The following is a 55,837-nucleotide window of genomic DNA, read 5'->3' as shown; positions in this document are numbered from 1 at the left end:
AAGAGAGCACGGCGCAAGGGGTTCTGGGTCGCATCCACGAGGTCTGAAGATGGAGACGCTCGGCCTGGATGACACACCTCTGCCGCGTGCTTGCCTGCCAACTTCCAGCCTTAACGCCTGTCAGGAAGGCGGGAGGGCGCTGACGGCAGGCGGCTTCCGGGTCCGGTGGTTGTCCGCCTCTCAGGCGGTGGCGATGGTTGTGGGGCCATGGGGCCTTTCGAAATGTTGTCAGGGAAGCATCGGGAGCTGCTGGCGTGCCTTGAGGCGCTGGCGGCGGGTGAGGGTGGGGTGCCGCCAGAGGCGCGGGTCGAGGCGCTGCTCGATGCGCTTCGGCTTCACATGCGGTTGACGGAACGTCACCTGCAGCCACTGATAGTGCGGGTGGAGGGACACGCTCGAGCCTTGCAAGAGGCTGAGGTCCTCCTGACGATGCACGAGCTGATGGCCGAGCTGGAGTGGTTTCCGCGAGGCAGCCTGGAGTGGCAGGTGCGGCTATTGGCCCTCGGAGACGCGGCGCTCGCGCACATCCGCTCGCTGGAACTGCAGCTCTTTCCCCGACTGGATGCGGCTCTCGATGCCCGAGAGGAGCAGGACCTTGTCCGCGCCCTGGCGGCCACGCGCGAGGCTTTGTGCTTGGAAATGCGGCGCGCACGTCATGGGTTCGGAGCGTTGGATCACGCCGATTCCTGCTCAATTGCGACCTGAACAAAATGTCAGGGGTGTCCACAATCGCCACGAAAAGCGCAACATTCATTTAAATTTAATCGACAAATCGTGTATCTGTGGAGTTATGACTGGGCAGCTGTTGAAGTAGAACAGCTCCTCATCCACAAACCCCCAGATGAGGCGTCTCGCCCAGGAGACGGGCTCATCGAGAAGAGGATACACGAGCATGTCGGTCGACAAGGCATTCCGGGAGATGGTTCGTAACGAGATCGAGGCGCAGCTCAAGCCCCTGCGTGACCTGGTGTCGCGTCTGGAGGCGGGGACGTCGGATCTCGATAGGCTCCGCAATGTGGCGGAGCAGCTGGCGCCCCTGGCCAGCGCGGTAGGTCCTCTGTTTGGCGTGGCGGGCGGCGGTGGCGGTGGTGGTCGCGCCGCGGCGCCGGCTCGGCGTGGCCCGGGCCGTCCCGCTCGGAGCGCGGCGGCTGCTCCCGCGCCTGCGGCGGCGACGGGTGGCAAGAAGCGCGGCCGTAAGCCGGCCGCCGAGGGTGGGGCGCGTGACTGCGCCATCATTGGCTGCGGCAAGCCCAGCCGCACCAAGGGGTACTGCGCGGCGCACTACCAGAAGCTGCGCATGCTTGAGAAGACCAACCGCCGCCCGTCGAACTGGGTGGACTACGCCGACCCGAACAGCGTGGAGGACATCAAGCTCCCGCGCGGTCGCGCCGCCGCCAAGGCCCTGGCCGAGGCGAAGAACGCAGGGTAAGTCCCTGTCCGGTCAAGCCGGACGCTGAGAGCCGGGCCCTCCTCTTTGGGAGGGTTCGGTTCTTGCGGGCCAGCAGTGTGCCCGTCATTCTTGTCTTCATGAACAAGCGCGAGCTGGAGCCCGGAATCTTCACCGACCTGGCCGGACGGACGACGTACGGCGATTATCTGCAGCTGGACCGGTTGTTGTCCTCGCAGGTACCCCGCTCGCAGCCGCCGCATCACGATGAGCTGCTGTTCATCATTCAACATCAGACGAGCGAGCTGTGGATGAAGCTGCTTGTCCACGAGTTGACGGCGGTCATCCGTTACATCCAGTCCGACAATCTGGAGCCCTCGTTCAAGATTTTCTCTCGCGTGGGGCACATCCAGCGGATGCTTTTCGAGCAATGGAGCGTGTTGGAGACGCTCACCCCCAACGAGTACCTCGAGTTCCGAGGCGCACTGGGGCAGGCCTCGGGCTTCCAGAGCTATCAATACCGCGCACTGGAATTCCTGCTCGGCCACAAGGACGAGCACGCGCTCGGGCCCTTCAAGCACATGTCCGGGGTGCGCCTGGAGCTGGAGCGCTTCCTGGAGTCGCCCAGTGTGTATGACGAGTTCCTGCGGCACCTGGCGCGCAAGGGCCACGCAGTGCCAGCGGATCGCATCGAGCGTGACTGGCGTCAGCCCTATGAGAAGAGCACCGGTGTGATGGAGGTGTTCCGTGGCATCTACGAGAACATCGAGAAGCACTGGGATGCCTACGAGATGTGCGAGAAGCTGGTGGACGTGGAGGAGCGTTTCCAGCTCTGGCGCTACCGACACATGATGACCGTGATGCGAGTCATCGGCTTCAAGCAGGGCACGGGCGGCTCCTCGGGCGTAGGCTTCCTGCGCAAGGCGTTGGATCTGCGCTTCTTCCCCGAGCTCTGGGACGTGCGCACGGAGCTTGCTCCCCCGGCCGGCAGGTAGGGCGTCCGGTATCGCTGTTGTCCGCGTGCTCCGTTCCTACCTTGAGCAGGAAAGGAGGAGCCACATGGCCGAGCACGACAGGCCCAAGCACGAGCCCCCGCTTCCCGAGGATGATGAGGGGCATCTTCGACGTCAGGCCGGAGACCGGCCCATTCCCACCCCCGGGCACATCGGCAATCTTCCCGATGATGCGCCTGGCCCCGGCAAGCCGGTCGTCTTCCCTCCGCATTCGCCGGAGGACTGAGTGTTCACTGCGGAAGGAGGGTGGATTGGGCTCCCTCCTTCCGCGTGCTAGGACAGCAGGGACATGCTCGTGCTCGCCCTGGCCGCCGTGCTCGCAGCCAATCCCAATCCCGTCGACGCCTGGTCCCGGAAGGCCTGCCCTCCGCCGAAGCAGACGCCCGACTCCAATATCGAGATGAAGTTCATGGAGCAGAAGCGCGCCGAGTGCCTGCGCAAGGCCATGAACAAGGCGCTCGACAAGGTCATCGTCCCTCTCAAGAAACAGAAGCCCGCCGCCTTCAAGGAATGGATGTCCTTGCAGGCCGACTACAACCGCTGGATGGCCGAGGCCTGCGCCGCCCTCGAGGAGGCCAACTGGGTTGACCTCTCCTCCGGAGAGCGCTCCATGGGCACTGGTTATGGTTACACCGAGCTCCAGTGTCTCCAGCAGCAGTACGCCTGGCGTGGCTTCTACGCCGATGCCTGGGCTCGCAAGGACTGGAAGGGGATGGAGCAGGCCCTCCAGGACTTCGCTGGGCCCGCCAGCAAGGCGCGTGAGTCGCTCCAGGCCTACCGCGCGAAGACTGGGGAGGTTGCCGCCCGCGCCCCCGTCCACGTCGAGGAGTCCGACCTCCCCGTGCGCCAGCTCTCGAAGGAGGACTGGAAACCCTATAATGAGCGTCTGGAGCGCGCCGCCGCCGGCCCCGAGGCGCTTGCTCCGCGCCAGTGCGCCCTCGTCCCCAGCCCCACCCCGGACTGCGTCCAGCGCTTCGCCGACAGCCTCACGGCCCAGCTGAACTTCTCCGACGCCCTCGGCAGCGCGGAGGGGGGGCGGTAGCCGTCCGACCCGGGGATGTCAGACCCCCTCCTCATCATGGCGGCCTCATGAACGCCCTGATGAGCCCCGCCACCGTATCCCACCTCGAGCCCTTGTCCCAGCGCCGGACGGGGCTCCCGATGGCCGCGCGTCCCGTCACCCCGCGCTCCGCCACGCTCCACGCCTATGCCGCCTCCCAGCTCGGCGCCGAGCTCATCGGTACCTATGGCGCAGGCCGCGGCGTCCCTGGCTCCTGGCTCCTGCTGTCCGGTCTCGAAATCCACCTCGGCCAGAGCGTCCTCGCGCCGGACCTGCTCGGCTGGCGGCGCGAGCGCATTCCGCGCCTGCCCCGGGGCTCCTCCGGCATCGCCCTGCCCCCGGATTGGGTCTGTGAGGTGCTCGCTCACCCCGACGAGCGCGCCCACCTGCTCCCCCTCTACGCCCGGGAGGGCATCCGCCACGTCTGGCTGGTGGACCCCGAGGTGCGCACGCTGGAGGTGCTCGAGCTCGATGGCCGCCGCTACTCGCTCGTGGCGCTCCATTCAGGCTCCAACACCGTCCGTGCCGAACCTTTCGGTGCTTTGGAGCTCCCGTTGCGCCTCCTGTGGGCGGAATGAGCGGTTAGGCTGCGACTTCCCATGGTCGCAGCTCCACTCATCATCGAGAGGGCCCAGGTCCTCTGCTACCGCACCTTCGACATCGCCGAGGAGATCAACCTCGACCACGCCCGGCGTGTCGTCTCCTCGGATACGCGTCGCCTGAAGCTCGGCCGGGAGAACAGCCAGTACCTTCTGTTGCCCAACCCGCCCCTGGCCTTCGAGCTGGGCCGGCGCGCGCTCGCCCTGCGCCAGGGGCCCGTCACCGTGGACGTGACGGCGCGCCTGTTCGACCATGGCGCTGCCTCCATCATCCTCCGCGTCCCGGTGGCCGCTGGCACGACGCTTGAGATGCTCACCTCGCTCGCCGACGAGCTGTATGACAGCGCGGCCCTGGAGGAGCTCGCCCTGGAGCTCATCGAGGCGGTGCGGCGGATGATCGCCCCGGCCGTGCAGGGGCCCCACCTGTGGGAGCAGAACGAGAGCTACACCGTCCTCTTCGTCGAGCGCATAGAGGGCAACCCCTCCGCCGAGGAGCTGATGGCCCGCGCGGACCTGGCCCGGGTGCTGCTCGGCGAGGTGGACTCCAAGCCGCTGTCCTCCCGCGAGCGCGAGGCCGTCACCCAGTCACGCTTCAGCTATACCGAGGAAGACCTGGTCGTCGTCGACTGGAACAGCGCCTTCGTCTACGAGCCCTCTGGCTCCGGTGACATTCCGGATCTGCTCGAGGTGGCCAACGCCCAGCTGCTCGAGTTCCGCTACTACGACGAGCAGCTTGATGCGCACATCGCCCGCATCCATGACGAGGTACAGGCCCGGCGTCACAACTTTCGCGCCCTCTTCCGCAGCCCCTACCGCGCCCTGGCCCGCGAGACGCTCTCCACCCTGGTGGACCTCAACGAGTTCATCGAGCGCATTGAGAACAGCCTCAAAATCATTGGCGATTTCTACCTGGCCAAGGTGTACGAGGCCGCCGTCAAGCGCATGCGCATCCCCGCGTGGCAGGCCTCGGTGACGCGCAAGCAGCAGCTGCTGGCCCAGACGTACGGCCTGCTCAAGGGCGAGGTGGACACGGATCGCAGCCACACCCTGGAGCTCACCGTCGTGCTGCTCATCGTCCTGGAGATCCTCTTCGCCGTCCTCCGGGTCTTCGAACATTGAGCCGGTGAACTTTCGGGTCAGCCAAATAGTTCCGTTCATCTTGAATCCGACGCTTCGCGCGGCAGCGCGTGGGCAACCGTGGCAAGTCGTGGAAAACTCTCATCTTGTTCGGGGCTGGTGGAGACCGAGCGTGGGGGGTGGGGCATGCAGATGCCCGGGAACAACTTTGTCGCCGCGGTGGAGCGCATGTCTCGCGCTCTGGAGCAGTTAGCTGCCGCTCCATCCGCAAAGGCCATGCTCCAAGAGGTGGTGCGCTGCGCAGCGGCCTCTCTGGGAATGGAGCGCGCGGCCGTCGTCTGGTTCGACACCGAGGGGGCCTTGGTGGCCCAGGTCACGCCCGGGCTGTCGACCGAGGCTGTGGTCTCATGTGGACGTCACCTGTTGCAGGGTGCGGAGCTGGACTCCGCACCGTGGCACTTCGACCTGGGGGACACAGGAGTGGAGCCGAAGCTGGCCGGGATGATGGACGCGATGGGGGCGGCGTCGTTGCTGGCGCTGCCGGTGCTTGGCGCGAGCGGTGGGTGCGTGGGCATCTTGCTGGGACCCTCGCCGGAGCCGCGCACCTTCTCCTGTGAGGAGACGCGGCGCTTCAACCTGTATGCGCGGCTGGCCGGACTGGCCATCGAGCGCGGCCGGTGGGTGGAGTCCGCGCGCACCTCCGCGTTGCAGGCCCGGGCCGAAGCCGAGCAGGCCGAGCTGCTGCGTCTCACCAGCGTCCAGGCGGTGACGGAGGCCTTCGGGCGCGCCCTCACCCGTGAGGACGTGGGGCGGGCGGTATTGGAGTTGGGCGTGCCCGCCGTGGGCGCGCTGGGTGGGACGGTGCACCAGGTGTCGGCGGATGGGCGCTCGGTGGAGCTGGTGGCGGCGGTGGGCTCCAGTCTGGAGGAGCTGGCCCCGTGGAAGTTATTGCCTCGCGAGATGCCAGGGATGCCCGGCTATGACGCGTCGGAGCGCGGCTCACCGGTGTGGTTGGAATCCCCGGAGGAAGCTCGGACGCGCTACCCCGCCTTCGTGCCCGCCATGGAGCGCCAGCTCGCCAAGGCCTTTGCCTTCCTTCCCCTGCGGGTGGAGCAGCGCAACCTGGGGTTGCTCGTCTTTGGCTTTGCGCAGGCGCGGCACTTCACCGAGCTGGAGCGCACCCTCATGTTGGGACTGGCTCGCCAGTGCGCGCAGGCCATGGAGCGCGCCAGGTTGTATGAGACGGAGCGCACGGCGCGGCTCCAGGCGGAGGCCGCCGGGCAGCGGTTGCAATTGCTGGCGGACGCGGGCGTGCTGCTGTCCAGCTCGCTGGAGTGGGAGTCCACGGTCGTTGGGGTGGCGCGGCTCGCGGTGGATGCCTACTCCGATTGGTGCGCCGTGGACTTCCTCGACGAGCACGGCGCCTTGCGGCGGCTCACCGTGCAGCACGCGCGCCCCGAGCGGGCGCTGCTCAATGACACCATTGAGCTCTTCTCCCCGGAGCGCTCGCGGCCTTCCGCCATCACAGACGTGGTGCGCACCGGACGCTCGCAGCTCGTCACCGGGTTGCTGCCTCCCGGCTCGTGCGAGGCGGAGGCGGGGACTGGGCGGCAGCCGGAGGGCGGCTCGTTCATCCTCGTGCCCCTGGTGGCTCGCCAGCGCACCCTGGGGGCCATGTCTTTCGTGCGAGGGCCGGAGCGACCGCCCTTTACAGAGGCAGATCGCTCGCTCGCGGAGGACCTCGCCGCACGCGCGGGGCTGGCCATCGACAACGCGCGCCTGTTGCGCAAGGCCCGCGCCGCCGAGGCCGAGTCCCGTCACCACGCCGCACGTCTGCGCATCCTCGTGGACGTGGACCGGATGCTGGCCGAGGCGGGCCTGGATCTACCCGCGGTGTTGGATGTGATTGCGCGCAAGGTGTCCGAGGTCATTGGCGACGGGTGTGTGCTGCAGCTCATGGCCGAGGACGGCGACTTCCTGGAGCCCGTCACCATCCACCACCCGGACCCCGAGGCGCGCTGGTTGCTCGCGGGCACGGTGCACGCGCGGCGGCAGAAGCGGGGCGAGGGGCTCCATGGGAGCACGGTCTCCAGTGGGCGCGCGGTGCTGCTGCCGGACATTGACGTCGAGGAGGCGCGTGCGTCGGGCGGGCTCTCGGAGTACCTGCCCTACCTGGACCGCTATGGCCCGCAGAGCCTGCTGGTGGTGCCGCTCGCGGTGAAGGGGCGGGTGTTCGGCACCCTGGGCGTGGTGCGGGACGTGGCCGGCGGACGGCCCTACGCCGAGGACGACCAGCTGCTCCTGCAGAGCCTGGCCGAGCGCGCGGCGCTGGCCATCCAGGACGCGCGGCTGTACGGCGCCGCCACCGAGGCGGTGCGCCTGCGCGATGACTTCCTCTCCGTGGCGGGGCACGAGCTGAAGACGCCGCTGAGCGCGCTGCGGCTGCAGATTCAAATGCTGGCGCGCGTGACGCGGGATGTGGCCACCACGCCCGGGCTTGCCCAGCGCGTGGAGAAGGCCGAGCGAACCAGCGAGCGACTCGGGGCCCTCATCGACGAGCTGCTGGACGCGGGCCGCATCACCGCCGGGCGGTTGACGCTGCAGCGCGAGGAGATGGACCTGGCCGCGCTCACGCGCGACACCGTGGGGCGCATGTCCGAGGCCCTGGCCCGCGCGGGCAGCGAGGTGAAGCTGGTGGCGGACGCCTCGGTGATGGGGCGGTGGGACCGGGTGCGGCTCGAGCAGGTGGTGGGCAACCTGCTGTCCAACGCGGCCAAGTACGGGCGCGGTCAGCCCGTGGAGGTGTGCGTGGAGACGGGAAGGGAGGGCCGCGCGCGGCTCGTGGTGAAGGACCACGGGATTGGCATCGCCCCCGAGGACCAGGGCCGCATCTTCGAGCGCTTCGAGCGCGCCGTGAATGGCAAGCAGTTCCACGGGCTCGGCCTGGGCCTGTGGATTTCGCGGGAGATTGTCGAGTCCCACGGCGGCCACATCCAGGTGTGGAGCGCCCCCGGCGAGGGCTCCACCTTCACCGTGGAGCTGCCCCGGGAGTAGGGCCTCCGGAGACGAAAAGGGAATTATAGGGGGTAAAGGGTGGTGTGAGAATTCTTCCGCCCGCCCGGACCCCTGCCAGGGAAGCGTGTCGCCTCTCTGTCTCCACCCCGGGGGCTGAGATACGCTGCTTCCTCGGAATCATCCTTTTCGAAGGTGGAGAGCCCGTTGACCCGTCCTATCCTGGACAACGTGCCGCCGGCCGAGCGCGCCGAGGGTGGCAAACGCTCCGCGGTCCGCGCGGACAGCCCGCTCTTCGGCGAGCTTCTTCTGAAGCTCGGCATCGTCACGCCCAATCAGATTGAAGAGGCCCTCGCCCTCCAGGCCCTCAATGGCCAGCGGCTCGGCGAGGCCCTCATCTCGCTCGGCTACGTCACCCGCCAGCAGATTCAAGACGCCCTCGGCGAGGCGCTCGGCCTGCACAACCCGCCTCCCCAGGGCTTCACCCCCATCCAGCCCCCGCTCGGGGAGCTGCTCGTGGGCCTCAAGTACCTCACCGTCGCGCAGCTCGATGAGGCGCTCGCCCTTCAGCGCCGTACCGGCCGCAAGCTGGGCGAAATCCTCGTCGAGCACGGGTACTGCACCTACAAGCAGCTCTATGAGGGCCTCGGCCTCCAGGGCCGCGTCGGCCGCCAGGAGACCCCCGCCCGCCTCGAGCCCCACGAGGGTGGCCACCACCGCGTCATGGTGGTGGATGACAGTCCGCTCGCCTGCGCCTTCGTCCAGGACGGGCTCGTGTCGCTCGGCTACGAGGTCGTCTGCTTCCAGGATCCCTATGAGGCCCTCGAGCAGGTCAACAAGGTGCAGCCGGCCATCGTCCTGAGCGACCTGGACATGCCCGGCCTCGACGGCATGGAGCTGTGCCGCCGCATCAAGGAAGGCCCCACCCGCGCCCTACCCGTCATCATCCTCACCGCCAACGACAACGACACCGAGCGGGTGAAGGGGCTGCGCGCGGGCGCTGATGACTACGTCAACAAGTCCGCCTCCATGGACGAGCTCGCCGCGCGCATCGAGAGCGTCATGCGCCGCACCGGCGAGACGGAGCGGATGCGCAAGCTCTTCGCTCGCTACACCTCCGACGCCGTCGTGGAGGAGATTCTCAAGAGCCCCGATTCCGTGGTGCTCACCGGCGAGAATCGTGAGGTCACCATCCTCTTCGCCGACATCCGCAACTTCACCGGGCTCGCCGACAGCCTTCCGCCAGAGCAGACCGTCGGGGTGCTCAATCAGGTGCTCGGCGGACTGTCCGACGCGGTGCTCACCTGTGGCGGCACCCTGGACAAGTTCCTCGGCGATGGGCTCATGGCCGTCTACGGCGCCCCCGTGTCCCGCTCGGATGATCCGCTGCGCGCGCTCCAGTCCGCGAAGATGATGATGGCCTTCATGGTCGAGCTGCGCGAGCGCGCCGAGGCCGAGTGGGCCACCACGCGCCAGGGTCGTCCCCTCACGCTCGAGCTGGGCATCGGCATCAACTCGGGCGTGGTGGTGGCCGGCAACATCGGCGGCGCCATGCGCGCGGAGTACACCTGCATCGGCGACGCCGTGAACGTGGCCGCCCGCCTGTGCGCCCTCGCCGGGCCGGGGGAAATCCTGGTCGGCGAGCGCACCGTCGCCCTGCTGGCCGGCCAGGACTCGGGTTTTGAGGAGCTTCCCCCCGTTCGACTCAAGGGCAAGCCACATCCCGTGCCCCTCTTCCGCGCCCTGTGGTAGTGCGTGGGGTGAGAGGTCACCGTGACGCAGCGCCGCTCCCCCCATCCCATGGTCATCTTCCTGGCGGTCGCCTTCGTGGCGCTCGTCCTTGTCGTGTGGCTCGGCCTTCGCGGCAAGCACGACCCCGGCGCCGTCCAGGCCCACGCTGATTTCGAGCGCATCCTCTCCGCCCTCGAGGCCTATCGCTCCGCCCATGGCTCCCTCCCCGAGGAGGGCGACCTCTCCTTCCTCGTCCCCAAGTACCTCCCCGCCGAGCCGACCGACTTCTGGGGTCATCCCTACGTCTATTCGAGCGACGGGCAGCGGCCCTTCATCCAGTCACTTGGGCAGGATGGGCTGCGCGGGGGCAATGGGCCCAATCAGGACCACACCATTCATGACGGGCACTCGGTGCTCGGGTCTCGGTAGCGCGTTGTAGGAGCTCGGGGCTCGGATACCCTCACCCCGGCCCTCTCCCAGAGGGAGAGGGAGGTTGGTGGGAGAGGGACCTGGCGTGCTTGCCGAGGCCTGGGTAGTCGGGGGGCTCCGGTGCTCTCTGGCAATGGTCATCCTCCCCTCGTGGGTTTTCCTGTGAGGAGGGCATTCCCTCTCGCCCTCTGTGGGAGGCCGTCATGCCCGTGGTGTGTGCAACCAATCTGTCGGAGTTCTCCGTTCGGGCCACCCAGGCCGCGGCTGCTATCGCCGCCCGTCTTCGTGAGCCGCTGTGGTTGCTCGGAGTCCTCGATGGGGACCACCCCTCTCCCGAGGGCCCCTCTTCCCATGACGACGCCCAAGCGCGGCTGCTCGCCGAGGCCTCCCGTCTGAGCTCCCCGGACCTCTCCGTGGAGACGCGGTTGCTGGAGGGCCCCCCGGGCTCCGTGCTCCTGCATGACGAGTTCCTCCAGCGAGCCCGGTTGCTCCTCATTGCCTCCGAGGGGTGGGGCCCTGTTTCCTGGCGCCGCGCTCCCCTTTACGAGCGCCTTGCCCAGCGCGCCCACGTGCCCGTGCTCGTGGTGCGTCGCAATGGCGACTCCCTCCGGGATTGGGCGCTCGGCCGGCGCCGCCTGCGGGTGCTCGTCGGCGCGGATGACTCGCGCACCTCGGAGGCCGCCGTGGCCTGGCTGCATGAGCTGCGCCGCGTGGGCCCCTGCGACATCATCGCCGCCTCGGTGTGCTCGCCCGTGGAGGAGCGCGAGCGGCTGGGCATCCACACCCCCATCCATGTGGAGATGCTCGACCCCGTGGTGCGCCGCATCGAGGTGCTCGACCCTCAGGTGGAGCGCGTGCTGCTGCGCGAGCTGGGAGAGCGCGTGGGGGCGCTTCCCGGAGAGGGGTCGCTCGAGCTGCACCTGGAGCCGGGCTTTGGCCGCCCCGCGGACCACCTGCTGCACGTGGCGCACGCGCGCGACGTGGACCTCCTGGTTGTGGGCAACCACCAACGCGGGGGCCTGGCCCGGCTGTGGCATGGCTCGGTATCCGCGGGCGTGCTGCGCCATGCCGAGCGCTCCGTGGCGTGTGTGCCGCCTACCCAGGCCCATGTCCGGGCGTCCGTGCCGCCCCGCGCCGTGCTGGTGCCCATCGACTTCTCCGAGGCCAGCGCTCGTGCCATCTCCGAGGCGCGCGCGCTGGTGCGTCCCGGAGGCCGCGTCCACCTGCTGCACGTGCGCCGCCTGCGCGCCACGGACAGGGCCTGGGTGATGGACCAGTACGGCGTGGTGCCTGAGCCACCGCGCGAGCAGTCCCTCGTCATGGAGCGGCTCAAGGCGCTGGTGCCCCACGAGGACGGGGCCCAGCAGGTGCAGTGGACGATGGAGGGCGTCACCGGTGACGACGTGGCTCGAGCCATCTGCCAGGCCACGGAACGCGAGGGGGTGGACCTGGTGTGTCTGGGTACGTCCAGCGCGCGGGGTGATGCTGGGTACCTCAACGATTCGGTGGCGCGAGCCCTGGTGGAGCGCTGCCGGCGCCCCGTCGTTGTTCTCCACGCGTGAGTTGTGGGTGATGTTGGTGTCGCGCCGCCGCTCGACTATGGGAGCATCCTCCTTTGGGCCGAGCAGGAGTAGCGGATGCGAAGCAGTACCGGATGGTGGATGAGCAGTGGGCTGGGTGTCTGGTTGGCGTTGGGGGGGCTGGCGGGTTGTGGGCAGACCCCGGAGGAGCCAGAAGCGCAGGCGGTGCTGAACGCGCCGCTGCGCACCCAGGTGAGAATCCCTGTCGCAGCAGGGGAATACCACTCCCTGGCATTGCGCCGGGATGGCACGCTCTGGGCCTCGGGGTACAACTCCTACGGGCAGCTCGGGAATGGCTCTGGGAGCAGCCACTTCGCGCCCGTGCAGGTCCAAGGGATAAGCGGGGTCGTGTCTGTGTCCGCGGGTGACTACCACTCGCTGGCGGTGCGCACCGACGGCACCTTGTGGGCCTGGGGCGCCAATTACGTCGGTCAGTTGGGAGATGGGACCGAGCTGAGCCGCTCCGGGCCTGTGCAGGTGCAAGGGCTGAGCGGAGTCGTGGTTGCGGTTGCTGACTACTACCACTCGCTGGCGGTGCGCACCGATGGGACTGTGTGGGCTTGGGGCCACAACGCCAATGGCCAGCTGGGGGATGGCACCACGCTCCGTCGCTCCACGCCCGTGCAGGTGTCTGGGTTGAGCGGGGTGGTGGCCGTGGCCGCGGGCGAGTCTTTCTCGCTGGCGGTGCGCTCCAACGGAGCCCTGCTGGCCTGGGGCTACAACGGTTATGGCCTGCTGGGGGATAGCTCCACGCCCTACCGTTCCACACCGGCGCAGGTGCCAGGGTTGAGCGGGGTCATGGACGTGGCCGCGGGCTCCTATCATGCGCTGGCATTGCGCTCTGACGGGACTGTGTGGGCTTGGGGCTCCAACTACTACGGTCAGCTGGGGGATGGCACCACGACCAACCGCTTTACGCCAAGGCCGGTGCCAGGGCTGAGCGGAGTGGTGGCCGTGGCCGCGGGTGCCAACCACTCGCTGGCGGTGCGCGACGACGGGACCGTGTGGGCTTGGGGCAACAACTCCTCCGGCCAGCTGGGGGATGCCAGCGCGTCCTATCGCTCCGCGCCGGTGCAGGTGCCAGGGCTGAGCGGAGTCGTCGCCGTGATGGGGGGAGGTTCCCACTCGCTGGCGGTGCTCTATGACGGCAGCGTGTGGGCCTGGGGCTTCAACGCCTATGGCCAACTGGGAGATGGCACCGAGACCAGCCACTCCACGCCGGTGCGGGTGCCAGGCTTGAGCGCGGATGGGGTGTAGCGAGCGGCTCGTCTCGGGGAGCCCCGTCAGTAGAGGATGCAGTCGAACTTCTCGAAGACGGCACGGAGTTCTTCCGGAGTGGTGTCGAACCGCTTCGCAAGGGTGAGAGCGTGCTCGGTCAATGCCCTGGTGCGGGGGGGCTGTTTGTACAGCGTCTCAAAAACAATGGGGCCAACCCGCCCCGGCCATTGGACGCTGTTGAGCTCGCGGGCTCGCCCGATGGGGTCGAGGATGGTGAAGCAGGGCCACTTGGGAAAGCGAAGGGTGGCAGGGTCAGAGCCCATGATGCGGCAGGCGTCCAGGTGGGCTTCGGTGAAGTCGCAGTCCTCGATGGAGCCGTGCTGATACCCCGGCAGACTGCTGTATTCAGGCCAGTGCCCGAAATCACACCCGGTCAGCCGCCCCTTGAACCGGCAGCCCTTCAGGGATGCGGCCACCCATTGCTGGTGGTTCTTCAACTCCTGCTTCACCTCGAAAGTGCAGTCGATGAAACGGGCTCCATCGAAAAACAGGCGCCGAGCGGACACCTTCAACACGAGTGTGCAGTTTCTCAGCGTCAGGTTGGGACCGAGGAAATAGTGCAAGGTCTTGTCCGTTAGCTCCAGCCGCTCGTTTTCAATCTCCTTGTTCTCGATGATGACGTTACCGAGCCCATCCATGGCCGCCCCTTTCAGAAGGTGAGCATCCGGAAGAACTCGCCGGCCATGCGCCTGCCATGGCGCGCCAGGTTCGACTCCGTGCCGGAGAGAATCTCGTACCGGGTGCCCGTTGCAGGGTCAACCACATCGACTCCCTGGTGGTTGAATCGATAGAGCCGGTGGAACTGTTTTTTCATCTCATCGTGCACGTAGCGGCCCCGGGCTTCGCGTTCCAACAGCCGCGCAAGCCAATACTCACCCGCTTTCTTGGCGTCGTCGATGGCCCTTTCCTCCTGGCGGCTGAGCTTGTCGGGGCCCCACTCCTTCGCGGCCTTAGTGACGGCTTCCTGGAGCATGTCCCCCACCTTGTCCTCGGCGGGAATGTCTGCAACCGACTTGCCGCGTGGCAGGTGCCAGCGTTGGCCATCGCTGAGTTCCACCTGCCGGTTTCCACCTCGATGACGCAGGACGGTTTCGGAAGAGCGGCCCCCTCGGGCCTGTCCTCCACCGCCGCCCGTTCCCTTCTTGAGCATCACCACGGCCAGGGGGCCCTGCGGTGAGGTAGCCACCGTTTCCACCGCCGCCACCGCCTGGGCCAGGGCCCCTTCTGTCGCGAGCACCGGATCCATGACAGCCACGCGCCTCATGACGGCGGCGCCGCCCTGCGCCTCGAACTGTGCTCCCGCGAGGTTGAATCGCGGAATCGACTTCACCCGCGAAGCCACCTGCCCCAGCGTGTGCCCGCCAAGCGTGGCCACCGCGAGAATCAGGGCCCGTGCCGCGTTCTCGCCCAGCACCTTCCCGAAGTCCGCTCCTGCCGCGCGCAACTCGCCGAAGGTGGTGGCGTGGTGCGCCGTGTCAGCCAAGCGTGCCCAGCCGTCCATCAGTCCGTACACCGTCTCGAGGCCCAGGTAGCCCATGAGAAGAAGGGTCATGCCGGCGGCCAGGGCCTTGGTTGTCGGCTCGGGCACCATCCACATCATGCAATAGAGGGCCACCGTCCAGACGAGCATGGACACGAGTGCCCGCGTATCCAGTAATTCGCCCACCAGGGCCTCTCTCGTCTCGTCGAGCACGCTGCCGAACGCCAGTGCCAAGGCAAGCGTCCGCCGGTCATCCGTGCGCAGGTAGGTGTCATCGTCCAGCAAGCCCAGACAGTCACCGCCGCCTTGGTGCTCGCACCATTTCAGGTACTTCTCCTTGAGGGCTTGTTCGGCCTGGGGGGTGAGGACAACGGGACCCTCCTGGCGCTCGGGTATCCAGGAGAGGGCCTTGCCGCGGTACTGCTCCAACTTCCAGTAGCCCGTCACAGATACCCTGGAGTCCTCAGGTGGTGTCTCTAAGAGGCTGAGAAGCTCGTGAGCGGCCTGCCGTGGCGTCTTCCGCGCCAGGCGCACGTCACGAGAGAGGCGGAGGAAGGCCTGCTGGAACTCGGCCCTGGGTATGGGTACCGGCCGGGTAGTGACGGCGCCGGGTTCCATGAGGTCCACGACGTACAAGGTGGCGGACTCGAGGCGGGGCTCCGCCGCGGCGACCTCACGCGCCTTGGGAGCGGGTGGGGGCGTGAGCGAGTTGTAGCGGTAGCCCACGAGGTGGCCGCCCCGTGGGGGGCCCATGCCACACGCGGACTGGAGAACGAGAACGAGGAAAAACCAGCTGCTCAGCAGGGGGCGCAGTCGAGCGCCAGTTGGGTGCGAGCCAACAAGACAGGTGGTCACAGCGCACCTCCAGGCGCGACACGGTGAGCAAGCTGTCGCTCCGGAATCACACGGACGAGCGCGTGCGTCCGTCAAGCTACTGGGGTGGTCGAGGGGTTGAGGATGCGACTGAACGGTGGAGCATGTGACCGTCTCACTGGCGCATCTGGTGTCGATGAGCTCCGCTCAGCGTCCTACAGCAGCGGAGACTGCAAGGAGCGGCGTTCGAAGGGAACGGTGAGCCTGCTTTTCAGCCAGTTCTCATCGGCCCAATAGCTGGAGTCCGCATTGAAGATGAGCTTTCCTCCGAGTTGCTGGAGGACGATGTTCTCTCCGTTGAAGAGGAGGACTGCGTCCTGCGTGTCTTCCAGGAGGAGGAGGGTTGTTTCCAGCAAGAGCTGCCTGAACTTGTCCCAGTTCGCATCGGACGCGCGGCGGAAACCGACGGAGAGCGTCGGGATGAATTGAAATCCACGCTCGATGATTCTCCGCCAGCCCTCTCGCGGCATGTTGGCGCTGATGGTCACGTCCGTGTTGAACAAGCAGGACTTGTCTTCACTCCACGCCAGCCCGGCGAGGTGGCCAGCCAGCTTCTCCAGCGCCTGTGTCGGCTTCAGGTGGGTTGACAGATCCAGATCGTAGTCGAGTGCCATGTCAGGCTCCCTTGTCAAACGAGCTCACGGAGGACCTCAATGCGTTCCTTGTTCAGGGGAAGCTCACGTTTCCTATCGTGACGCTCTGGGTTCCTCCTTCATCCCAGAGGATGAGCGTGAGCTTCTCGCGGGACTCGCGCTCCGTCAGCTCCGTCTCCGCCACGACGAGGTCTCGATTCATGGGCGCAATGGGTTCCAACTGCCACACGTCAGGCTTCTTCACCTCGTCGCCGTTTCGCATCATGGCGGCCCTCACCGCCATCCAGGGCCGCGTCCCTGGATTTGTCAGCAGCATCACCACGGCGACCCGGACCATGGGCTCGTCACCTTTCTTGATGACGGCCAAGGTGTAGCGGTAGGCAAAGGCTGCTTCGACCTTGAGCGCGTTGTCCGGTGGCTTTGTGACGTCCTTGGTGAGCATGCTGGCCACGACCCCCTGGCCGCTCAGCTCCATCCTGCCTGTGGCGAACAGCCGGGTGAGGGGGCCTTGGCTTTGGTACTCAGCCTGGAGCCGCTTCAGTTCCTGCACGAGCCTTTCGTTCTCCTCTCGAGCCTCCCGGAGCTCGCGCTCCCAGGGCTCTTCCGGGCGTCTGAAGCGGAAGACATCCACCTCTCGCGCGAGACGTGTCTTGTGGACCACCAGCACGAAAGTGACACTCGTGGGAGAGGCATCTCCCTCGAAGTACACCGTGAGCCGTGAGGGCTTCCAACTCCGCGGCTTCTTCCTGGGCACGAGTACGAGCGTCCCCTCGTCCACGTCCACCCGCCGGAATCGCTCCTCGTCATCCAACTCCACCTGGGCGACCTCGGAGTCGAAGACGAAGGTGGTGGAGAGTTCCGCGCTGATGCACACCTCGAGCTGCTCCCGAGCGGAGTCCGCCGACAGCTCAATGGAGCGCGCGGGCTCCTCACACGCGTCAGGGTAGGGACGGCGGACCTCTGCTTCCGGGAGTGAGGAGAGCAGCAGGAGAATGGAGGTGGAAGGCAGGAGCATGGCGGCCTGGAGGGGAGGGCGCGCTAATCGAAGTGACGGACCGCCCGGACATGCGAGGCGGTGGAGAAGACCTGGACGTTGTCCCGCGTGCTTCCTGGCTTCATCTCAAGGCCACGCTTTTGATCCTCATCCCACAGCTCCGCGCAGATGGGGAACGAGGTTCCCTGGGGCGTCCACGCCCGGGTGAAGCGGCCGAAGACACGTCCTTCTCCGAAATACAGCTTCCCGGTGAGCACGGTGTTCGCGGGCAGCTTGCCCCAATAGTCCGAGAGGATGATTGAGGTGTCGCCCTCGCGCGCGGGAACCCATCGTCCGTCTCCATTGTCCAGTCGGATGCCGGGGCCCTTCCAGTGGAACGGATTGGTGGCCGGACTGAAGAGGTCGTCGAGTGTCTGGGTCATGGCCTCCATGGAGCCGAGTGGGCACTCCTCGGGCTTGGGGTCCTTGGCCACCTGGGCTCCCGCGCAGGCCACCTGGGTGGCGACCGCGGCTCCGACACACAGTTTGCGCAGGGCGTTGTTGCCTGTTGCTCCCTGCTGCGAATTCTTCTGCGGGGCGGGCGTCTTCTGCTGTTTCGTTTTCACGGAGGTCTCATCCTCGGAGGACGTCGCGCTCGGAGCGACGGCCGCGGGGGTTGACTCCGGAAGTAGTGGAGACGCGGCCAACCCAGTCTCGGGGAAGTCCGGCGCTTGCGCCATTTCGTGACCCACGGGCGCGGTGGGCTTTTCTGCCCGCCCCACATCCAAGCCGTACACCGCCAACACCGCCAGGCCGAGCCCCAGCCCTGCTCCGAGCACCCATCCCAGTTCCCCGAGGCGTCGTCTCGGGTGGTCCCCGCTGACTGGGACCTCTGCTCTTTCTCTTCTCCTCTTCCTTAAGGAGGAAGCTCCAGCGGTGAGCCTCACGAGGGGCGCGGGAAGGGTCACTCGCTTCGTGGGGTTGGCCGGCCTCCGGATGCGTCTCCCAGGCGCCCCTCCCTCCCGGGCCGCTGGGGACTCCTCCCACTCGAAGAGGCTCGCCTCCCACTGGGCCCGCCCACCGAAGGCCGCCGCCGCCATCAACGCGTCGTGGAGCTCGGTGCCGTTCCGGTAGCGCTCCTCCGGCTTCTTCGCCAGCATGCGCGCCAGGACGTCGCTCAGCGCCTTCGGCATCCGGCGGTTGAAGTCCCGCGGCGCGGGCGCGCGTTGGACGGCGATCGCGAATCCCAGCATGTCCTCCAGCCGCTCGGGCGGGAAGGGGTAGTGCCCCGTCACCGCGCGGTACAGGCTCACGCCCAGCGCGTACAGGTCATCCGCGGCGCCCACCTCATATGTCTCGGTGGAGTTCTTGTCCCGCTCCAGCCAGAAGCGCATGGCCTCCGGGCTGCGCAGGTGCGGGGTGCCCGGTGGCAGCGGCGTGGGCGTGAGCGGGACCGCGCCCACGTAGTCCCCTACGCCGAAGTCCACCAGCACTGGCTCGCCATCCGGCTCGCGAATGAGGAGGTTCTCGGGCTTCACATCCCGGTGGAAGACGCCTCGGTGGTGGAGCTCTCCCAGCGTCAGCGCCAGCCTGGCCCCCACCGCCGCGAGCTGGAGGAAGCTCGGGTTGCGTGTCTCGGCCCAGGCGTCCAGGGGCAGGCCGGGCACCAGGTCCATCACATGGTAGGTGTGCCCCTTCACCGGATCCGGCCAGCGCGCGCAGCCGTGAAAGCGCACCACGTGGGGGTGGACGGCCTTCTCCATCAACAGCACCACCTCGCGCTCGGCTCGGGCGTCGCCGGGTTGTAGCGCCAGCTTGAGGGCCAGGAAGACGCCGGGGCGGCTCTCGGCCTCCACTCGGTAGACGGCTCCGTAGCCGCCCAGGCCTAACCGCTCCACCACCCGCCAGTGGTCCACCATCGTTCCGGCGGGCAGCGCCTCGGGGTGCAGGGTGAGGGGGCGTGGGGGCTCCATGTGCCTCATCCTCTCGGGAAGGGGGGTGACCTCGCAAGTCAGAAGGACAAGCGGCGCGAGATGACGTAAGAAGTCTCCCCGTGATGATGAGCTTCCTGCATGAGCTGCCACCGGTCCGTCGTTTCCGTCTCCCCTTCACCCGGCGCCGCCACTTCTTCGCGCTGGGGCGCCTCGTCTACGAGGCCCTCGGCTCGTTGGGCGCGCGCGAGACGGAGGAGCCCTTGATGCTCGCCCGGCTCGAGCACATCCCTGGCCCCGAGGGCCTGTGTGTCATCGAGCGGCTGCACCGCTCCGTCGACAGCCGCCGGTGCCAGAGCCTCGCGTGGGAGGCGACGCACGCCCTGCGCCTCTCGCATCCCGGGCTGCTCCAGATGCGTCAGTTCGCCATCCTCCAGCCGCGGCCCCACCTGGAGCAGCCCTACGCGGTGTTCGAGTACGTGGGCGGCCGGTCCCTGGCCTCGGTGCTGAGGCTCTCGGCGGTGTTGGAGCGCAAGCCGCTGTCGGTGGCCGCCGCGTGTGACATCGCCGCGCAGGTGGCCGATGCGCTCGATTATCTGCACACCCGGTCGGACTCGCGCGGCTGGTCCTGGGCGCTCAGTCACGGGGACATCTCCCCCTCGCTCATCTGGCTCACCCCCGAGGGCCGGGTGAAGCTGGTGGGCTTTGGCACGCGCTCGTCACGGCTGGTGGGGCGCTCCGAGCGCCGCCGGGAGTGGGCGGGCCTGTGCCGGGAGGCGCTGTACTTCCCTTGCGACCCGCGCTTCCAGGAGCTCCCGCCGTGCCGGGTGGACCTCTACTCCCTGGCGGTGGTGTTGCTGGAGATGTTGCTGGGCCAACCACTTTGGGCGCTCGACTTCTCCTCGAAGTGGAGGCTGGGCCTGCCCGCGGAGGAGGTGGAGCGGCTGTTGCGCGGGCTCCGGCTGCCGTCGGGGCTGGGTGACGTGATACGTGACGCGATGCGTTGTGACTCCTCGGGGGCTGTCTCCACCGCCGCGGGGCTGCGCAGGGCGCTGCGTCTCTATACTCGGGAGGGCCGAGGGGTGGCCACGGAGCTGGGGTGGCTGGAGCGCGAGGTCACCTGGCGGGTCTCTCCGTGGGAGGCAAACCCCCTGTCCAGCGCCTGAGAGGCCGGAATTCCGGCCCGAGAGCCCTTACAGGGTTCGACGGGAAACCCGTTTTGCATTAGGCTTTGTCCAAAGCTGTGCATGACGGGGGAGGTCTGCCTTTGACACCGCGTGGGTATCGCGAAGAAGAACTCGTGGCGAACCGTGCTTCGGTCCTGTTGAGCGGCGGCACAGAGGACGAGCGGCGAACGTGGGCGGCGGCGGCGGCGAGGAACTTTTCCCAAGAGGGTCCGCTGGTGGAGGTCCGCCAGACGGAGCAAGTCAGCGAGGCCCTCAAGAAGACGCGCGGGGTGGTGTTCATCCCTGACGTGGCCCGCATCAGCTTCATCGCCCAGGGGCTCATCGTCCGTTGTCTCCAGACGCAGGAGGAGCGGCCCAAGATTGTCGTGGGTCTCTCGGGCGCCGTGGAGCATGCGCGCAGCCGGGGCACCCTCCGGGAGGATCTGCTCTACCGCCTGCACCTGGCCCAGGTGGACCTCACCGTCGACGGCATGCGCGAGGTGATTGCTCAGCGCCGCGCGCAGCTCGCCGCAGAGGAGGCCGCCCGCAAGGCCGAGGCCGAGCGGCTCGCCGCGGAGAAGGCCGCCCAGATGAAGGCCTCGGGCATCTCGGTGAAGAGCTCGACGCGCCTGCGCAGCAAGGTGGCCCCTCGTGCCACCTCGCCCAAGGTCACGCGCGGATAACGGGCTCGCGCGGGGCGAGCGCCTCAGTCGTGCTTCTGCCCGCGCTTGGCCTTGAAGCCTTCCTTCGGTGCCGTGGCGCGTTTGGGCGCCGTGGCCGACGCCGTCGTCTTGCGTCCCTGGCTCCGGGTCGTCTTCCGGCGCTTCGGCGCTTCGGCGTCCGGCTGCGCCTCCACGGTCACCTTCAGGGGATTGCGGGCCGGCCGGGCCTTCTTGATGCGCTCCTGCACGGCCTGCGCCTCCTCCAGCACGCGCTCCGCGGTGGCCTGCGCCTGCACGCGCACGGGCGAGGGCTTCTCTTCGGGCTGAGCGGGGATGGGCCGGGCGAGGTCGGGCTCCTCCTGGCGCTTCTCCCGTGCCACTCGCGTCAACTGCTCCTGTCTGGGTAGCAGCTCCTGGATGCGGTCCATCACCTTCACCGCCGCGATGGTGCCCTCCACCACGTACCGCACCCCCTCGGTGCCCATCCGCACCGCCGCTCCCTTCAACCTGTCCACCAGGCGCGTCGCGTTCGTCACCATGTGCGTCCCTTCCCTATGGCCGTGTCTTCCGGCCAAGGTATGCACGCGCCCGTGGGTTGGAAGCACCGCGTCACGCGCTCCCCCCTCCCTGCCCGCTTGCCTGCTCTGCGTCGCTACTCGCCGCTGCGCACCAGCCGCTCGGCGTCGTGCCGCAGCCGCTCCACGTCGTCGTCGTGCTCGCTGTTGTAGTAGCCGCGGATTTCGCCGGTGCGGTCCACCAGCACGAAGTGCGAGCCGTGGAAGATGCTGGCCACGTCGTCCTCGTCTCCGCCCTCGCGGCCCATCGCCATCTTGAAGCCGCCGACGACGGTCCCCTTGAGCTGCTCGTAGTCGCCGGTGAGGAAGCTCCAGCGGGCCGGGTTCGCGCCGTGCCTGGCCGCGTAGGCGGTGAGGCGCTCGGGGGTGTCGTACTTGGGGTCCACCGAGAAGGAGACGAGCGCGAGTTCGCCGCCGATGTCCGCCGTCTGCTTCTGCAGGCGCGCCATCTTCTGCGTGAAGACGGGGCAGATGGTGGGGCAGCGGGTGAAGATGAAGTTGGCCACCCAGGGGCGGCCCTCGAGCTGCTTCAGCCCGAAGGGCTGGCCGTCCTGGCGCGTGAAGGAGAAGGCCGGGAGCTTGCCGTAGCGCTCCAGGGAGTCCTGCCGGGGACGCAAGAGGCCCACCATCAGCGCCAACAGGCACGCGGCGGAGGCCAGGGTCACCCACAAGAAGCGGTTCGCGGAGCGCGGCGGAGCGCCGGAGGAGGTCTGGACGTCAGTGGACATGGGACGAAGGTCCGACTGCTAACGGATGCGCCGGGGCGGCACAAGGCCGCGCATTCCCAGGCCGCCTCCTTCCTCCCCGGGCGACTTCACGCTCCCCCGGTGTTCGCTACTCCTACCTTGGAGAGGTCTGCGCCGAACAGTCCCCGCGGCCCCCACGAGCGGCTGTCGGGGCGCTCTGGTAAGCCTGGGGTCCTCATCCATGGTCAACCAAGTGCCGCCAAGAACTCCGACCGGGGGGCCGGAGCCGAGGGGCCCCTCGGGGTTCGATCCGCTCCTCGACGGTGTCACGGACGGCATTTTGGTGGTGGATAGGGGCTGGCGGCTGGTGTGGCTCAACGCCGTGTTCGAGCGGCTGCTGGGCCGCCCCCGCGAGCAGCTGCTGGGGCAGGAGCTGTGGACGGCACTGCCCGAGGTGGCGGAGAGCGCCTTCGCCCCCGCCTGGCGCCGCGCCATGGACGTGCGCACGCTGGTGTCCCTGGAGGAGTTCTTCGGGCCCGCGGGCGTGTGGCTGGAGTCGCGGGCGTTTCCCTCGGGCGAGGGGCTCGTCGTCTTCAGCCGGGATGTGACGGAGCGGCGGCTGGCGGAGAACGAGCGGGTGCGGCTGTTGTCCTCGGAGCAGACGGCGCGCGCCGCCATCGAGGGCGAGCGTGCCCGCTTCCAGGAGATGTTGATGCTGGCGCCCGCCTCCGTCTGCATCACCCGAGGCCCCGAGCACCGCTTCGTCTTCTCCAACCTCCTGCACCGGCGCTTCCATGGGGGCCGGGACATGGTGGGCCAGCCCGCTCGCGACGCCCTGCCCGAGCTGGAGGGGCAGGGCGTCTTCGAGGTGATGGACAAGGTGTATGCCTCCGGCAACCCGTACGTGGGACGCGCCCGGTCGGTGAGGGTGCCGCGTCCGGGCGCGGTGCAGTCGGAGGAGATGTATTTCGACATTGCCTACCACCCCCAGCGCGACGCGGCGGGCCGGGTGGAGGGCGTGGCCATCTTCGCCTACGACGTGACGGACCTGGTGCGCTCGCGCCGCACCGCCGAGGCGCTGGCGCGCGACCTGGGCCACAGCGAGGAGCGCTTCCGCTCGCTGGTGACAGCCACCTCGGACATCATCTGGGCCACACCGCCCTCGGGCGAGTTCGTCGAGGAGCTGCCGGGCTGGAGCGCCTTCACCGGACAGACGCGTGAGGAGCTGCTCGGCTGGGGCTGGCTGGATGCCGTGCACCCAGAGGACCGGGAGCGCACCGTGCGGGCCTGGGAAGAGGCGCTCTCCACGCACACGCCTTTCCAGTTGGAACACCGGCTGCGCTCCCTCGACGGGACGTACCGCCACATGCTGGCGCGTGCGGTGCCGGTGCTGGAGGAGGACGGCTCGGTGCGCGAGTGGGTGGGGGCCCACCGGGATGTGACTCGCCAGCGTCAGGGCGAGGCCGAGCTGGAGCGCCTGCTCGCACGCGAGCAGCGTCACTCCGTGCAGCTGCAGGGGCTGGCCAGCGCCGCGCTGATCATCAGCGAGGCGGACTCCATTGAGCACGTGCTCAAGGCCATCACCGAGCAGGCCCGTGAGGTGATTGGTGCGCACCAGGCCTTCACCAGCCTGACGCTGGAGGGGAGCTGGGCGCGGGCCATCCACGCCGCGTCTGTGTCGGACAAGTATGGCGCGTGGCGGGAGTGGAGCGAGCCGCCGGAGGGCTCGGGCATTTACTCGTGGGTGTGCCGGCTGAACCTGCCCATGCGGCTGTCGCAGGGGGAGCTGGAGTCGCACCCCGCCTGGCGTGGCTTCGGTCGGCACTCGGCGAAACATCCGCCCCTGCGCGGCTGGTTGGCGGCGCCGCTGGTGGGGCGCGATGGGCGCAACCTGGGCCTCATTCAGCTGTCGGATCGCCACGAGGGGGATTTCAGCTCCGAGGACGAGGCCATTCTCGTGCAGCTCGCGCGCATGGCCTCGGTGGCCATCGAGAACACGCGGCTGATGGCGGAGACGCAGGCGGCCAACCGCGCCAAGGACGAGTTCCTCGCGGTGATGAGCCACGAGCTGCGCACGCCGCTGACGGCGGTGCTGGGTTGGACGCAGATGCTGCGCAACCGGCAGAACGATGCGCGGGCGGTGGAGAAGGGGCTGGCCGTCATCGAGCGCAACGCGCGCACGCTGGCGCAGTTGATTGAGGACGTGCTGGATGTGTCGCGCATCATCACCGGCAAGCTGACGCTGCACCGGCGGGGTGTGGAGCTGGTGGGGGTAGCGCAGGCGGCGGTGGAGGTGGTGCGGCCGCACGCGGAGCAGAAGGGGGTGTCGCTGTCGCTCGAGGTGGACGTGGGCGGCAATGGCACGGCGATGTTGGTGGGGGACCCGGGGCGGTTGCAGCAGGTGTGCTGGAACCTGCTGGTGAACGCGGTGAAGTTCACCCCGGCGGGAGGGCGGGTGGTCATGCGGGTGGACCGCGACGAGCGCGAGCTGCGGCTGCGGGTGACGGACACGGGGAAGGGGATTCGGGCGGACTGGTTGCCGCACCTGTTTGAGCGCTTCTGGCAGGCGGACGGCTCGGCGACGCGCGAGCACGGCGGGCTGGGGTTGGGCCTGGCCATCGTGCACCACCTGGTGGGGCTGCACGGGGGGAGCGTGCGGGCGGAGAGCGCGGGGGAGGGGAAGGGCGCCACCTTCACGGTGCTGCTGCCAGTGCCGGCGGTGCTGCCCGAGGCACGGACGGAGGCGCTGCCGGGGGCGGAGGCTCAGGCTCCGAGCGTGAAGCTGGACGGAGTGACGGTGCTGCTGGTGGAGGACGCGGCGGATGCGCGCGAGCTGATTGCCCTCATGCTGCGTGAGCGGGGCGCAGTGGTGGACACGGCGAGCACCGCGGCTGAGGCGATGGAGCGGCTGAAGGTGTCGATGCCGGACGTGTTGGTGTCAGACATTGGCCTGCCGGGGGAGGACGGGCACTCGCTGCTGAAGAAGGTGCGGGCCTGGGCCGAGGCGAGGGACCAGTGGGTGCCAGCGATTGCCCTCACCGCGTACGCGGGGGCGGAGGACGCGCGGCGGGCCTATCGCGCGGGCTTCCAGGTGCACCTGGCCAAGCCGCTGGAGCCGGCGACGCTTATCGAGGCGGTGGCGCGGCTCGCCGGACGCGAAGACGCGGGCGCGCGGACGGGGTGAGACGCGCTTGGAAGGACTTCATTCGGTCCAGGCCAAGGGCATCGCCCGAAGAAATCTATCGTCACGCGGGAGAGCTGATTTTCCGTTTCGAGCTGACAGGCCCCATCTTGCCGTACCACCGTGGAGGTAAGGTGAGGCGACGAGATGACGAAGTTCTACGAGCTCCGAGAGCCAAGGCAGTCTCGGTACACGGGCGAAGTCACCCTCATGCGCCAGTGGCGCCTGCCCGGGCTTCGGTGTCCTGAATGCAAGCTCACCGCATTCGGGGGATTCACTGCGTACCCGAGTGTGGACCTCTCCTCCTTCCCTGCGCGCGGCGAATACGAGGATCGTCGGGTGGTGTCATTCGATGAGTTCGTACGGCTGCGTGAGCAGGTGCGGCCACTCGTCCCTCCTGCGCATGAGCTGCTTCCTGGCACCGCTTTCGGTCCGCTGATGGGCACCGCCACCGGAAGCTTCAGCTCGCTCTTCTTCCACTCGCTCTGGACGAAGCTGATACATCGTGCGGCGTTTGAGCAGTTACAGGCAGAGGGCGTGCGAGGCCTGCGTGGTTTCCGCACGGAGCTGCGCTTCCGACAGAAGCAACACCCGGAGCTGTTGGAGCTGGAGGTTCTGCCCCACGGCCGACTGCATCCAGACTGCGTGCCGGGTCGCCCGCCACCGTGCCGCACGTGTGGCCTGAACGATTTCGGCTTCCCGGACGACCCCATTCTCGATGCAGCATCGCTCCCGGCGCACACCGACCTGTTCCGGTTGAGCGACTTCGAAACGATTCTCATCGCCACTGAGCGCTTCGTGGACGCCGTACGGCGCCTGGAACTGGACGAGGTCGACATCCGCGAGCTGCCTGTGCGTTGAGCCGTCGTAGGCCGGTGGACTGCCGCCTCACTGTTTGCCGTACAATCTTCTTACGCGGTGTCGCCCAGATGTTCTGCCACTTCGCGTACGGATCGCTCGGAGTGAGCTTATCCTCTCGGGTCACTGGTCCTGGAGGAAGACGGGTGAGAGGGCGGGTCCTGGTCGCGGCCCTGGCGGGGCTGCTGCTGTCTGCGCCGCTCATGGCGCTCATCGTCAGCAACTGGCTCGTGTCGCTCACGCGCTTTTCCTCCACGCGGGAAAAGGCCGTGCCGATGCTCTCATGGGAGCATCGCCGCCAGCTCTCAACCTGGCGGCAGCCTTGCCGACGAAGCAACGACTGTGAGTCTCCTCTCGCCTGCGTCTTCGACAAGAAGGTGCAGGGGCTCTACTGCGCCGACAGTGAGTGTGTGACGGATTCCCAATGTGGGGAGGGGTTCGCTTGCAGGGCCATGAGTACCTGGGGCGGCGAGTTCCTGAATCGGTGCGCGCTAGAGGGAAACCGACAGGAAGGCGAGGGCTGCGAGCTGCTGTCGGGAACGCACGCGAGCGCCTGTGCTCCGGGATTGTTCTGCAAGGGGTGGTGTGGGCGGCCCTGTCAGCCAGAGGTGCCGGGGAGCTGCCCCGAGGGGTTCTTCTGTCCGCGTGAGGGCGGGCCCGATGGCCCCTCCTGCCTTCCCTCGTGCGAGGCGCGAGGCTGTCCTCTGGGTCAGGCCTGTATCCGCTTCAGTGAGGGAGCTTCGGTCTGCGCCGTGGTTCATGGAACGAACTGTCAGCAGTCTCCCTGCCCCGAGGCGCACTTCTGTGAGACGCGCACCCTGCCGGACAGGGCGGGAACGGTTTGGATGCGGTGCGAGGCCCCGTGCTCGAACAACGGCGTTTCCTGCCCGGAGGGCTCCTTCTGCCGCTCGCGACGTTGCGTGCGCGCTTGTCATCCGGACTCGCCGGGCACCTGCGGGCCGGGCGAGAAGTGCGAGCCGCTTCACGACAGCACGCGCTGGGCCTGTGTGTTCGACCAGGAGGTTTGAGAACTCACCGGGTGCACCCCGCTCTCTGTGTGCGTCTGCCGCTGTGTTTCCGGGCTCTTTCACGCACTGAAAGCGGAATGGGCCGTTTTTTTGGGGGGCCCCACGCAACCATTTCTCATCCGTTGCGAGAATGGGTCCAGAGCTTCACGCCCCCCCTCTCCCGGAGCCCCCCACCGTGAGCACCTATTCCGTTCGTCGTGGCGACACGCTGTCTGAGCTCGCCAAGAAGTTCCGTACCTCGGTGGACGCGCTCGCCAAGAGCAACAACATCAAGGACCCGGACCACATCCAGGTCGGCCAGAAGCTCAACGTCCCCGGCGGCTCGAGCACCAAGCCCAGCGGCTCGTCCTCCAAGAGCTACACCGTGCGCTCCGGGGACACCCTCGGGGAGATCGCCAAGCGCTTCGGCACCAGCGTGAGCTCGCTCGCCAAGGCCAACAACATCCGCAACCCCGACCGCATCTTCGTCGGGCAGAAGCTGACCATCCCCGGCGCCGGTGGCTCCACCTCCAAGCCCAACCCGGGCAACCCCTCCGACGGCTTCGACTCCAAGCCCCCTACGGGTGGCTCCGGTGGGACGGGTGGCGCTCGCGGTCCCGTGCGCGATGACGACGGCCGCACGTTCAACGTCTCCGCCGACGGCACCCCCAAGTTCCGCCAGGGCGATGCGCAGTGGGGCGGTCGCGCCCTGGGCTCGGGCAGCAGCATCTCCGCCGCGGGCTGCGCCATGACGTCCACCGCCATGGCCATCAGCAAAATCTCCGGCAAGGTCATCAACCCGGGCGAGCTGGACGCGTACCTGGACAAGAACGGTGGCTACTCGGGGAACGCCATCAATTGGAATCAGGCCGCCAAGATGGCGGGGCTCGGCGCGGGCAAGCCCGGCTGGAGCATGGGCACCATCAACCAGCAGATCGACGCCGGCCGCCCCGTCGTCATCGGCGTGGATTACAAGGCCGGCTCCAACGGTGGCAGCAACGGCACCGACCACTGGGTGACGGTCACGCACCGCAAGGGCGACACCTACTACGCCAACGACCCGGCCACCGGCGAGGAGATCGCCCTCAAGCTCCAGGGCAACCGGCTCGTGGGCGGCCCCAAGGGCTACAAGAGCACCGGCGAGCTGGTGACGTTCTCCGGCGGCAACCCCCGTCCGGGCACGGCGCCTACCGGCGGCGGCGCTCCGGTGGTCTCCAACCCCCCGTCGGGCGGTGGCTCCCTCAAGGGCGTGAGCGTGCCGACCGAGACCCTCCGTCGCGGTGAGAGCGGCGAGGCGGTGAAGAAGCTCCAGGCGGCCCTGGTGAAGGCGGGCCACATGACCCAGGCCGAGATGAACACCGGCCCCGGCACCTTCGGGCCCAGGACCGAGTCGGCCCTCAAGGAGTTCCAGCGCGCGCACGGCCTCTCGGCCGACGGTGTGTATGGTGCCAAGACGCGCGCGGCCTTCGAGAAGCTCGGCGCCAAGGCCAGCGGCTCCTCCGGCCCCGGCCCCGTCGTGGGCCCGACCGAGCCCGGTGGCACCAAGGGCGGCGTGTCGCTCGCGCAGCTGCGGCAGATCATGCCCAACCTGTCGCAGGCCAAGGCCGAGCAGTACCTGCCCCACCTCAACAGGGCCATGGCCGAGGCCGGCATCAACACCCCCAAGCGCCAGGCCGCCTTCCTCGCGCAGCTCGCGCACGAGAGCGGGGAGTTCCGCTACATGGAGGAGATTGCCTCCGGCGCCGCCTACGAGGGCCGCAGGGACCTGGGCAACACGCAGCCGGGCGACGGCGTGCGCTTCAAGGGCCGCGGTCCCATCCAGCTCACCGGCCGCGCCAACTACCGCGCCGCGGGCCAGGCGCTGGGCATCGACTTGGAGAACAACCCCAAGCGTGCCGCCGACCCGGACGTGGGCTTCCGCACCGCCGCCTGGTTCTGGAACAGCCGCAACCTCAACAGCTACGCGGACGCGGGCAACTTCCGCGAGGTCACCCGCCGCATCAACGGTGGCTACAACGGGCTCGCCAGCCGCGAGGCCTACTACCAGCGCGCACTCAACGTGCTCAGCTGATTCACGCTCTTCGGCACGGCTCCCCTCCTTTCCCAGATGGGGGGATCCGCGAGGACCGCGTCCGTCTCCCGGGCGCGGTCCTTCGTTTTTTCAGGGAGCTGGGTCCTCGCTGCTCGGGTGCAGGCAGAAGGCGATGACCAGCGAGAGGATTCCGGGGACGAGCGCCACGAGCCGCTCCACGCTGTACATCCAGAAGCCCTCGGGCAGATTCATCAGTGACAAGTACAGACACGTCAGCCCCACCATCACCTGCAGCGCGGTGGCGAGGAACGGGAGGCTGCGGTGCTTCGAGTCTCGGCTCAGCAGCGCAAGCATCGGCGGTCCGAGCAGCATCAACACGATGAGGGGCAAGCTCTTCGCCGGTCCGGAGATGACTTCCTCAGGGGGAAGGCCCTCGAGACCGGAGTCGCTCGAGGTCCCGAGCCAGGTGAGAAAATCCTGGAGGAGCACCATCACGGGCAGCAGGACGTTGAGCGCCGTGAGTCCCAACCCCGTGAGGAGGCGAGCGGAGAGCGGGTTCTCCTCGGTGCCGCGAGCCCGAGCCAGCATCTCGGGTGTCACCTCGAAGGCGTAGGGGTGGCCGAGCTGCAGCAGCGTCTCCAGCGCCGCGAGCCCCACCCGGCGCCCATCCCTCCCCGTCAGCTCGCACAGCCGGGTCTCCTCCAGGACGTCCAACATCAGGTCCGCTCGCTCGCGGGGGGACTCGCCCGGCAGGAAGGGCTCCGCGAGGCTTGCCAGGAATGCGTCCACTTCCTCGGTCGTCACCCCGGGACTGAGCAGCAGGCTCAGCCGCTCGCGCACGGGCACGGGCACGGGCTGCAACGCCACGGTCGGCAGAGAGGGGACCGACTCGATGCCCTCATGGGCGGCAGGCGGAACTTGCTGGAGGCGTTCCATGGCAGCCCCCGAGCCTAGTGCGGAACCCGGGCGGGGAGACACCCCTGGCTGTCTGCTCTTCGCCTCGCGGGCGATGCCCGACACTTCCGGTCGGCGGCCAGCCAGCCAGCCGGTAGGAGAGGCACCGCGTGAAGCCCGTGCGCACCCTCCGACTCATAAAGACCCTCGCGGAGACGGAGAGAGGACCCCATGGCGATGGAGCGAGCACAGCGTTTCGTGGACGCACTGGCGAAGTTGGAGGAGAGCGGCGACCTGGAGCCGCTCGTGGAGCTCTTCGGTGATGACGCTCAGGTGAGCAACGTGGCCTCTCACCGCACCTTCCACGGGAAGGACGGCGCGCGTCAGTTCTGGCGCGAGTACAAAGGCATGCTGCGCCAGGTGAAGTCCACCTTCCGCAACATGATCGAAGCGGGTGACCGCGTGGCCCTGGAGTGGGAGTCCAACGGCACCGCGCACAACGGCGCGGCGGTGGACTACGAGGGGGTCTCCATCGTCGAGTGGGATGGCGACCGCATCGCGCGTTTCTACGCTTACTTCGACCCGAGAGTGCTGGGCCTGGAGCTGTCCCAGGGCAATGCGCGGCGTTCGGAGGCACCGGCCACCGCGCCAGCCTGAGCCGACGGCCCCCTCTCCCGCTGGGAGAGGGCGGGGGGTGAGGGTAACCGAGCCCGTTCTTCAACCCCTGGCCCCCGAGTGTGGACAGGGGGTTCAACCCGGGTTCACTCGATACCCTCACCCCGTCCCTCTCCCAGCGGGAGAGGGGAAATCGCCGCGGTTGTCAGCACAGGTTCTCAGGCTGAAGGGATTAGTAGAGCCGGCTCCAGAACGAGCGCCTTGCCGAGATGCGATCCAACGCCTCCTGCAACTCCTCGTCGTAGTCGGCGCGCGTGGCGATGTCCGCCATCGAGATGATGCCCGCCAGCCGATCATCCCGCTCCACCACTGGCACGCGGCGCACCTGGCGGCGACCCATCAGCGCGATGATGCTGTGGATGTCCTCGTCCGGCGTCACCGCCTCCACGTCGTCCGTCATGATGTCTCGGGCGACCATGTTGTCCGGTGGCCGCCCCTCGGCCAGGGTGCGGATGACCAGATCTCTGTCCGTGAGCACGCCACGCAGCCGCTCGCGCTCGTCCACCACCGGGACGATGCCGCAGTCCTCTTCCTTCATGACGCGCGCCACCTCGCGCAGGCTGCTGTCCAGGTGCACGCCCTTCACGTGGCGCGTCATGATTTCCCGGGCCGTCAGCGGCTCGCGCTTCCAGCGGCCCCGGCGCTGCGTCTCGTCGCGCGAGGTCACCGGCTGGCCCATGCCCACCAACCCCGAGTACACCTCACCCGTGCCTCCCCGCTGCCCCGGGCGATCCTCCCACTCGCGCTCCTCGTGCAACCGCTGCTCGTAGCCGCCGCGCGTCTCGCGGGGCACGCGCTCTCCACCCCGCACACCCCGCTCCTCGTCGACGAACCGTTGAGGCCCGCTGCCGGTGCGCTCCCACGGGCGGTACTCCCGGTGCGGTTTGTCGGCGTCCAGCGAGTGGTACCGGTCCTGCTCGCCCATCAGCGGCCCTGTGCCTAGCCCGGCGGCGTTATCCACCGCGCGATCATCCCGGCCATAGGGGCCCTGGGATGCGGAGTGAGCCGGGCGCTCGGCGGAGCGGCTCCGGCCGAACAACCGGTGACGCCGCTGGGGGCCCACGTCGTCGCGCGTGTCGTCCTGGGGCGGCGGGCCCCCTTCCTCCGTCCGTGGCTGGGCCATGCGCAGCTGGGCGGCGCGGTGGAAGCGACCCTGGCGCACCTCGGGGGGCTCGTCCCGCTCGGTGCTCCAGCCGGTGACGTCGGACTCGGAGCGCTCGCGAGAGCCCGGCGGGGCCTCCGCGGCACGGCGCTCGCGCTCGCGCTCCCCCGCGTTGGGCATGCCATTGGGAATGCCATTGGACCGGCTGTCCTCGGTGTGTTTCTGGGCCATGGGTGAGACCTCCTTCGGTCGGAAGTAGTGCCCAAGGCTCGGCACGGGCCCGGCTCCCTCCAAGGGCCCGGGTGGGTGAGACGCACCCTCCTGTCTGCCCGAGGGCATGGCTCCCCTCACCGGATGGCAGCCACCGGACACCTGGACTGCCCGGTGGCTGACGCCGCGCTCACGAGGGCGCGAGCGCTTCGCCCAGGCGCACCAGGCCGCCGAAGTCCTCGAGCTCGCCACCCGCTTCGGGAGCGGCCACGGCCACGGCGCCCGCGGGCAGCTTCTCCGCGAGCCGCGCGAGCATCCCCCGGTGGGCCTCGGCGCGAGCGCGCTCCTGGTCGGCCAGGCGGATGAGCGCCTCCACCCCGTGGCGCGCCGTGTGGTCATCCTCCACGTGCCGCAGCAGCGCCTCGGGGGACGACAGCCCGTCCTCGCGCGCCCAGCTCCGGTTGAGCACATAGCCCGCGAAGGGCAGCCCCCGCTCGCGGAGCATGTCCCGGAAGAAGGCCGCCTCGTCCAGCGAGGCCGCCTCTGGCGACGTCACCAGCAGGAATGCCGCGTCCGGCGAGGACAGCCGCGAGCGCAGCCGATCCGCACGCAGCCGGATGCCCGCGAACAGCCCGCTGAAGGCACCCAGGAAGGTCCTCATCTCCTGGGTGAAGCCCTCGCCGAAGATGCTCCCCAGCACGTTGCCGAGCAGCTGTGACGTCTTGCGCCACAGCCGGCCCCCGCGGCCCTTCTCCTCCGGCAGGAAGAGCGAGACGATGCGATCATCCAGGAAGCGCGCCAGCCGTCCCGGCGCCTCCAGGAAGTCCAGCGCGTGGCGGCTCGGTGGCGTGTCGAGGACGATGAGCTCATAGCGGCCCTCGTCCAGGAAGTTGTCCAAGGCCTCGGCCGCGGCGTACTCCTGCATGCCCGCCACCAGGTCCGACAGGAAGCGGTAGAGGCGGTTCTCCAGGATGGTGCGTGCCGCCTCGGGCGTGGGGGACAGCCGCCGCACGAAGCGCTCGAAGACGACGCGCGGGTCCAACATCCACACGTCGAGCTGGCCCGGGCCGGGCGCTCGGCCTTCGTAGAGGCGCTCGGGGGGAATGGCGGTGGGCTCCGGGCCGCCCTCGGACAGGCCCATGGCCTCGGCGAGCCGCCGCGCCGGGTCAATGGTGAGCACCAGCACCTTGCGACCCGCGCGCGCCGCGGCCACGCCCAGTGCCGCTGCCGTCGTCGTCTTTCCCACGCCGCCCGCGCCGCACAGCACGAGGACGCGCTTGTCCCGCAGCAGCGACTGGAGGTTGCTCATGACTGGGCTCCGGCGCGCCCGGGCGAGGGCGCTTCAGGGGAAGCAGAAGGGGGACGAGCGAGGTGCGTGGCAATCCGCTCCACCAACTCCGTCCCCGTGACAGGCAACTCGGGAATGGTGAGGAGCGGGGCCGGGAGGTTGCCCGCCAGCCGAGCCTGCGCGTCACGGGCCCGGTCCAACCGTCCCAGCGCGCGCTGTCCCAGGTGCGGCCCATGGGTGTCCAGCAGCCGCTCCACGGCGGCCCGGCCATCCGGTGAGAAGGGATTGTCTGGCATGCGGTTGAGCACGCCCGCGGCGATGGGGATGCGGTGGCGCTGGATGGCGGTGGACAGCTCCAGCGTCTCACTCACCGGCAGCGGCTCCGGCAGGGTGACGAGCAGGGCACCCGTGAGACGCGGGTCCCTCAGCAGCGTCAGCCCCTCGCGCACCGCGCGGCCAATGGGCCCCACGGGCATGACGGACAGCAGCGTGTCCGGGAGCGCGGCGATGGCGAGCGCGTGGCCGGTGGCCGGCAAGTCCAGGATGCACAGCGGGTAGAGCGGACTGCCATCCGGCCGCGTGCGGCGGATGAAGTGGAGCATCTGGTAGAGGATGCCCATCTCCCGGAGCGCGGGGGCCGCCTCGAGGAAGCGGCGCAGGGCGCGGGTGCGCATGGCGGCGTCGGCCATCATCCGCATGGGCAGCACATCCTGAAGGAAGAGGCGCTGGCCCTCGAGGGGAGACAAGCGGACGAAGGAGAGGCCCGGAGACACCTCGGTGACATGGGAGCCCGAGGCGCGCGTGCCTACCAGCGAGGCCAGCGGCGAGGGGACGTCCTTGTCCTCGGGGGCCACCTCCACCTCGGCGAGCAGCACCTTGCGGCCCGCGGCGACAGCCGCCCTTGCGAGCGCCGCCGCCAGGGTTGTCTTGCCAACGCCTCCCTTCCCGGAGACGAGCAGTGCCCGCCTTTCCCACAGTGCGTCCAGCAAGGCCGTCGCCCCTCCCGTCGTGCAGGACATGAAGTCTTAACGACGCCACCCCCTTCCGACAAGGGAACCCCCCGGCAACGCGTCACCCGGTGGGCAGGGCCGAGCGTCCGTTACTGCACGGGCCAGCGGGCGGCGATCTCCTCGCACGCCCGTTGGACGTCACACAGACGGCGCGTGCGGGCTCTGGGCGGCTGGTACTCGCGTCCAGCGAACACATCCACCACGCGCACCAGCTTTGGCTCCACCGGCCCCAGGAGCGACAGGTGCTGCTCCGTGAAGGCCTGCAGCAGCGTGGCGATGTACTGCCCGGAGCGCTCGTCCAGCGGGTGGTGCTTGGAGAAATACAGCTTCATCACCCCGACCTTGTTGTTGCCATGACGGTCGACGGTCTGCAGCACCATCTGGGGCCAGACGCGGATGGAGACGCCGGCGATCTCCAGGGCAGGCGGCTCATGGCCGACTTCGCTGGCCACCACGCCGTGCAGACCCAGACGCGGGTGGAGCTGGCGGTAGTGCTCGATGGCCTCGATGCACAGCTGGGCGCGGTGCGCATCGAACTCATTCGCGAACACGGTGGTGGCGAGCCGGTGTTGGTGCTGGCGCAGGAGGGCCTCGTCCTGACCGTGGCACAGGAAGTCGGTGATGGCCTGAGAGGCCTCGGGGTAGCGCAGGTACTGTGGGTCAGGCGGGTGCTTCTGGTTGTCGATGAGGCGCTTGCGCAGCGCAGGCGTGGCCGTGAGATAGCGCCCCAGCTTGTTCACCGAGACGTGAGGTGACTCTCTGGGTACGTCCATGAAGTGCCTCCCTGATGCGTCGTGATGAACAGACATTAACGGAAGGGTCTGACATGGATGCCCCCTCCCTCTCCCTCTGGGAGAGGGTCGGGGTGAGGGTATGTGTTGAGCCTGACCAGAGTCTCAATGCTCGGTACTCTTCTTCCGGTTACGAAGAGCCAGCAGTTCGCGCTCGACGAGACGGTCCTTGTCCCGTCCCAGGTGGCGCTTGACGGCGATGAGGTCGTCCAAGCTGATGATTCGGCATGGACGTCCGTAGACCTCCAGAGTGACCGCTCTAGATGCGACCTCCGCATAGCTCCCGACGGGTGGAACCTCGGAGAGCAGGTCGAGGCGTCCCAGGTCGGTCAGCAGGTAGAGATTGCGATTCTTCGCGAGCTCGGCGGGGGACTCTGTAACGGGTCGCTTGGGAATGGCGAGCGCGTAGCGGGGATGATGCGGTGCGAGCACGGCGAGCAACCGTGCGAGGTTTTCTTCGGAGAACGGTGCTGCGATGTCACAGTCCACCGTGAAGGTGGCCGAGCCGTGAGCAATGGCGGCGACGCCCCCTATGAGAACGAACTCCACCTTTGCATCGAGGAGCAGACGGAGGAGCTCAGGGGTCTGCTGCATCGTCGTCGGTGTCCTTGGGGCGCAGGGCTTCGTACAGCTCGGTCATGCGCTGGAGCTGTTCGAGCCGCTCGGTCGGCGTGAGGCGGAGGTTCTCCTCGAGCAGGGCTACGTCCACGCCGGCGTCAATCGCCGCATCCCAATCTGGCCCGTAGCTCGGGAAGGCCTTCCGTAGGAGTTCTCGCGGGTCGTCCATGCGGGAATCTTAAGCCGGATCGTGCGCGGACGCAGGCTTGGCGAGGCGGGTCCTCCCGTTCGTCAATCCCTGGGCTCCGGCTGTTGGCCATACGTCTTGAACTTCTCGAGCACCCGGGCCATCTCGGCCTTATCCAGCAGCACGGGCTCGCCCACCTGGAGCGCGCGCCAGTACATGGCCGCCAGCGTCTCCACCTCCACCGCCAGCTTGTAGGCGCCCGCCAGGTCCGCGCCCAGGGTGAGCATCCCGTGGTTCGCCAGCAGGCACGCCTTGCGCCCCTCCAGCGCCTCCACTGCGTAGCGCGACAGCTCCTCCGTGCCGAATGTGGCGTACGGCGCGCACCGGATGTCCTCGCCCCCCGCCCGCGTCACCATGTAGTGGAAGGCCGGAATCGGCCGGCGCACGCACGCGAGCGTCGTGCAGAACATCGAGTGCGCGTGCAGCACTGCCCCCACCTCGGGCCGTGAGGCCAGGATGTCCCGGTGGATGCGCCACTCGGACGACGGCTCACGCCGGCCCTCGTGGCTCCCATCGAAGCGCATCAGGACGATGTCCTCCGGCACCAGCGTGTCGTAGTCCATCCCCGTGGGCGTGAGCAGGAAGCCTCCCTCCACGCGCTGGCTCAGGTTGCCACTGGTGCCCTGGTTCAGCCCCGATGCGTTCATCTTCCGCGCCGTGGCGATCATCGCCTCTCGCTGCGCGAGGTGCCCCGGCCCGCTCACGTTCCCGTCCCACGCACGGGCCGCCGCTCGGGGAAGAGCGACAGCAGTCCCTCGGTGGAGGCCTCGCACACCCCGCGCTCCGTGACGAGCGCCGTCACCAGCCGCGCCGGCGTCACGTCGAAGCCGTAGTTGGCCACCGGGCTCCCCTCCGGTGTCACCCTCACCGTCACCACCTCGCCCGAGGGCAGCCGCCCGCTGATGTCCGTGAGCTCGCGTCCATCCCGCTGCTCGATGGGGATGTCACGCACCCCGTCCTCCAGCGTCCAGTCGATGGTGGGCGAGGGCAGCGCCACGTAGAAGGGCACCCCGTTGTCCTTCGCCGCCAGCGCCTTGAGGTACGTGCCAATCTTGTTCGCCACGTCGCCTCGGGCCGTGGTGCGGTCCGTGCCCACGATGCACAGGTCCACCTCGCCGTGCTGCATGAGGTGGCCTCCCACGTTGTCCGCGATGACCGTGTGCGGCACGCCGTGCTGTCCCAGCTCCCACGCCGTCAGGCCCGCGCCCTGGTTGCGCGGACGCGTCTCGTCCACCCAGACGTGGAGGGGAATGCCCTTGTCATGGGCCAGGTAGAGGGGCGCGAGCGCCGTGCCCCAGTCCACCGTGGCCAGCCAGCCCGCGTTGCAGTGCGTCAGCACGTTCACCCGGCCCTGGCGGCCCTTGCGCGCCCACACCGACTCGATGAGCCCCAGCCCGTGCTCCCCAATGGCCCGGTTGATGGCCACGTCCTCGTCACTCAGGGCCGCGGCGCGTAGGTAGGCCGCCGTGAGCCGCTCGGACGGGGACAGCGGGCGCAGGGCCTGGCGCATCTCGTCGAGCGCCCAGCGCAGGTTCACCGCCGTGGGCCGTGTGGCCTGCAAGTGGGTGCACGCCCGCTCGAGCGCCACGTCGGAGGCGTCCCCTCGCAGCGCCAGGCACACGCCGTAGGCCGCGACCGCCCCGATGAGCGGCGCCCCTCGTACTTGCATGGAGCGGATGGCGTGGGCCGCCTCGTCCAGCGTCGTGAGCCGCAGCGTCACGAAGGCGTGCGGTAGGCGCGTCTGATCGATGATGCCGACCGACCAGCCGTCTGGCTCGACCCAGATGCTGCGCATCGGCTTTCCGTGGACCTTCATGGGGCTCCTCGCGAGGGGGTGTGCGGGATGGGGAACACGAGAGGACCTATACCCTCACCCCGACCCTCTCCCAGAGGGAGAGGGAGGTTTGGGTGCACAGCGGGGGAGGCGGCTAGCGCTTGAGGACTCGGCCGGCGACCGCGTCCAGCTTCTGGAGGACGGCGGGGTCTCTCACTTCCGGTGCCGTCATGAGGGCATGGTCGAGCGCCGTCTGGCAGCCCTGGTGGCAGGGGCCCGCGTGCTTGGCCAGCAGCGGCACCACGCTCTTCACCAGCGCTCGGGCCTTGCCCGCATTGGCCATCAGCACGGAGACGACCTGGTCCACGGTGACGGCGTCGTGGCCCGGATGCCAGCAGTCGAAGTCCGTCACCATCGCCACCGTCGCGTAGCAGAGCTCCGCCTCTCGGGCGAGCTTGGCCTCGGGCATGTTCGTCATGCCAATCACGCTGCACCCCCAGCTCCGGTACAGCTCGCTCTCGGCGAGCGAGGAGAACTGGGGCCCCTCCATGACGAGGTAGGTGCCGCCGCGCTTGGCGGAAATGTCGAGCCCCTGGCAGCTGCTCATCAGCGCATCGCCCAGCCGCGAGCACACGGGCTTGGCCATGGACACGTGGGCCACGCAGCCCGTGCCGAAGAAGCTCTTGGTGCGCGCGAAGGTGCGGTCGATGAACTGGTCCACCACCACGAAGGTGCCCGGCGGCAGGTCCTCGCGCAGGCTGCCCACCGCGGACACGGAGAGGACGTCCGTCACGCCCGCCCGCTTGAGCGCGTCGATGTTGGCGCGGAAGTTGAGGTCGGAGGGTGAAATCCGGTGCCCCCGGCCATGGCGGGGGAGGAACACCACCTGCGTGCCCTCGAGCGTGCCGAAGCACAGCTCGTCCGAGGGCTCGCCATAGGGCGAGGACACCTTGCGCCAGGAGACGTCCTGGAGGCCGTCGATTTGGTAGAGGCCGCTGCCTCCGATGATGCCGATGACGGGGGGGGACGAATGCGGCATGGCGGGAGCTCCGGGGGGAGGGAGGAACAGGGCTCCACTCTTCCTTCCGTCCATCAGAGAGGCAACAGTGAAGAGGGAGGGGCGCTCCTATCTCTTTCCGGACAGAGACCCTGGACTCCAGGGCACCTGTCACCTGGGGCGCCAGAGGCCGACCTTGTCCCTCGGCTGTCCGTTGGTGCGGAGGTAGGGCCCATGTACCCAGAGCTCGGTGAATCGCTCGTGTGGACCTGGGAGGACGAGGACTTCCTCTCCCGCGCGTCCGAGGCCAACTTCCCGGATGGCAATGACCCGCTGGCGCACCGCGTCTCGGAGGCGCTCTCGCTGGAGCCCTCGGCTCAGCTGGACGGGACGGCGTAGCAGGCGCGGATGCGCGTGGCGGCGCAGGCGAACCCCGCCTCGTGGAGCCGCTCGGCGGCCCACACCGCCGCGGGCTGCAACGAGGCGGTGACGACGAACGGCGTGGTGAGGGGCGCGAAGTGGCGGATGACGCTCATCATCATCCGCACCGCGGGGGACTGGATGATGTACGCCGTCCCCAGCGTCCACTGGCGCAGCAGCGCCTCGTGTGCGCTCAGCCAGTCGATGTAGCGCTGGCGCAGCTGGGTCGACGGCATGTGCACCTCTCGCGCGTCGATGATGCAGACGTGCGGCTCCCTGCGCTCCAGCCAGATCCGGCGCTCTTCCAGGTACGCGTCCAGGTCAGACAAGGTGCCGGTCCGGCCGAACTTCACCACCAGCAGCGGCCACAGACCGCCGTCGACCGTGGCAGGCGCGGGCTCGCCGCCTGGGGCCACGAATCGGGTGTTGAAGGACAGAGCCATTCCGTCCTGGGGGTTGATGGAGTTGAATCTGAGCAAGGGTGGGTGAATGTACCGCAATTCGGCTCGAATGTTGAGCGGAATGCGATGTTAAAGGGATGGGCCCACGCACGCACGGAGCAGCCTGGAGATGAACTTACGGTGCCAATCATGTGGTGCGGAGCTGGTCGTAGCGGAAGATTTGCGTACCACTGTATGTCCTTACTGCGCGGCGCCCTCGGTGGTGGAGCGGCCACCGAGCGTGGATCGGCCGGCACCTACCTTCACGCTGGGCTTTTCGCTGACGCACCAGGCCGCGGGTGAGCGGGTGAAGAGCTGGCTGCGCACGCGCAACCCGTGGAGCCACTCGGGACTCAAGAAGGCGTCGCTGCAGGAGGTGCGGGGCGTGTACGTGCCGGCGTACCTCTACAGCGCACTGGCCTCGTCCCGGTACAGCGCCTCCATCGGAGAGAACTACACCGAGACGGAGACGTACACGACGACGGAGAACGGGAAGACCGTCACGAAGACGCGCACGGTGACGAAGACGGAGTGGCGCCCGCTGCGCGGCGAGCTCGACGAGTACGTACCGGACGTGCTGGTGACGGCCTCGCGCGGGCTGACCAACGTGGAGATGGAGGCGCTGGAGCCCTTCGATTTGCGGGTGCTGGCGCGCTACGAGCCGGCGCTGGTGGCGGGGTGGGTGGCGGAGGAGCCGTCGCTGTCGAGGGACGAGTGCCTGAAGCTGGCGCGCGAGGAGGCGTTGGCGCGGGTAGGCCGGCGGCTGGAGGCCTTCATGCCGGGGGACTCGCACCGGAGCCTGAAGCACGACACGCATCTGGGGTTGGAGTCGCTGGACGTGTGCCTGGTACCGGTCTGGGTGCTGGCGGCGCGCTACGCCCCGGACCAGCCGCCGCTGCGGGTGGTGGTGAACGGGCAGTCGGGCGAGGTGTATGGGAAGGCGCCCATCTCGTGGGTGAAGGTGTTGCTGACGGTGCTGCTCGTGGCGGCGCTGGGGCTGCTGGTGTACCTGCTGATGAGCCAGGGGGGCCGGTCATGACGGCGGTGACGGTGGTGGGGTGCGAGCGGTGCGGGAGCGCGCTGGAGGTGGGGGACCTGCGCTGCCCCATCTGCGGACTGGCGGCGGATGCGCTCCGGACGAGCGGCCTGGTGCCGGCGAAGGTGCAGGCGAAGGTGGTGCGGTGCGACACGTGCGGGGCCTCGCTGGAGTACTCGGCGGAGGTGAAGGCGCCGCGGTGCGCGTTCTGCGCGTCGGTGATGCACGTGGAGACGACGGCGGATCCGCTGGAGCAGGCAGAGGTCTTCCTGCCCTTCACGGTGGAGCCGACGGTGGCGCGCGAGGCGCTGGGGCGCTTCCTGTCGGAGAAGCGCTTCTTCCGGCCGTCGAACCTGGCGACAGCGGCGGCGCTGGAGTCCCTGCGACCGATGTGGTGGCCGGCGTGGGGGTTCAGCGCGGGAGCGCGGGTGAGCTGGGCGGCGGACTCGGACGCGGGGAGTGGCCGTTCAGCCTGGGCGCCGCACGCGGGGCAGGCGGACATGATGTTCGAAAACATCCTCGTGTCCGCGTCGCGAGGGCTCACGGAGCGCGAGTGCGAGCGGCTGGCGGACGCGTACGCCCTGGAGAGCCAGGAGCGCGCGCCACGAGGGCCAGAGGACGCGCAGGTGGAGCGCTTCGACGTGACGCGCTCGGGGGCGCGGCGGCAGATCCTGGCGGCAGTGGAAGCAGAGGCGCGCGAGCAGGTGGAGCGCGAGCACATTCCAGGCAAGCGCCGGCGCAACGTGCACGTGGCGGTGATGCTCTCCAGCCTGGAGACGAAGCGCTACGCGCTGCCGGCGTATGTGTTGGCCTATCGTTACCGGGACAAGCTGTACCGGGTGGTGGTGCATGGCCAGGACGCGGGCGTGGTGCTGGGCGATGCGCCGGTATCGGTGGCGAAGGTGGTTCTGGTGGTGGGCGCGGTGCTGCTGGTTCTGGTGGCGCTGGTGTTGCTCTTCGCCCGATGAGTCACGCGGACCCGGTACAGTTTAATCCTTGCTCAAGGCGAGCCGTGACAGGCGGCGCCAGCGAAGCTGGAGGACCTCGCCCAAGGTGAGCGAGTCCGTATCGCCCAGCGGGGTTGTCTGGATTTTGGTGTGGCCACGCCACGTGCCGTTGGTGCTAGCGGTGTCGATGGCCAGGATGTCCGCGCCCATTCGGACGAGGAGCAGGTGTACGCGTGAGATGGGGTCGAGATCCGCCAGTGTGATTCCGCAGCGCTCGTAGCGGCCCAGCAGCACACCTTGCTCCAGGCGGGCGAGCGAGATGTGGTGCTCTTCCGACTTCTGCTCGCCCTCCAGTCGCAGCGAGGCCCAGGCGTCCTCGGGCTGCTCGTCCTCACCGAGCATCAGCAGCGGGCCCAGGCGGGTAATGCGTGTGTGGTACTCCTGGCCGTCCGGCCGCAGCGGGCGCTTGGAATGCTGGAAGCGGGACCGAGTCGGGGTGCGCTGGTCGACGAAGTGGCGCGGCGGGAGTTGCCTCCAGGCCTCTTCAGCCCGAGCCGGCCAAGAGGGGGCCGAGGCACCGCACGTGGGCACGAAGAGGAGCGAGTACTCGCCCACGGCGGCGTAGAGCGTCCCCTGGGCGATCACCGCAGCGTTGGGCTCTCCGTCCTCGGTGAGGAAGGGTTGCTCGGTGTTGAGGTCCCAGAGCCGGAGGTCTGGCGTGGCGTCGGGGTCCTCGGACCACACGTGCACCGCCAGCTGTCGCAGCGAGATGGTGTCGGATGGGAGCCGGAGCCCACAGCCGGTGTGCCGGCCGATGATCAACGAGTGGCCTGATGCGACGAGCACCACCTCCACCACGCGAGCGGAGCTGTCCACCGCCGCCACGAGCACGGCGGGGCGTTGGGAGAGGCGGGCCAGCTTGCTCAGCCGCGCATAGGCAGCGAGGAAGGCCTCATGCGCTCCGAGTGGGGACGGACCCCGTTTCAGATCTTTCGCTCTGACGACGCGCGTCTGCTCGTTCACGTCCGAAAGCCTGAAAATCCCCGTGTGCTGGGACATGGAGAAGAGTCTACCAGACCTCGCGGCACCGCTTCTCGCGGCGCCTCTCTTCCTCCTCCTGCGGATTCCGGATTTAGAGCTTGAGCGCGACTTCGCGAAGTGCGAATCCGGTGTACTCAGCTGGATGGAAGGATGCAGAGTTGCCCTCAAGACGATTCATGCCACCACGGTTGACCTCCTCGGCAGCTCGTTCCCGGGGCCGGTGGCCCATGGGACTCACGTTGATTTTTGGCTCTCTTCTCTGGGGCGGGTGTGCAACGCCCGCTTTACGCCCGCCAGGGACACCGATGAAGACGAGTTGCCCCGCGTCAGTAGCGCTGCCCACGGTCGAAGAGTGTCTCGAGGAGGCGTCCGGGATTGATGATGAGCTCCTCATGAGTTGCGTGCGCCGGCAATGCCGCGACATCACGGTGACGTGCAGCGAGTGGAGCCGGCAGAAGTGCACGGTGCAAAGTCAAAGGTTTGGGAACCCTGTGCTCGCGTTTACGGTTACGAACTGGCGCGGAACGCTCCATCGCTTCTATCCGGTCGCAGAGACCCACTGGTGCGAAGAACCGGCATCGCGTGGGTGCATCATCCAGGCCGTCATCCACGAGCTGGCGCATTCTTGTGGTTGGGACCATGGGCAGGGCCAGAACGTTCCCGGGAATGATCCCGAACGACAGCCCCCCGTCGAATGCGCATGTGCTGATGAGAACGGCGCGAGGACGTCATGCGAGTGAACTGGCGCAAGCTCGGACCTGTTTCCCTGCTCCTGTTGGTGGCCTGTTCGGGGCTCCCCCTCTTCGGGAGGTCCTCAGCCCATAAGGGCAACAAGAACGCAGTGGGCGCGGATGTACAGGTTCCTCCTCGTACCGTGATGGAGATTCAAGACATCCATTATGATGGATGGACGCTCTCGGCCCGGCTCCTGGTGAGCCCCGAGACGGGTCCATTGCGCTTGGACAGACGGCTCATTCCGAGCATTGACGTGGATGTTTCGCGCGTCTCGGAATGTGAGCATGGGTCCGTGTCGTCCATCCATGCAGATGTCTTCGCTCCATTGCAGCGTTCGGAGAATCTCCTGATTCTCAATCCTGGCTACTGGTACGGCACCACGGTGCATTTCGGATTGTTCGACGAGCACTTCACCGGGCTTGGGCCGGAGTGCGTCGAGGCCGACATCTCTCTTCGGTCATTTGACCGCCATGTGGTCGCGCACCAGCGAATCCGTGCCGTGCGTCCCTCGTCCATGGATGGGGGCACGCAGGCGGATGGGGGCTCGCCGGAGGAGCCAGCCCCTTCGCCGGACGCTGGCTTCAGCGTTCCGCCGAACTGAAGGAGGCGCGGTTGCCCTTGAGAAGATCCATGCCACCAACGCTGATTTCCGCAGTAGGTCCCGCCTGGAGCCGGTGGCCCCCATGGGTCTCACGTTGATTCTTGGCTCTCTTCTCTGGGGCGGGTGTGCAACGCTCGCTTCACGCCCACCAGGGACACCGATGAAGACGAGCTGCCCCGCTTCGGTGGAGTTGCCCACGGTCGAGGAGTGTCTCGAGGAAGCATCCGAGATCACCGATGAGCTCCTCATGAGTTGCGTGCGCCGGCAATGCCGCGACATCACGGTGACGTGCAGCGAATGGAGCCGGAGGGAGTGCAAGGCGCAGAGGGAGAGTCCTGACGATCCCCTGCTTGCGTTTACACTCACGATCTGGCACGGGACACTCCATCGCTTTTATCCAGTCAAGGAGACCCACTGGTGTGAGGAACCAGCATCGCGTGAGTGCGTCATCAAGGCCGTCATGCATGAGTTGGCGCATTCTTGTGGCTGGGACCACGGACAAGGGCTGAACGTTCCCGGGAATGAACCTAAGCGAGAGCCCCTCCGTGAGTGTGCATGTGTTGACGAGAACGACGCGAGGACGTCATGCAAATGACCCGTCTCGGATTTGGAACTGTCTCCCTGCTTCTGCTGGCAGCCTGTACGGGATTCCCCTTCTTCGGGAAGAAATCTCCACCATCCCCGGGCAGTGAGGCCAACAAGAACGCAGGGCGCACGGATGCACAGCTTCCTCCTCGCACCGTGATGGAAGTTCAAGACATCCAATATGATGGATGGGCCATCTCTGGACGAGTTCTGGTCAGCCCCGAAGGAGGCCAACTCCGCCTGGACAGACGGCTCATTCCGACCATCCATGTGGAAATGAAGTACGTTTCGGATTGCACGTATGGCGCTGTGGCGTCCATCAGAGCGGATATCATCGCGCCATTGGCCCGCCCAGAGGATCTCCTCGTTCTTGAGCCTGGCTACTGGTACGGCTCGACCGTGCGTTTCAGGTTGTTCGGTGAGCACATTACCGGGCTTGGACCGGAGTGTGTCGAGGCCGATATCTTTCTTCGGTCATTTGACCACGAACTCGTCGCTCGCCAGCGCATCCGTGCGGTACGTCCCGCCTCCGTGGATGGAGGCACGCAGTCGGATGAGGGGGGCACGTTGGAAGTGCCTGCCGCTCCGCCGGATGCGGGCACCCCCTGAGCTTCTTTGCAATACGGCTCGGCTCGCGGTAGCGAGTCGGCATGCGGATTCCGGATTTCAAGCTCGAGCGCTACTTCGCGAAGTGGGAGTTCACCGCGCCGCACCTGCTGTGCTCCTCGGACATCGAGGGCTGGCGGATGAGCGATGTGCTCGCGCTGGCGGACTCGGATGGGCGCGAGCGGTGGGAGCGGTTGACGCTGGGCTACACGGAGACGGCGGGCCTGCCAGCGCTGCGTGAGGAGATCGCGAAGCTGTACCGCGGCGTGGGGCCAGAGCAGGTGCTGACGTTCGCGGGAGCGCAGGAGGCCGTCTTCATCCTGATGAACGTGCTGCTGGGACCCGGAGACCATGTGGTGGTGACGTGGCCGGGGTACCAGTCGCTGTACGAGGTGGCGAGGGCGGTGGGCGCGGAGGTGTCGCTGCTGCGGCTGCGCGAGGAGGACGGCTGGACGCTGGACCTGGAGGCGCTGAAGCGCGAGCTGCGGCCGAACACGAAGCTGGTGGTGACGAACTTCCCGCACAACCCGACGGGAGCGCTGCCGGACGCGGAGACGTGGAAGGGGCTGTTCGCGCTGGCGGAGGAGCGCGGCGCGTACGTGTTCGTGGACGAGGTGTACCGCCTGCTGGAGTACGAACCGCGTGACACGCTGCCCGCGGCGGTGGAGCTGTCGGAGCGGGGGCTGAGCCTGGGGGTGATGTCGAAGGCGTTCGGCCTCGCGGGGCTGCGGGTGGGGTGGCTGGCCAGCCGGGACGCGGCGCTGCTGGCGCGGTGCGTGGCGTACAAGGACTACACGACCATCAGCAACTCGGCGCCGAGTGAGGTGCTGTCCCTCATCGCCTTGAGGGCGAAGGAGCGGGTGCTGGCGAGGAGCCGCGACATCCTGACCCGCAACCTGGCGGTGCTGGACGACTTCTTCGCCCGGCAGTCGGACACGTTCCGCTGGGTGCGCCCGAGGGCGGGGAGCGTGGCCTTCCCGAAGCTGCTGGGCTCGCTGCCCGTGGCGGAGTTCTGCCAACGGCTCGTGGAGAAGGAGGGCGTGCTGCTGCTGCCAGGGGACGTGTATGACTTCCCGGGCAACCACTTCCGCCTGGGGCTGGGCCGCACCAACATGCCCGACGCGCTCGCGAGACTGGAGCGTTTCTGCGAGACACTCGGGCGCTGATTCTCCAGGAAGTTCACGGAGAAGGTCCCGGTTGGGAGTAGGGTATGTCCCGTGAGGGGCGCGCCGGAGCGGTCTCCGAGCGAGCGTTCCCTCTCCCCGCCGCCAAGGCGGCACGCATTACCGGAGCATTTTTGGATACGAAGAAAGAACACCGCATCGCGCTGTTCCTCGATTTCGAGAACCTGGTGACGAACACCGGGTTCACCGCCGCCAACTTCGACCTGCAGCCGGCGATGGATCGCCTGCTCGAGCGGGGCAAGGTGGTGTTCCGTCGCGCCTACTGCGACTGGTCCCGCTTCAAGGAAGCCAAGGGCAACCTGCACGAGTTCGGCGTCGAGCTCATTGACGTGCCGCCCTCGACGCGCTCGGGGAAGAACGGGGCGGACATGCGCCTCGTCATCGACGCGCTGGAGCTGTGCTACGCGCGCGAGCACATCGACACCTTCGCCATCGCCTCGGGCGACAGCGACTTCTGCCCGCTCGCGTACAAGCTGCGCGAGAATGGCCGGCAGCTCATCGGGCTCGCGGTGAAGGAGGCCACCAGCCCCCTCTTCGTGAAGGCCTGCGACGAGTTCATCTACCTGCGGCCCCGCACCCGCGCGGAGAAGGACAAGGAGAAGGAGAAGCGCGCCCACGAGCACGAGGAGGGCTCGCGAGGCCGCAAGCACGGCAAGGGGCACGGGGCGGGTGAGCGCCAGGGGAAGGAGCAGGCGAACGCGCCCAAGGGCAAGGCCGAGACGCAGAAGGCCGAGGTGCCGGAGAGTGTCGTGGAGGTGGTGCAGCGCCTGCTCGCGCGGACCACGGGCTCGCTCAACCCGTCGGCCATCAAGGAAGCCATCGTCCGCAAGGAGCCGGACTTCGACGAGCGCGACCACGGCTTCTCGTCCTTCGCGAAGCTGCTGGCGGCCCTGGAGCAGGAGGGCTTGCTCAAGCGCGTGCAGCAGGGCCGGCAGTGGTACGTGGTGGGGCCCGAGTCGGCGCCCGAGCCACAGCCTCGTGGCCGGGGCGCTCGCGTCCAGGAAGAGGAAGACGAAGAGGAAGTCTACCCGGATCCTGTCGACGACTTCTAAGGGACGCTCGGGCGGGCTACTGGGCCTGCTGCTTCTTCGCGTGGGCCGCGATGCGCTCCGTGAACTCGGGCAGCAGGTCGTTGGGGATGGGCACCGAGAGGTTGTAGTGGGCGATCTTCCACGTGCCCCCGCTCTTCACGAGCACGCCCGAGCCTCGCGCCGGGCCCATGTTGTTCGTGGAGAGCGCCTCGTCGAACCACGCCACCGAGCCGTCCTTCGAGAAGCTCACGTGCCGTGACACCGCGGTGAAGCTCCACGCCTGTCCCTTGGCGAAGTAGGGCTTCGCCCAGGCGCGGAACTCGTCGCGCGTCCACCGCTCGGTGGCGTCCGTGCCCATGTAGACAGCGTCCGGCGTGAAGTAGCTGAAGTAGCGCGCCTCGTCCGCTTGGGACGCGGCCTTGTGCCAGTCGTCGAGCACGGCGTTCACCGCGGCCGTGGGCGTGGCGGGCTTCGCGGGCGTCTTGGCCGTGGGTGTGGAGGCGAGGAGGGTGAGACAGAGCAGGGTAACGGTGGACATGGGCGCCATGAGCGCGCGCGGGACGCTCCGGGTCAAGTCGCAACCACCGTGAATAAGAGTGAAGTCGGGTCGTCTCTTGGGTCATCTCCTTCCCCCGGGAGTCCACTCTCCATGAAGGCTCTTCACACGCTTCTCGTTGGTCTGTTGTTGACGGGTTCTGGCTGTACCCTCGCAGTGGGTTCCCACCCTGGGCCCGTGATGCGGGAGGAGCGGCATCCTCATCCACGTCCACCCTCGTCCCGGCCACCCCCGCGGCCACGGCCTCCGCCGGAAGAGCCGCATCCGCCTGAGCCGCCTTCCCACTCGAACTTCCATGTCCCGCCGGATCGCGTTCCTCAGCAGGGCCTGTGCCGCATCTGGTACCGGAATCTCCCTCCCGACAGGCAGCCCGCGTCCATGACATGCGGGCACGCCCACCGGACGGCGCGGGCCCATGGCGGGCTGGTGATCAAGGCGAGCTCACCGCGCTCGTTCCAGACGGGCGAGGTGGCGGCGACCGACTACGGGCACGTCAACTTCGATGGCGTTCCACCCGACCGCCTGCCGCCGCCGGGCCTCTGCCGTGTCTGGCTCGACGGAACGCCTCCGGACCGCCAGCCTCCGCCCATGTCGTGTCGGGAGGCCTCCGCGTATCAGCGCCGCTCCGGGGGCCGGGTGCTCTTCATGCCCGCGTCGGACCTCTAACCCCTTGCGGAAGTGATGGCGCGATGCGCTATAGGGGCGTTCCACGCTTCTCAACCGGGGGGACTCCCGTGACGTCCGCACTCCAGCCGCGCCCGAACAGTGACCTGGCCGCTGGCCGCTTCGGCCAGCGCCGCTACATGATCCGCCGCCAGTTCTTCAAGCTCTTCGGCGGCGCCTTCCACATCTACGACGAGGCGGGCAACGTCCTCTTCTACTCGAAGATGAAGGCCTTCAAGCTGAAGGAGGACCTGCGCGTCTTCACCGGCGAGGACATGCAGCAGCAGGTGCTCTCCATTCAGGCGCGCAACATCCTCGACATCAGCGCCACGTACGACGTCACGGATTCCCAGACGGGCCAGAAGGTGGGCGCGCTGCGACGCAAGGGCCTCAAGTCCATCCTGCGTGACGAGTGGCTCATCCTGGATGTGAACGACCAGGAGGTGGGCACCATCCAGGAGGACAGCATGGTGCTGGCCATCGTGCGGCGCTTCCTCACCAACCTGGTGCCGCAGACCTTCCAGGGCGCAGTGGGCGGTGCGCCAGTCTTTACCTTCCGGCAGCACTTCAACCCCTTCATCCAGAAGATCTCCCTGGACTTCTCCGCGGATACGTCCGGCCGGCTGGACCGCCGCCTGGGCATCGCGACGGCGGTCCTCCTGTGCGCCATCGAGGGCCGTCAGCAGGGCTGAGGCCTTCGTGGCTCACTGCTCGCGCAGGATGAGGAGCCCGCGCCAGGAGTCCACGGCGTAGACAAAGCCATCGCCGGGGACGCGGATGCCGAGGACCCCGGCGAAGTAGCGGCCCGTGTCCGCTTCGGAGTCGCGGAAGCTGTTGTAGTAAGCCACCTGGGTGGGCTTCGTGGGGTTGGAGACGTCCAGCACTCGCACCCCCTCCTGGTACCAGGCGATGTAGAGCTTCTTGCCCACCAGCACCATGTTGTGGATGGAGATTTCGGGGCGGAGCTGGAACTCGCCAATCTTCACGATGCGAGCGGGGTCGGTGATGTCGAGCACGCGCAGGTGCTCGCCCGGGCCCTCGCCGCCCTCGAAGGCGATGGTGCGGCCCCCGAAGGTGCCCACCGCGTTGTGGTGGGCGAGCTGGAAGGGATAGGTGAACTGGCCGAGCGTGCGGATGTCGTTCGGGTTGCTCAGGTCCGCGATGAGGAAGCCCTGGTCATAAGTGCTGACGTAGAGCCGGTCACCGATGGCGAACATGTCGTGAGGCGAGGCGCCGTTGTACGCGTAGCGGTTGATCTCAGTGGGGTGGAGGGGGTCGGTGAGGTCGAAGATGATGACGGCCAACACGTCGGACGCGGCGGCGTAGAGGCGGTTGCCGTCGACGAAGACGGTGTGGACGTTGATGTTGCCGCCAGGCAGGTCGCGTACCAGCTGCGGGTCGGCCGGGTTGGAGATGTCGAAGACGAGCACGCCCTTGGCGGCACTGGCGACATAGAGCGCGTCCCCCTTGGCCCACACCCCGTTCCACAAAACATCATTCTCCCTTTGGATCGTCTTCACCTTCTTGGGGGCGGACTTGTTGCTCACGTCGAAGACGGTGAGGCCGCCATTTCCCTTTTCGATCTCGGGGAGATGACTGGACACCACGTAAGCGTGGCCCTTGGTGACGTAGACGTCCGCCGGGAAGCCAATGTCGACGGGGTTCTCGGAGACGAGCTCCAACCCCGAGGCCTCGGCTTCACCGGCGCGCCAGGTCGTCGTCCGCTGGGACTTGAAGGTGTACAGCAAGGAGACCTTCCCATTGCTACAGGTGGCATAGCAGCCGGTGAACTCGGGGGCCTGGGGCGCCTCGCACGTGGCGATCATCGTGCGGCTCTTGACGCCATCCCCCCTGATTCTCTCGGAGGCGTAGAAGCGGGCGTTTCCATCGCTCGCCTGCTGGGTGATGGGGCTGTCGGAGATGTACTGGGTGCCGCCGTCGCTCCTGAGCCGGATGGAGGTGGCTGAGTAGGAGGGGGTGCTCCGGTTCGAGCGGAGGGTCAGCATGAACAGCCCGTCGGTGTTCGCGTTCGCCAGCGACTCGCGGTTACAGGCCGACAGGTCGAAGAGGTTGAAGTCGTCGGGGCAGGGGTCCTGGCGGTTGGCGGTGAAGGTGCAGGAGGCGAAGGGGCCCGCGTCTGGCCACGTATTGCCCTTCTCTTCGAGCGGGACGTAGCTGCCATCCCATTCGTAGCCAGTGCCGGCATCGAGGGTGGAGGCGTCCGGGTTCTCCGGGGGGTTAGACGGAGACGAGGTGCACGCAGTGAAGGTGAGGGCGCTGGCGAGCAGATAAGCCCAGGGGATGCGATGCCAGGTCATGAACGAGCGACTCCCGTGAAAAGAGCGCGCATCGTTCGGAGAGATGCGCGCCCAACGCAACCGGGAACTCCATCTGGCAAGTGTCAACTCACGAGGACGTGAAGCCAGAGGCGAACTCTCCCCTCTGTCTTATAAGGCGCGCGTGGCTCACTTCTCGCGCAGGATGAGAAGCCCGCGCAAGGAGTCCGCCGCGTAGATGAACCCGTCGCCGGGGACGCGGATGGCGTAGGTCCCGGCGAAGTAGTCGCCGGTGTACGCTTCGGTCTCGCGGTAGGTGTTGTAGTGGGCCACCTGGGTGGGCTTGGTGGGGTTGGAGACATCCAACACGCGCACGCCCTCCTGGTACCAGGCGATGTAGAGCTTCTTGCCCACCAGCACCAGGTTGTGGATGGAGTATTCGGGGCGAAGCTTGAACTCGCCAATCTTCACGATGTGGGCGGGGTCGGTGATGTCGAGCACGCGCAGGTGCTCGCCCGGGCCCTCGCCGCCCTCGAAGGCGATGGTGCGGCCCGCGAAGGTGCCCACCGCGTTGTGGTGGGAGAACCTGGAGGGGTAGGTGTACTGGCCGAGTGTGCGGATGTCGTTCGGGTTGCTCACGTTCGCCACGAGGAAGCCCTGGTCATAGGTGCTGACGTAGAGCCGGTCACCGCTGGCGAACATGTCGTGAGGCAAAGAACCGTTGTTCGCGTAGCGGTTGATTTCGATGGGATGGAGCGGGTCGGTGAGGTCGAAGAGGATGACAGCCTCGGGGGCTGAGGCATAGAGGCGGTTGCCGTCGACAAAGACCGTGTGGACGTTCTCGTTGCCGCCAGGCAGGTTGAGCACCAGCTGCGGCTCGGCCGGGTTGCGGATGTCGAAGACAAGCACGCCCCTGGCCGCGCTGGCGACATAGAGCGCGTCTCCCTTGGCCCAGACGCCATTCCAGAAGTTGTCCGTCTCCAACCGGATGGTTTTGACCTTCACGGGAGCGGCCTTGTCGCTCACGTCGAAGACGGTGAGGCCGCCACCCACCACCTTCCCACTGACGTTGTCGGTTTCGGAGATGGACACCACGTAGGCGTGGCCCTTGGTGACGTAGACGTCCGCCGCGCTGCCGATGTCCACGAAGTTCTCGGAGACGAGCTCCAGCCCCGAGGCCTCGGACTCTCCGGCGCGCCACGCCATCCGCTGGGATTTGAAGGTGCTCAGCTGGGAGACCTTCCCTCTGAGGCAGGTGGCGTAGCAGCCGGTGAACTCGGGCGCTTGGGGTGCCTCGCACGTGGCGAGCATCGTGCGGCGTGGGGTGCCATCGACGAAGTTGCTCTCGACGGCGTAGAGACGGGCGTTTCCATTGCTCGCCTGCTCGAGGATGGGTTTGTTGCCGAAGTACTGGGTGCCGCCGTCACTGCTGAGGCGGAGCGTGTTGGCGCTGAAAGTGGGAGTGCTCCGGTTCGTGCGGGTGGTCAGCATGAACATGCCCTCGGTGCTCGCATTCGCGAGTGACTCGCGGTTGCAGGCCGAGAGGTCGAAGATGCTGAAGTCGTCGGGGCAGGGGGCTCCGCTGGGAAGGGTGAAGGTGCAGGAGGCGAAGGGGCCTGTGTCCGGCCAGTTGTTGCCCGTCTCCTCGAGCGGGACGTAGCTGCCATCCCACTCCTCACCGGTGCTGGCATCGGGTGTGGAGGCGTCAGGCTCTGTCGGCGAGGAGGTGCAGCCGATGACGGTGAGGGCGCTGGCGAGCAGCCAGGCGCAGGGGATGCGATTCCAGGTCATGAACGAGCGGCTCCCGAGGAGAGGGGCACGCATCGTTCGAAGGGGCCGCGCTCGGCGCAAACCGGGGACTCCATCTGGCAAGTGTCAAGTCGTGAGGCGGTGTAGCTGAAGGCAAAATCTCCCCTCCAGCTACACCTGGAGGCGCTCGTGGCTCACTGCTCGCGCAGGATGAGGAGTCCGCGCCAGGTGTCCACCGCGTAGATGAAGCCGTCGCCGGGGACGCGGATGCCGTAGACCCCGGCGAAGTAGAGGCCCGTGTCTGCTTCGGACTCGCGGTAGGTGTTGTAGTGGGCCACCTGGGTGGGCTTCGTGGGGTTGGAAACGTCCAGCACGCGCACGCCCTCCTGGTACCAGGCGATGTAGAGCTTCTTGCCCACCAGCACCATGTTGTGGATGGAGATTTCAGGGCGGAGCTGGAACTCGCCAATCTTGACGATGTGGGCGGGGTCGGTGATGTCGAGCACGCGCAGGTGCTCGCCCGGGCCCTCGCCGCCCTCGAAGGCGATGGTGCGGCCCGCGAAGGTGCCCACCGCGTTGTGGTGGGCCCACTGGTTGGGGTAGGTGAAGTTGCCGAGCGTGCGGATGTCGCTCGGGTTGCTCACATCCGCCACGATGAAGCCCGAGTCGGAGAAGCTGGCATAGAGCCGGTCGCCGATGGCGAACATGTCGTGTGGTAGGGCCCCGTTGGGTGCGTACCGGTTGAGCTCGAGGGGCTCGAGGGGGTTGGTGAGGTCGAAGAGGAGGATGCCCTGCCCGAGATCGGCGGCGTAGAGGCGATCGCCGTCGACGAAGACGGTGTGGACGTTGCTCTTGCTGCCGGGCAGGTTGCGCACCAGTTGAGGGTCGGCCGGGTTGCGGATGTCGAAGACAAGCACGCCCCTGTCGGCGCTGGCGACATAGAGCGCGTCTCCCTTGGCCCAGACGCCGTTCCAGGCGTTGTCGTTCTCCAACTGGAGGGTTTTCACCTTCCTGGGCGCGGACTTATCGCTCACGTCGAAGACGGTGAGGCCACCTGCCGGTATGTCGGGGACGGTCATGGACACCACGTAGGCATGTCCCTTGGTGACGTAGACGTCCACCGGGAGGCCGATGCCCACGGGGTTCTCGGAGACGAGCTCTAGCCCCGAGGCCTCGGCTTCACCGGTGCGCCACGTTGTCGACCGCTGGGACTTGAAGGTGCTCAGTGCGGAGACCTTCCCATTGACGCAGTTGGCGTAGCAGCCCGTGAAATCAGGAGCCTGGGGCGCCTCGCACGTGGCGATCATCAGGCGAAAGACAGTGCCTCTCGGGAGGACTCTCTCGGCGGCGTAGAGGCGGGCGTTTCCATCGCTCGCCTGCTCGATGATGGGGAGGCCTTCGATGTACTGGGGGCCGCCGTCGTTCCTGAGCCGGGTGGCGATGGCGGAGAAGTAGGGAGGGCTCTCGGGTGAGCGGGTGGTCAGTATGAACAGACCATCGGTATTCGCGTTCGCGAGCGACTCGCGGTTGCAGGCCGACAGATCGAAGAGGCTGAAGTCATCTCCGCAGGCGTCTCCGATGTTGGCGGTGAGAGTGCAGGCGGCGAAGGGGCCCGTGTCCGTCCACGTGTTGCCGTTCTCCTCGAGCGGGACGGAGCTGCCATCCCACTCCGCGCTGGTACTGGCATCGGGCGTGGATGCGTCCGGGGACGTGGCTCCCGACGGTGACGAGGTGCATCCCATGAAGGTGAGGGCACTGGCGAGCAGGCCGGCTCCGAGAGAGAGATTCCGGATCATGAACGAGTGGCTCCAGAGGGAAGGCGCGCGCATCGTTCGGAAGAAACGCTCCCGGCGCAAACCGGGAGCTTCATCAGGCAAGTGTCAAATCGCGAGGGCCGAGCCCTGTGGCTCACTGCTCACGCAGGATGAGGAGCCCGCGCCAGGCATCCACCGCGTAGATGAAGCCATCACCCGGGACGCGGATACCGAAGGCCCCGGCGAAGTAGTCGCCGATGTCCGCTTCGGACTCGCGGTAGGTGTTGTAGTGAGCCACCTGGGTGGGCCGCGTGGGGTTGGAGACATCCAGCACACGCACGCCTTCCTGGTACCAGGCGATGTAGAGCTTCTTGCCCACCAGCAACAGGTTGTGGATGGAGTATTCGGGGCGGAGCTGGAACTCGCCAATCTTGACGATGTGGGCGGGGTCGGTGATGTCGAGCACGCGCAGGTGCGCGCCCGGGCCCTCGCCGCCCTCGAAGGCGATGGTGCGGCCCGCGAAAGTGCCCACCGCGTTGTGGTGGGCGAACTGGCGGGGGTAGGTGAAGTTGCCGAGCGTGCGGATGTCGCTCGGGTTGCTCACGTCGGCCACGAAGAAGCCCGAGTCAGAGAGGCTGGCGTAGAGCCGGTCGCCGAGGGCGAACATGTCGTGCGGTATGGCGCCGTCGGGCGCGTAGCGGTTGAGCTCGAGGGGCTGGAGGGGGTTGGAGATGTCGAAGAGGAGGATGCCCTTCTCGAGGTCGGCGGCGTAGAGGCGGTTGCCGTCGACGAAGACGGTATGGACGTCGGTATTGTCGCCGGGCAGGTTGCGCACCAGTTGAGGGTCGGCCGGGTTGCGGATGTCGAAGACGAGCACGCCTCGGTCGGCGCTGGCGACATAGAGCGCGTCTCCCCTGGCCCAGACGCCGTTCCAATAGTTGTCGTTCTCCAACTGGAGGGTTTTGACCTTCACGGGGGCGGACTTGTTGCTCACGTCGAAGACGGTGAGTCCTCCGGCGGCCTTTCCCAGGTAGGGGGCGGAGATGGACACCACGTAGGCGTGGCCCTTGGTGACGTAGATGTCCACCGGGCGGCCGATGTCCACGAGGTTCTCGGAGACGAGCTCCAGCCCCGAGGCCTCGGCTTCACCGGCGCGCCACGCCGTCCGCTGAGACTTGAAGGTGCTCAGCATGAAGACCTTCCCGTTGTTGCAGGAGGCGGAGCAGCCGGTGAAATCGGGAGCCTGGGGGGCCTCGCAGGTGGCGAGCAGCTCGCGGCGTACGCGGCCGTTGGAGGCGGTGCTCTCGGCGGCATAGAGGCGGGCGTTCCCATCGCTCGCCTGCTGGGTGATGGGTTGGTTGTTGATGTACTGGGTGCCGCCATCGCTCCCGAGCCGGATGACGGTGGCCGCGAAGTAAGGGGTGCTCCAGTCCGTGCGGGTGGTCAGCATGAACAGCCCGTCGGTGTTCGCGTTCGCGAGTGAC

Annotated in this window: 53 protein-coding genes (2 of these 53 running past the window's edge); 27 read left to right on the top strand and 26 right to left on the bottom strand. The window is 67.8% G+C overall.

Annotation, left to right across the window (positions count from 1 at the left end; translation table 11 throughout):
- Positions 1–17: the 5' end (the start) of a lysophospholipid acyltransferase family protein gene (locus F0U60_RS52390; RefSeq protein WP_395812046.1), read on the bottom strand. Its footprint begins 682 nt before the window's first position; the window shows 17 of its 699 coding nt (coding positions 1–17); its start codon is at positions 15–17; its stop codon lies off the left edge, out of view.
- A gap of 211 nt (positions 18–228) precedes the next feature.
- On the bottom strand, positions 229–408 hold the full coding sequence (locus F0U60_RS52385) for a hypothetical protein (RefSeq protein WP_395812045.1): 180 nt from the start codon (positions 406–408) through the stop codon (positions 229–231).
- Here F0U60_RS52385 and F0U60_RS52380 point away from each other — a divergent pair.
- The 12 genes from F0U60_RS52380 (at position 403) to F0U60_RS52325 (ending at position 13,145) form a co-directional block, all read left to right on the top strand.
- Positions 403–705 carry a hypothetical protein gene (locus F0U60_RS52380; protein WP_395812044.1) on the top strand — a complete coding sequence of 101 codons (303 nt, stop codon included), beginning with the start codon at positions 403–405 and terminating at the stop codon, positions 703–705. The genes F0U60_RS52385 and F0U60_RS52380 overlap by 6 nt on opposite strands.
- A gap of 187 nt (positions 706–892) precedes the next feature.
- Complete coding sequence (locus tag F0U60_RS52375; RefSeq protein ID WP_395812043.1) at positions 893–1,429, top strand: cell wall protein; 537 nt, start codon at positions 893–895, stop codon at positions 1,427–1,429.
- A gap of 98 nt (positions 1,430–1,527) precedes the next feature.
- Positions 1,528–2,382 carry a tryptophan 2,3-dioxygenase gene (locus F0U60_RS52370; protein WP_395825849.1) on the top strand — a complete coding sequence of 285 codons (855 nt, stop codon included), beginning with the start codon at positions 1,528–1,530 and terminating at the stop codon, positions 2,380–2,382.
- A gap of 64 nt (positions 2,383–2,446) precedes the next feature.
- On the top strand, positions 2,447–2,626 hold the full coding sequence (locus F0U60_RS52365; RefSeq protein WP_395812042.1) for a hypothetical protein: 180 nt from the start codon (positions 2,447–2,449) through the stop codon (positions 2,624–2,626).
- 63 nt (positions 2,627–2,689) lie between these two features.
- Complete coding sequence (locus F0U60_RS52360) at positions 2,690–3,442, top strand: hypothetical protein (RefSeq protein WP_395812041.1); 753 nt, start codon at positions 2,690–2,692, stop codon at positions 3,440–3,442.
- Positions 3,443–3,489: 47 nt separating this feature from the next.
- A complete protein-coding gene (locus F0U60_RS52355; RefSeq protein WP_395812040.1) occupies positions 3,490–4,038 on the top strand; it encodes a Uma2 family endonuclease in 549 nt (182 codons plus the stop codon).
- Between the two features lie 21 nt (positions 4,039–4,059).
- Entirely contained in the window at positions 4,060–5,178 is a 1,119-nt protein-coding gene (locus tag F0U60_RS52350; protein WP_395812039.1) for a hypothetical protein, read from the top strand.
- Between the two features lie 144 nt (positions 5,179–5,322).
- Positions 5,323–8,190, top strand: a complete 2,868-nt coding sequence (locus tag F0U60_RS52345) for a GAF domain-containing sensor histidine kinase (RefSeq protein ID WP_395812038.1) — start codon at positions 5,323–5,325, stop codon at positions 8,188–8,190.
- 189 nt (positions 8,191–8,379) lie between these two features.
- Positions 8,380–9,900 carry a response regulator gene (locus F0U60_RS52340; RefSeq protein WP_395825846.1) on the top strand — a complete coding sequence of 507 codons (1,521 nt, stop codon included), beginning with the start codon at positions 8,380–8,382 and terminating at the stop codon, positions 9,898–9,900.
- A 21-nt stretch (positions 9,901–9,921) separates the two neighbouring features.
- On the top strand, positions 9,922–10,308 hold the full coding sequence (locus F0U60_RS52335; protein WP_395812037.1) for a type II secretion system protein GspG: 387 nt from the start codon (positions 9,922–9,924) through the stop codon (positions 10,306–10,308).
- Between the two features lie 203 nt (positions 10,309–10,511).
- On the top strand, positions 10,512–11,870 hold the full coding sequence (locus F0U60_RS52330; RefSeq protein ID WP_395812036.1) for a universal stress protein: 1,359 nt from the start codon (positions 10,512–10,514) through the stop codon (positions 11,868–11,870).
- Positions 11,871–11,945: 75 nt separating this feature from the next.
- Positions 11,946–13,145, top strand: coding sequence for an RCC1 domain-containing protein (locus tag F0U60_RS52325; RefSeq protein ID WP_395812035.1), 1,200 nt, complete (start codon positions 11,946–11,948; stop codon positions 13,143–13,145).
- Positions 13,146–13,171: 26 nt separating this feature from the next.
- Here the strand turns inward: F0U60_RS52325 and F0U60_RS52320 are convergent, their stop codons facing one another.
- The 5 genes from F0U60_RS52320 to F0U60_RS52300 form a co-directional block, all read right to left on the bottom strand.
- On the bottom strand, positions 13,172–13,804 hold the full coding sequence (locus F0U60_RS52320) for a hypothetical protein (protein WP_395812034.1): 633 nt from the start codon (positions 13,802–13,804) through the stop codon (positions 13,172–13,174).
- An 11-nt stretch (positions 13,805–13,815) separates the two neighbouring features.
- Positions 13,816–15,399 (bottom strand): hypothetical protein, encoded by a 1,584-nt coding sequence (locus F0U60_RS52315; RefSeq protein ID WP_395812033.1) that lies wholly within the window; start codon positions 15,397–15,399, stop codon positions 13,816–13,818.
- Positions 15,400–15,674: 275 nt separating this feature from the next.
- Positions 15,675–16,133, bottom strand: a complete 459-nt coding sequence (locus F0U60_RS52310) for a SitI3 family protein (RefSeq protein ID WP_395812032.1) — start codon at positions 16,131–16,133, stop codon at positions 15,675–15,677.
- A 52-nt stretch (positions 16,134–16,185) separates the two neighbouring features.
- Complete coding sequence (locus F0U60_RS52305; protein WP_395812031.1) at positions 16,186–17,127, bottom strand: DUF2381 family protein; 942 nt, start codon at positions 17,125–17,127, stop codon at positions 16,186–16,188.
- Between the two features lie 23 nt (positions 17,128–17,150).
- Entirely contained in the window at positions 17,151–19,058 is a 1,908-nt protein-coding gene (locus F0U60_RS52300; protein ID WP_395812030.1) for a serine/threonine protein kinase, read from the bottom strand.
- 83 nt (positions 19,059–19,141) lie between these two features.
- On the opposite strand from F0U60_RS52300, the gene F0U60_RS52295 reads away from it, so the two are divergent.
- Together F0U60_RS52295 and F0U60_RS52290 are read left to right on the top strand one after the other, a co-directional pair.
- Positions 19,142–20,182, top strand: coding sequence for a protein kinase (locus F0U60_RS52295; protein WP_395825842.1), 1,041 nt, complete (start codon positions 19,142–19,144; stop codon positions 20,180–20,182).
- A gap of 134 nt (positions 20,183–20,316) precedes the next feature.
- A complete protein-coding gene (locus tag F0U60_RS52290) occupies positions 20,317–20,865 on the top strand; it encodes a Fis family transcriptional regulator (RefSeq protein WP_395812029.1) in 549 nt (182 codons plus the stop codon).
- Positions 20,866–20,888: 23 nt separating this feature from the next.
- Here the strand turns inward: F0U60_RS52290 and F0U60_RS52285 are convergent, their stop codons facing one another.
- Together F0U60_RS52285 and F0U60_RS52280 are read right to left on the bottom strand one after the other, a co-directional pair.
- Positions 20,889–21,383: a hypothetical protein gene (locus F0U60_RS52285; protein WP_395812028.1), complete on the bottom strand. Its 495-nt coding sequence runs from the start codon at positions 21,381–21,383 to the stop codon at positions 20,889–20,891.
- A 113-nt stretch (positions 21,384–21,496) separates the two neighbouring features.
- On the bottom strand, positions 21,497–22,147 hold the full coding sequence (locus F0U60_RS52280; RefSeq protein ID WP_395812027.1) for an SCO family protein: 651 nt from the start codon (positions 22,145–22,147) through the stop codon (positions 21,497–21,499).
- 199 nt (positions 22,148–22,346) lie between these two features.
- On the opposite strand from F0U60_RS52280, the gene F0U60_RS52275 reads away from it, so the two are divergent.
- The 3 genes from F0U60_RS52275 (at position 22,347) to F0U60_RS52265 (ending at position 29,222) form a co-directional block, all read left to right on the top strand.
- A complete protein-coding gene (locus F0U60_RS52275; RefSeq protein ID WP_395812026.1) occupies positions 22,347–25,289 on the top strand; it encodes a PAS domain-containing protein in 2,943 nt (980 codons plus the stop codon).
- Positions 25,290–25,433: 144 nt separating this feature from the next.
- The gene (locus F0U60_RS52270; RefSeq protein ID WP_395812025.1) at positions 25,434–26,147 is read left to right on the top strand and encodes a double-CXXCG motif protein; all 714 of its coding nucleotides are present in this window, start codon (positions 25,434–25,436) and stop codon (positions 26,145–26,147) included.
- 1,200 nt (positions 26,148–27,347) lie between these two features.
- Positions 27,348–29,222 (top strand): LysM peptidoglycan-binding domain-containing protein, encoded by a 1,875-nt coding sequence (locus F0U60_RS52265; protein ID WP_395812024.1) that lies wholly within the window; start codon positions 27,348–27,350, stop codon positions 29,220–29,222.
- A gap of 90 nt (positions 29,223–29,312) precedes the next feature.
- Here the strand turns inward: F0U60_RS52265 and F0U60_RS52260 are convergent, their stop codons facing one another.
- A complete protein-coding gene (locus F0U60_RS52260) occupies positions 29,313–30,119 on the bottom strand; it encodes a hypothetical protein (RefSeq protein ID WP_395812023.1) in 807 nt (268 codons plus the stop codon).
- 189 nt (positions 30,120–30,308) lie between these two features.
- On the opposite strand from F0U60_RS52260, the gene F0U60_RS52255 reads away from it, so the two are divergent.
- Complete coding sequence (locus tag F0U60_RS52255) at positions 30,309–30,734, top strand: nuclear transport factor 2 family protein (protein WP_395812022.1); 426 nt, start codon at positions 30,309–30,311, stop codon at positions 30,732–30,734.
- A 190-nt stretch (positions 30,735–30,924) separates the two neighbouring features.
- Here the strand turns inward: F0U60_RS52255 and F0U60_RS52250 are convergent, their stop codons facing one another.
- The 9 genes from F0U60_RS52250 to F0U60_RS52210 all read right to left on the bottom strand — a co-directional run bounded on the left by F0U60_RS52250 (position 30,925) and on the right by F0U60_RS52210 (position 38,771).
- Positions 30,925–32,085, bottom strand: a complete 1,161-nt coding sequence (locus F0U60_RS52250; protein WP_395812021.1) for a CBS domain-containing protein — start codon at positions 32,083–32,085, stop codon at positions 30,925–30,927.
- A 169-nt stretch (positions 32,086–32,254) separates the two neighbouring features.
- Entirely contained in the window at positions 32,255–33,373 is a 1,119-nt protein-coding gene (locus F0U60_RS52245; RefSeq protein ID WP_395812020.1) for an ArsA family ATPase, read from the bottom strand.
- The gene (locus F0U60_RS52240; RefSeq protein ID WP_395812019.1) at positions 33,370–34,371 is read right to left on the bottom strand and encodes an ArsA family ATPase; all 1,002 of its coding nucleotides are present in this window, start codon (positions 34,369–34,371) and stop codon (positions 33,370–33,372) included. Before F0U60_RS52240 ends, F0U60_RS52245 begins: the two co-directional genes overlap by 4 nt.
- Positions 34,372–34,451: 80 nt before the next feature.
- The gene (locus F0U60_RS52235) at positions 34,452–35,135 is read right to left on the bottom strand and encodes a hypothetical protein (RefSeq protein WP_395812018.1); all 684 of its coding nucleotides are present in this window, start codon (positions 35,133–35,135) and stop codon (positions 34,452–34,454) included.
- A 123-nt stretch (positions 35,136–35,258) separates the two neighbouring features.
- A complete protein-coding gene (locus tag F0U60_RS52230) occupies positions 35,259–35,747 on the bottom strand; it encodes a hypothetical protein (protein WP_395812017.1) in 489 nt (162 codons plus the stop codon).
- On the bottom strand, positions 35,731–35,940 hold the full coding sequence (locus F0U60_RS52225) for a hypothetical protein (protein WP_395812016.1): 210 nt from the start codon (positions 35,938–35,940) through the stop codon (positions 35,731–35,733). The genes F0U60_RS52230 and F0U60_RS52225 overlap by 17 nt, the downstream gene beginning before the upstream one ends.
- Positions 35,941–36,002: 62 nt before the next feature.
- A complete protein-coding gene (locus F0U60_RS52220; RefSeq protein ID WP_395812015.1) occupies positions 36,003–36,662 on the bottom strand; it encodes a class II aldolase/adducin family protein in 660 nt (219 codons plus the stop codon).
- Complete coding sequence (gene mtnA, locus F0U60_RS52215) at positions 36,659–37,774, bottom strand: S-methyl-5-thioribose-1-phosphate isomerase (RefSeq protein WP_395812014.1); 1,116 nt, start codon at positions 37,772–37,774, stop codon at positions 36,659–36,661. Before mtnA ends, F0U60_RS52220 begins: the two co-directional genes overlap by 4 nt.
- A gap of 112 nt (positions 37,775–37,886) precedes the next feature.
- A complete protein-coding gene (locus F0U60_RS52210; protein ID WP_395812013.1) occupies positions 37,887–38,771 on the bottom strand; it encodes an S-methyl-5'-thioadenosine phosphorylase in 885 nt (294 codons plus the stop codon).
- Between the two features lie 192 nt (positions 38,772–38,963).
- Here F0U60_RS52210 and F0U60_RS52205 point away from each other — a divergent pair, with 192 nt between their 5' ends.
- Positions 38,964–39,128 carry a hypothetical protein gene (locus tag F0U60_RS52205; protein WP_395812012.1) on the top strand — a complete coding sequence of 55 codons (165 nt, stop codon included), beginning with the start codon at positions 38,964–38,966 and terminating at the stop codon, positions 39,126–39,128.
- On the opposite strand, the gene F0U60_RS52200 is transcribed toward F0U60_RS52205, so the two are convergent.
- Positions 39,107–39,592, bottom strand: coding sequence for a hypothetical protein (locus tag F0U60_RS52200; RefSeq protein ID WP_395812011.1), 486 nt, complete (start codon positions 39,590–39,592; stop codon positions 39,107–39,109). The two genes, F0U60_RS52205 and F0U60_RS52200, sit on opposite strands and share 22 nt — an antisense overlap.
- Before the next feature lie 178 nt (positions 39,593–39,770).
- On the opposite strand from F0U60_RS52200, the gene F0U60_RS52195 reads away from it, so the two are divergent.
- Both F0U60_RS52195 and F0U60_RS52190 read left to right on the top strand, forming a co-directional pair.
- The gene (locus F0U60_RS52195; RefSeq protein WP_395812010.1) at positions 39,771–40,628 is read left to right on the top strand and encodes a hypothetical protein; all 858 of its coding nucleotides are present in this window, start codon (positions 39,771–39,773) and stop codon (positions 40,626–40,628) included.
- Positions 40,625–41,593, top strand: coding sequence for a zinc ribbon domain-containing protein (locus F0U60_RS52190; RefSeq protein ID WP_395812009.1), 969 nt, complete (start codon positions 40,625–40,627; stop codon positions 41,591–41,593). Before F0U60_RS52195 ends, F0U60_RS52190 begins: the two co-directional genes overlap by 4 nt.
- A 21-nt stretch (positions 41,594–41,614) precedes the next feature.
- Here F0U60_RS52190 and F0U60_RS52185 read toward each other — a convergent pair whose 3' ends face one another.
- Positions 41,615–42,631 (bottom strand): FHA domain-containing protein, encoded by a 1,017-nt coding sequence (locus F0U60_RS52185; protein WP_395812008.1) that lies wholly within the window; start codon positions 42,629–42,631, stop codon positions 41,615–41,617.
- 712 nt (positions 42,632–43,343) lie between these two features.
- Between F0U60_RS52185 and F0U60_RS52180 the strand changes: the two genes are divergently transcribed.
- From F0U60_RS52180 to F0U60_RS52165, 4 genes are all read left to right on the top strand, one after another.
- Positions 43,344–43,949 (top strand): hypothetical protein, encoded by a 606-nt coding sequence (locus F0U60_RS52180; RefSeq protein ID WP_395812007.1) that lies wholly within the window; start codon positions 43,344–43,346, stop codon positions 43,947–43,949.
- Between the two features lie 585 nt (positions 43,950–44,534).
- Positions 44,535–45,143: a hypothetical protein gene (locus F0U60_RS52175; RefSeq protein ID WP_395812006.1), complete on the top strand. Its 609-nt coding sequence runs from the start codon at positions 44,535–44,537 to the stop codon at positions 45,141–45,143.
- Positions 45,144–45,184: 41 nt separating this feature from the next.
- Positions 45,185–46,306: an aminotransferase class I/II-fold pyridoxal phosphate-dependent enzyme gene (locus tag F0U60_RS52170; RefSeq protein WP_395812005.1), complete on the top strand. Its 1,122-nt coding sequence runs from the start codon at positions 45,185–45,187 to the stop codon at positions 46,304–46,306.
- Positions 46,307–46,437: 131 nt separating this feature from the next.
- Entirely contained in the window at positions 46,438–47,376 is a 939-nt protein-coding gene (locus F0U60_RS52165; protein ID WP_395812004.1) for an NYN domain-containing protein, read from the top strand.
- A 16-nt stretch (positions 47,377–47,392) separates the two neighbouring features.
- On the opposite strand, the gene F0U60_RS52160 is transcribed toward F0U60_RS52165, so the two are convergent.
- Positions 47,393–47,893 carry a nuclear transport factor 2 family protein gene (locus F0U60_RS52160; RefSeq protein WP_395825839.1) on the bottom strand — a complete coding sequence of 167 codons (501 nt, stop codon included), beginning with the start codon at positions 47,891–47,893 and terminating at the stop codon, positions 47,393–47,395.
- Positions 47,894–48,289: 396 nt separating this feature from the next.
- Between F0U60_RS52160 and F0U60_RS52155 the strand changes: the two genes are divergently transcribed.
- A complete protein-coding gene (locus F0U60_RS52155) occupies positions 48,290–48,577 on the top strand; it encodes a hypothetical protein (protein ID WP_395812003.1) in 288 nt (95 codons plus the stop codon).
- Positions 48,578–48,645: 68 nt separating this feature from the next.
- The gene (locus F0U60_RS52150; protein WP_395812002.1) at positions 48,646–49,266 is read left to right on the top strand and encodes a hypothetical protein; all 621 of its coding nucleotides are present in this window, start codon (positions 48,646–48,648) and stop codon (positions 49,264–49,266) included.
- Positions 49,267–49,278: 12 nt separating this feature from the next.
- Here F0U60_RS52150 and F0U60_RS52145 read toward each other — a convergent pair whose 3' ends face one another.
- From F0U60_RS52145 to F0U60_RS52130, 4 genes are all read right to left on the bottom strand, one after another.
- Positions 49,279–50,892, bottom strand: coding sequence for an LVIVD repeat-containing protein (locus tag F0U60_RS52145; RefSeq protein ID WP_395812001.1), 1,614 nt, complete (start codon positions 50,890–50,892; stop codon positions 49,279–49,281).
- Positions 50,893–51,039: 147 nt separating this feature from the next.
- A complete protein-coding gene (locus tag F0U60_RS52140) occupies positions 51,040–52,641 on the bottom strand; it encodes an LVIVD repeat-containing protein (protein ID WP_395812000.1) in 1,602 nt (533 codons plus the stop codon).
- 152 nt (positions 52,642–52,793) lie between these two features.
- Positions 52,794–54,395, bottom strand: a complete 1,602-nt coding sequence (locus tag F0U60_RS52135; RefSeq protein ID WP_395811999.1) for an LVIVD repeat-containing protein — start codon at positions 54,393–54,395, stop codon at positions 52,794–52,796.
- Positions 54,396–54,507: 112 nt separating this feature from the next.
- Positions 54,508–55,837 carry the 3' portion of an LVIVD repeat-containing protein gene (locus F0U60_RS52130; protein WP_395811998.1) on the bottom strand. The gene runs 272 nt beyond the window's last position, so the window shows 1,330 of its 1,602 coding nt (coding positions 273–1,602); the start codon falls outside the window, past its right edge; its stop codon occupies positions 54,508–54,510.

This window comes from Archangium minus (assembly GCF_044360475.1).
GTDB classification, from domain to species: Bacteria; Myxococcota; Myxococcia; order Myxococcales; family Myxococcaceae; genus Archangium; species Archangium minus.
This window is presented reverse-complemented; position numbering and strand designations above follow the sequence as displayed.

What these genes read in the sequence shown, in the direction of transcription:
- F0U60_RS52375 (WP_395812043.1), top strand. Translation starts at nt 893, where the DNA reads ATGTCGGTCGACAAGGCATTCCGGGAGATGGTTCGTAACGAGATCGAG.
- F0U60_RS52370 (WP_395825849.1), top strand. Translation starts at nt 1,528, where the DNA reads ATGAACAAGCGCGAGCTGGAGCCCGGAATCTTCACCGACCTGGCCGGA.
- F0U60_RS52365 (WP_395812042.1), top strand. Translation starts at nt 2,447, where the DNA reads ATGGCCGAGCACGACAGGCCCAAGCACGAGCCCCCGCTTCCCGAGGAT.
- F0U60_RS52360 (WP_395812041.1), top strand. Translation starts at nt 2,690, where the DNA reads ATGCTCGTGCTCGCCCTGGCCGCCGTGCTCGCAGCCAATCCCAATCCC.
- F0U60_RS52355 (WP_395812040.1), top strand. Translation starts at nt 3,490, where the DNA reads ATGAACGCCCTGATGAGCCCCGCCACCGTATCCCACCTCGAGCCCTTG.
- F0U60_RS52350 (WP_395812039.1), top strand. Translation starts at nt 4,060, where the DNA reads ATGGTCGCAGCTCCACTCATCATCGAGAGGGCCCAGGTCCTCTGCTAC.
- F0U60_RS52345 (WP_395812038.1), top strand. Translation starts at nt 5,323, where the DNA reads ATGCAGATGCCCGGGAACAACTTTGTCGCCGCGGTGGAGCGCATGTCT.
- F0U60_RS52330 (WP_395812036.1), top strand. Translation starts at nt 10,512, where the DNA reads ATGCCCGTGGTGTGTGCAACCAATCTGTCGGAGTTCTCCGTTCGGGCC.
- F0U60_RS52325 (WP_395812035.1), top strand. Translation starts at nt 11,946, where the DNA reads ATGCGAAGCAGTACCGGATGGTGGATGAGCAGTGGGCTGGGTGTCTGG.
- F0U60_RS52320 (WP_395812034.1), bottom strand. Translation starts at nt 13,804, where the DNA reads ATGGATGGGCTCGGTAACGTCATCATCGAGAACAAGGAGATTGAAAAC.
- F0U60_RS52315 (WP_395812033.1), bottom strand. Translation starts at nt 15,399, where the DNA reads ATGGGCCCCCCACGGGGCGGCCACCTCGTGGGCTACCGCTACAACTCG.
- F0U60_RS52310 (WP_395812032.1), bottom strand. Translation starts at nt 16,133, where the DNA reads ATGGCACTCGACTACGATCTGGATCTGTCAACCCACCTGAAGCCGACA.
- F0U60_RS52305 (WP_395812031.1), bottom strand. Translation starts at nt 17,127, where the DNA reads ATGCTCCTGCCTTCCACCTCCATTCTCCTGCTGCTCTCCTCACTCCCG.
- F0U60_RS52300 (WP_395812030.1), bottom strand. Translation starts at nt 19,058, where the DNA reads ATGGAGCCCCCACGCCCCCTCACCCTGCACCCCGAGGCGCTGCCCGCC.
- F0U60_RS52295 (WP_395825842.1), top strand. Translation starts at nt 19,142, where the DNA reads ATGATGAGCTTCCTGCATGAGCTGCCACCGGTCCGTCGTTTCCGTCTC.
- F0U60_RS52285 (WP_395812028.1), bottom strand. Translation starts at nt 21,383, where the DNA reads ATGGTGACGAACGCGACGCGCCTGGTGGACAGGTTGAAGGGAGCGGCG.
- F0U60_RS52280 (WP_395812027.1), bottom strand. Translation starts at nt 22,147, where the DNA reads ATGTCCACTGACGTCCAGACCTCCTCCGGCGCTCCGCCGCGCTCCGCG.
- F0U60_RS52275 (WP_395812026.1), top strand. Translation starts at nt 22,347, where the DNA reads ATGGTCAACCAAGTGCCGCCAAGAACTCCGACCGGGGGGCCGGAGCCG.
- F0U60_RS52270 (WP_395812025.1), top strand. Translation starts at nt 25,434, where the DNA reads ATGACGAAGTTCTACGAGCTCCGAGAGCCAAGGCAGTCTCGGTACACG.
- F0U60_RS52260 (WP_395812023.1), bottom strand. Translation starts at nt 30,119, where the DNA reads ATGGAACGCCTCCAGCAAGTTCCGCCTGCCGCCCATGAGGGCATCGAG.
- F0U60_RS52255 (WP_395812022.1), top strand. Translation starts at nt 30,309, where the DNA reads ATGGCGATGGAGCGAGCACAGCGTTTCGTGGACGCACTGGCGAAGTTG.
- F0U60_RS52250 (WP_395812021.1), bottom strand. Translation starts at nt 32,085, where the DNA reads ATGGCCCAGAAACACACCGAGGACAGCCGGTCCAATGGCATTCCCAAT.
- F0U60_RS52245 (WP_395812020.1), bottom strand. Translation starts at nt 33,373, where the DNA reads ATGAGCAACCTCCAGTCGCTGCTGCGGGACAAGCGCGTCCTCGTGCTG.
- F0U60_RS52240 (WP_395812019.1), bottom strand. Translation starts at nt 34,371, where the DNA reads ATGTCCTGCACGACGGGAGGGGCGACGGCCTTGCTGGACGCACTGTGG.
- F0U60_RS52235 (WP_395812018.1), bottom strand. Translation starts at nt 35,135, where the DNA reads ATGGACGTACCCAGAGAGTCACCTCACGTCTCGGTGAACAAGCTGGGG.
- F0U60_RS52230 (WP_395812017.1), bottom strand. Translation starts at nt 35,747, where the DNA reads ATGCAGCAGACCCCTGAGCTCCTCCGTCTGCTCCTCGATGCAAAGGTG.
- F0U60_RS52225 (WP_395812016.1), bottom strand. Translation starts at nt 35,940, where the DNA reads ATGGACGACCCGCGAGAACTCCTACGGAAGGCCTTCCCGAGCTACGGG.
- mtnA (WP_395812014.1), bottom strand. Translation starts at nt 37,774, where the DNA reads ATGAAGGTCCACGGAAAGCCGATGCGCAGCATCTGGGTCGAGCCAGAC.
- F0U60_RS52210 (WP_395812013.1), bottom strand. Translation starts at nt 38,771, where the DNA reads ATGCCGCATTCGTCCCCCCCCGTCATCGGCATCATCGGAGGCAGCGGC.
- F0U60_RS52205 (WP_395812012.1), top strand. Translation starts at nt 38,964, where the DNA reads ATGTACCCAGAGCTCGGTGAATCGCTCGTGTGGACCTGGGAGGACGAG.
- F0U60_RS52200 (WP_395812011.1), bottom strand. Translation starts at nt 39,592, where the DNA reads ATGGCTCTGTCCTTCAACACCCGATTCGTGGCCCCAGGCGGCGAGCCC.
- F0U60_RS52190 (WP_395812009.1), top strand. Translation starts at nt 40,625, where the DNA reads ATGACGGCGGTGACGGTGGTGGGGTGCGAGCGGTGCGGGAGCGCGCTG.
- F0U60_RS52185 (WP_395812008.1), bottom strand. Translation starts at nt 42,631, where the DNA reads ATGTCCCAGCACACGGGGATTTTCAGGCTTTCGGACGTGAACGAGCAG.
- F0U60_RS52180 (WP_395812007.1), top strand. Translation starts at nt 43,344, where the DNA reads ATGCGAGTGAACTGGCGCAAGCTCGGACCTGTTTCCCTGCTCCTGTTG.
- F0U60_RS52175 (WP_395812006.1), top strand. Translation starts at nt 44,535, where the DNA reads ATGCAAATGACCCGTCTCGGATTTGGAACTGTCTCCCTGCTTCTGCTG.
- F0U60_RS52170 (WP_395812005.1), top strand. Translation starts at nt 45,185, where the DNA reads ATGCGGATTCCGGATTTCAAGCTCGAGCGCTACTTCGCGAAGTGGGAG.
- F0U60_RS52160 (WP_395825839.1), bottom strand. Translation starts at nt 47,893, where the DNA reads ATGTCCACCGTTACCCTGCTCTGTCTCACCCTCCTCGCCTCCACACCC.
- F0U60_RS52155 (WP_395812003.1), top strand. Translation starts at nt 48,290, where the DNA reads ATGACATGCGGGCACGCCCACCGGACGGCGCGGGCCCATGGCGGGCTG.
- F0U60_RS52145 (WP_395812001.1), bottom strand. Translation starts at nt 50,892, where the DNA reads ATGACCTGGCATCGCATCCCCTGGGCTTATCTGCTCGCCAGCGCCCTC.
- F0U60_RS52140 (WP_395812000.1), bottom strand. Translation starts at nt 52,641, where the DNA reads ATGACCTGGAATCGCATCCCCTGCGCCTGGCTGCTCGCCAGCGCCCTC.
- F0U60_RS52135 (WP_395811999.1), bottom strand. Translation starts at nt 54,395, where the DNA reads ATGATCCGGAATCTCTCTCTCGGAGCCGGCCTGCTCGCCAGTGCCCTC.